This is a genomic window from Corynebacterium sp. CCUG 51687, assembly GCF_024453995.1.
In the GTDB taxonomy this organism is placed as follows: Bacteria; Actinomycetota; Actinomycetes; order Mycobacteriales; family Mycobacteriaceae; genus Corynebacterium; species Corynebacterium pseudogenitalium.
Window position 1 is genome coordinate 1 of the sequence record NZ_JAGPYT010000003.1, and the last position, 56,552, is coordinate 56,552.

Consider the following 56,552-nt stretch of genomic DNA (forward strand, 5'->3'; position numbering starts at 1 on the left):
ATCCTGTGTCCGCGGGGTGGAAGATGAAAAGGGGGTTGTGTGTCCGCGCGGCGGACACATTTGATGTCTTGCCGCTGACAGGTGGAGCAGATCGCGTGTCCGCGCAGCGGACACCTCCCCCAACCTGGTAGCAGCAGCCCCGGTCCTTCCTGCTAGTTTGTGCCCACTTGTGCAGTGTGTAGGATGAAAGGCGCTTTATGCGCCCGTGGCGGAATTGGCAGACGCGCTGGATTTAGGTTCCAGTGTCTTTGACGTGTGAGTTCAAGTCTCACCGGGCGCACAAGAGGAAAGAGCCTCCGGGATTGCAAATGACGCAGTGTCGGAGGTTCTTTTGTGCGCGCCGCAAAAGCCAAAAGCTGGGCTTAAGGGACATTTTGTGTGTAACTAACTGCGTCCAGCCCACCCTTTTCTCACGCCTAAGCTGAGGTTCCACTGATGATCAATGCCGGTATCGAATTCTTTCGGTCCGTCGACCTCTTCCCGTTGACCTCTTCCGGTCGACCTACTCCGGTTTACCAACGCAGGTCAGCGCAAAATCGGCAAAATAGCCCCAAAATCATCCAAATCACCGCTGACCTGGGTTGGTCGACGCAATGAGGTCGACCGGAACCCCCGATACCTCTATGCGACCAGAATTGTGCACGTCAAGGGCTTTGCTCGTCCCCCTGGCTATATGCGACCGCCCAACGCACAGGCGGCTGGTTCTAGTCCCCCCTAGAGCACTCGATCTCGCTGGGGTCCTTGCGCTACCCGCAGACTTCATACCACACACCAGACGTCATTTGGTGTTGGTTTCTCGAAACGGGCGAATGGAACTGTTTTGAAAACCATATCTGGTTGTTGTCCGAGGTCATCCCAGGAAACCAGATAGATTTATACACACAAAATGTCCCTTAAGCCAAAAGCTGAGTAGCGGAAGCCGCAAAACTACGGCGCGTCGATCGGGAACTGGACGGAGCCGTCCGTCGACTGGGTGGGTGCTTCGTCCTGCTCCGGCCCGTAGATGAGCCAGCCGCCGAGGGCGACCAAGGCCGCGATCGCGATGGTCGCGATGACTGCGCGCTGCTTCTTGGGCTCGGCAGGGCGGTCGGGGTTGTACTCGTCTTTGAGGTAGGGGTCTTGGTTTGGCGTCGTATTCTTATCCACGGCGCCAAAGATATCATCTTATGCGCCGGTGGTTGCATTCAGGTCCCAGTCGCGCAGGATGCGCTCGACGTGGCCGGTTGCGCGAACATTGTACTGCGCCTGCTCAACCTTGCCGTCGGCGCCAACGAGAATGGTGGAGCGGATGACGCCCTGCACGATGCGGCCGTAGTTGTTCTTCTCCCCGAACGCGCCGTATGCGCTCATGGTTTCCTTGGAAGGGTCGGAAAGCAGGGTGATCTTCAGGTCATGGTCTTCGCGGAACTTCGCCAACTTCTCTGGCTTGTCGGGACTGATGCCGACGACAGCGATGTTGGCGTCGTTAAACACTTCGAGGTGCTCGGTGAAGTCGCAAGCTTCCTTGGTGCAGCCAGGGGTGTTGGCGCGTGGGTAGAAGTAGACAATAACGCGCTTGCCGGCGAAGTCTGCAAGGGAAACGGTTTCGCCTTTGTCGCTGGTCAGGGTGAATGCGGGGGCGGTGTCGCCTTGTTCGAGTCGAATGTTGTCAGTCATAATTCCCCGTTTTACACTAGATTGGTTGGAAGTTCTGTAAATAGTCAACACATCTAGGAGTATGTAGATCGTGGCACGAGATATTCATGACATTGAGCGCAGCCTTGCAGAGACCCGCTCGAAGCTCGCTAGCACCCTCGATGAGCTCGCAGACCGCGCTCAGCCATCCAACCTTGCAGACAGCGCGAAGAGCGAAGCTGCCAACTGGCTGCAGGATGAGACCGTCCAGAAGGTCCTGATCGGCATCGGCGTTGGCGTCGCAGCACTTGTTGGCATCAAGGTGTTTAACAGCCGCAAGCGCAAGAGCGAGCTGAAGAAGCTGCAGGAGCTGCTCTCTCAGCGCTAAAACGCGCAGAAGAGTGCCCCGCCCTCCACGTTGGAGGAGCGGGGTTTTCTGTTACTTGGCGACGATCGTCGCACCTGCCGCTTCCATCTCACGCAGTGCGGCCTGCCCACGCTCCTCGTCGACGGGGGAGCACAGGTCGGCGAGGACGCGGACGTCGAAACCCTCCTTGCGGGCATCAAGCACCGTGGCGCGCACGCAGTGGTCCGTAGCGATGCCGCACACATCAATGGCAGTGACGCCGTGCTCGCGCAGCCAATCGCCGAGCAGTACATCGCCGTCAGTGACGCCCTCAAACCCGGAATAAGCAGCGGTGTAGTGCCCCTTCCGGAAGTACTTGTCAATACTTATCGACGCCAGCGGCGCGCGCAGCTGTGCGCCATCGGTGTCAGCAACGCAGTGGACTGGCCACGTATCCACAAAATCCGGGTCCTGCGAGAAGTGGGTGCCAGGGTCGATGTGCCAGTCCTGCGTGGCGAGCACGAAGTCGTAGTCGTCTCTGTGTTCTTCGAGCAGTGTGTGCACGCCTTCGGCGACGAGATCACCCTTCGCGGTGCCGAGGGAACCGCCGGGGCAGAAGTCATTTTGGATATCAACAAGGATGCAAGCGACAGTCATGCCGATAGCCTAGCCGGTGGCGCGCCTGCTCGGGGCGTTTCAAAGTATGGGGGAATTTATGGGGGATTTGGGTTAAGATACGAAAAAGCCCCTGGCCTGCGGTACTGTTCCCGCTGGTCAGGGGGTTAAGGTGGTGCGCCATCAGGGAATCGAACCCCGAACCCACTGATTAAGAGTCAGTTGCTCTGCCAATTGAGCTAATGGCGCTTGTTGTCTTGGAGGCTGTCCTCGTTGGCAACGTTGAATACAGTAACACTAAGGTTCGCAAGGTGTAAAATCGCCTGGTCAAGGTGGTTATTTTCGATCGTTATGGAACGGTTATCGTTTCGGGTCGTTGTAAAGTAGCGTTTCGTTGTGCTGGGGCGATAGTGTTGTTGGTTGCTAAAACTTCGGGTGTTGTGAGGAAGCGAGAAACGTGACAAGCATGCGGCGGTCTCTCATTGGTGTTGGCCTTGTCGCCGTGTTGGCGGCGGGTGTAGTTGGGTGCTCGTCGGAGGCGGGCAAAGGCATCAACCAGGTGGCGGAAACCACTGGTCAGACGACCGTCAAACCAGAGCCCCCGGCGTTTTCGGTGAAGGACGAGGCGACAGACGTCGAACCCCTCGACCCGATTACGGTGAAGTCCGAAGCCGGGCTCGAAGAAGTCGAGATGACCAACGAGGCAGGCAAGGTTATCGAATCGTCCTTCAATGATGACCGCACCGAGTGGGAGGTCACCGAACCGCTTGGGTACGGCCGCTACTACACCATCGTGGCGAAGGATAAGGCTGGCCAGAAGAAGACCGTGAGCTTTTCCACGGTCGTCCCAGCGGCAACTACGAACGTCTACATGGGCCCGCTTGAGGGATCGACTGTTGGTGTCGCGCAGGCGATCACGTTCCGTTTCGACGTCCCCATCCAGGATACGAAGGCACTTGAGGAGCTCATCGACGTCGAGACCTCGAACGACACCGAGGGCGGCTTCTTCTGGCTGGACCCATACGAGCTGCGCTGGCGCCCGAAGGAGTTCTGGGAGCCAGGCACCACGGTGAAGGTGACGGCCGACCTCTACGGCAAGGACCTCGGCGGCGGCGTCTACGGCGCGCAGGACAACGAGACCACCTTCGAAATTGGGGACGAGGTGAAGACAGTCATCGACAACAACGAAAAGGTGCTGCGCGTCTACCAAAATGGCGAGCAGATCCGTTCGTTCCCGGTATCGCTGGGTACCGACTTCCAGTACGACACCCCGAACGGCACCTACGTCGTTGGCGATGAGCACACCTCGCTCGTGATGGACTCCCGTACGTTCGGGCTTGGGCTGGGGCAGGGCGGCTACGTCACCCCCGTGGACTACGCCACCCAGCTGTCCTACTCGGGCATCTACGTGCACTCCGCGCCGTGGGCGGTGTGGGCGATGGGCTCTACGAACCAGTCGCACGGCTGCGTCAACGCGACGTACTCGGACGCGCAGTGGTTCCAGCAGGCCGTAAAGCGGGGCGATCCGGTCATCATCAAGAATACGAATGGCGGCACGCTCAACGGCTACGACGGCCTGGGCTACTGGAACCTGGACTGGGAGCAGCGCTCCGGCGGTTCAGAGGATCCGAACGCTTAAGTCGGTCTGTTAGAAAAAGTTCCCGAGAGGCAATCGACAATAAGGAAACGTCAGATGAATACCCCACTCCAGTACTTCCAGAGTGGGCTAAGGGGGCCTCGTCTGAAATTGTAGAGACTGAACTTTCACCGGAAGAAGTCTCCGAGTGGACTCCGACGAAATCTCCTAAATCTACTGTACGCCCTGGAGAAATGCGTAGCGATAGGGAAGAAATACCGGGTGATTTCACCAAAGAAGAGGCGGATCTTGCAGAAACAAAAGAAGCACAGCTGCAAGAAGAAGATAATCCGACCCTAAATTCTGCCCCAGGTTGCAAAGTTTACTGGCCTTCTCCTTTTGAAGTATGCGGTGCAATCCGGGAACTTTATGATTCCATTGGCGGACCGAAAAGCTTTCTGACGTTTCCTAAAAGCAACGAGCTAACTAATCCTGACGGTATTGGTAAAAGGTCCGAATTCGTCAACGGGTTTATCTATTGGCATCCAAAGACAGGCGCTCATACTGTTAGCATTCCTGCAACCGTCGTGTGGGCAAAGCATGGTTGGGAACGCGGACACTTCGGGTACCCAATGACTAATGATATCGCTCTCGGAGTTAGTTGGTATAAACAAAAATACCAAGGTGGCTACATCTACACACAAAACTCCATTCCTGCAGTACAAGCAGGAATTCAAGGGCGAATATACGACAAATGGCAGGACATGGGAGCCCAAAAGAGTACCTTAGGTTTCCCTATCAGCAGCGAAGAAAAAACACCTGACGGGATCGGGCGATACAACCTTTTCCAAAAAGGAATTATGGTTTGGTACCCTAAATTCGGCGCTCACACTATAACAGGCGATGTGCTACTCCAATGGGTGTATTCAGGCGCTATTGATGGAGATGTCGGCTACCCTGCTGGTGACCCTGGAGAGGAGCATGAGGGTTGGAAAGAACAAAAATTTGAAAAAGGCAGCATTCACGGTGCCCAACTAGAAAAGTTTTTTCCTGACTTTATGCCTGGGGCAGGACTCGAACAAGATGCACCTACCCTACAAGGCAGCGGAATCGCTGGAGGTAATGACTACACTGATGACGTGGTGCTGTCTACTCGGGACAGGTGCGGGACCCCTGTGGTACTACGACGCGGTTGGTACACCCCGGATGCTAAAAGGGGAAAAGGGGGTCCTTGGGGCTATGACAAGATCAGGCATAAGCACGGAATTTGGAACCTATATACGATAAACAAGTACTTTAAAGGGCTCTGCGAAGCGAGGATGGAAGGTACCGACCGTATCTATGAAACTCCTATCTATGAGGCTGTCCGCACTAATGATGGAAAAAAGGTTGGAACTGGAAGATCATTTGAACTTCGAGCAGTAATAGAAACTACAGTGTGGGTCCCTGGAGGACTAGAGCCACGTGGAGTGAAGACAATGTTCCCGCTACGTGAGTCCAATGATGGCAGCGACGTGGTTCCCCAGTGGTTCAATATGGAGAAAAACATAGATTAAAATAGGCGCGGTGAGGCAGGGGGTAAATGATTAACCGTGGCCGGTTCGTGGAATATAAAGCTCTGTGCCCATCTTTTTGTCTGCCTTCGCTCTCCTCAATTCTATAAAGCGTTGAGGCGTGTTGTCGCTAACGGTTCCGAGCCATTTTATTTTATCTCCGCAACCGTAGTCTAAATCCCCGGCGAATGGATCACCGGCAAGCTGATCTGCCCAGGCCTTGACAGCAGTATCTTCTTCCGATGAGACTCCCCCAGTACTCGGTATTGGGGGCATTTCCATGCCAACATACGCAAGTCCTTTCGTGGACATTACTGAGAATACGCAGTAGACGTACTGAGCCGTTCTCCAAGCTGCCCGTAGCTCGACAGCTCCGGAAGAAATGAGGTTTTCTTGAGCAAAATACCGCTTTAAAAGCGAATTCATGTAATAGGCAAAAGACGTTATGTTCCAATTATTTACCATGTTTTACTCCTCGTATTCGCGCTACTGACAGTCAATGCAGCTTCCGCAGTCCATACCAACTGCATAGTACCTCTGAGTACTTTAGTGCCCAGAGGCTTATCTACATGGCACGTTCGCTACGGGTTCGTCGTTCTAACAGCCAGTCAGACAAGAAGGAACCGTGGCGTAGTTTCGGGATGGCCACATCGATGGTGCTGACCCGTGTATCCAGTAGTCGGTGGCGGTAGCCGTTGCGGTGGTTGACGCGGTTGTCGCTGGTGGTGCCGTAGTCAGCGCTGCCGACAGTATCGTCTTGGGAAGATAGAATTTGGTTGATGAAATCACCGAGCATCTGACGCGTCAGATCGGGTGATGCTTGAGTGAGTAGCTCTTCGAGGTATGCTTTTGGTTGCCAGTTGTGTCGGCACCGGGGGCTTAACTGTGAGAAGCGGGTCGAATAGCGGAGTTCTCCGCTAGGAGGTGTAAAAATTCCTCTGGGTCTTTAACCGTCAAGCGAATGGGTCTTCCGATATTGCGGTGTAGGAGGATATTTGCAGAACCGGCATGGAATGAAATAGTGCCATCCAGGAAGTGAACCCCAAACGTTTGGGATTCGAGTATGGGGCCCGAGGGAAGGATCTCCGCCCCCTTCAGAGATTCCAAACGAACGTTGCTAACTGGAATGCCAAGAACTGAAATCCGAAGGATTTCATCATTCAGCAACACCCCGACATTAAAGAAAATTGCCAGAGACACTAAAAGACCGCATGTGATAAAGGCGGTTTGATCTCTTCTGGTCAAGAAGTAGACACACAATAAGAGTACTGCGAAGATAAGTACGATCCGACTAAAATTATATCCAAATACTCTTGATCGATAACTTGAACCAGTCATGAATATCACTCCCCGGGAACAATTCTTGGCTTAACGTACCTGCCGTTGAAAGCAATGTGCCCCGCAACCTGTTTGTACAGGCCACGGGGCACTCTCGGGGTGGCTGACGGGGCTCGAACCCGCGACACCCAGGATCACAACCTGGTGCTCTACCAGCTGAACTACAGCCACCATCGCTGTTTTTCAACAGCGGGAACTACTTTACAATGAAAGCCTAGGATTGCAAAAACCGCTGGTAGTGGGCGTGTGCGGCGGCTGCGGCGTCGGCTGCTTGCTCGGAATCTGGGCCCGGATCCGGTGCGAATACGGAACGGCGGTAGTAGTCGAGCTCCTGGATGGATTCCACGATGTCGGCGAGCGCGCGGTGCGCCAGGCCCTTCTCGGGCTGGTTGTAGTAGGCGCGCGGGAACCAGCGGCGTGACAGTTCCTTGATGGTGGAGACGTCGATCATGCGGTAGTGCAGGGCGGCGTCGAGACGCGGCATCTGCTCCCGGATGAATGACCGGTCGGTGGCGATGGAATTGCCAGCAAGCGGCGCTGGGTGGTCTGGGTCGCAGTGCTTTGCAATCAGCGCGAGGACGGCGTCCTCGGCCTCCTTGATGGACACTGAGGAGGAGCGGATCTCGTCGAGGAGCCCGTTCTCGGTGTGCATATTCAGGACAAAGTCGTCCATTTCGGCGAGCTCATCTTCGGTGGCGTGGACCACTAGGTCCAGGCCCTCGTCGAGAATCTCAAGTTGCGCATCGGTGACGAGCGCTGCGACCTCAACGATGACGTGGCGGGACGTGTCCAGACCCGTCATCTCCAGGTCGACCCATACGATGCGGTCGTTTTTTGCAGGGACATCCATTTACTCTTCTCCCATCTGTGCATAGAACCGCCCCATGATTGGGGCGAGGGCGCCGCGCGGAGCGTACGTCGATACGAAATCCATCACCTTGGAAAGCGGGCCCGGCACCACGCGGCGCTTGTTGCTACGCATCGCGCTGATGGTGTCTTTCGCGCAGGACTCGTACGTGGTCCAGAGGAAGTCCGGCACGACCTTGTCCACGATCGACTGCTCCTCCTCAGGAACTTCTGCCTCTCGCACCGGCCCCGGCGCGAGCAGAGTGCAGTGTACGCCGCTGTCCTTGAGCTCGTAGTGCAGCGCCTCCGTAAACGTATTGACGCCCGCCTTCGTAAACACGTACGTGGCATTGTTCGGGATCGGCGTGTTGCCCGCTGCCGAGCCAACGTTGCACAGTGCACCCGCGCGGCGCGGCACCATTTGGTCCAGTACCGCCTTCGTGATGCGGAACACCGCCGTGGCGTTGAGGTTGAACTGGTCCGTCTCGTAGTTCCAGTCCTGCTTCATAAACGGGCCAAAGGAGGCGATACCGGCGGAGTTCACGCAGATGGTGATCTTCTTCTGCCCGATGTAGTCCAGCAGCGCGGTCACGTCGCGCTCCTTGGACAGGTCTGCTGCGAAGACCTCGGCGTTGATACCGTGCGCATGCGCCAGCTCTTCGGCAAGCTGCATCAGCACCGCTTCTCGACGCGCCACCAGCAGTACGTTATATCCAGCAGCAGCAAGTTGGCGCGCAACTGCCTCACCGATGCCCTGCGAAGCGCCAGTAATCAGCGCGAACGAATCAGTAGTTGGGGAGGGAAATGTCATGTACCTCAGGGTACCCGACGGTCCGACTCCGCAATCGAGCGCAACTCCTCGATACAGTCCTGGTATGCGCGGGCACCGGTAGCGGTCAGAGAGACCCAGTCCACGTTCTTGTCCGGGTTCGCCTTGCGGTCCGTAAACAGGGACACGTAGCCGGCTTCTTTGAGTGCGTTGATGGCCGTGAGGTAGGCGTCGCTATCTAGCTGAGTGAGAGTACGCAGCCGCTTGGGGTGCATCTCCTTGTTCTCCGCGGCGCCGACGTCGCTGGTGGTGGCCTCGGCGGCAAAGAGTGCGGCGCAGATGCTCAAGCACGAGGGTTGCAACAAAATATCAGGCATTGTTCCTCCAGCTCCTCGCGTACGTAACGACGAAAACGACGGTCGCGAACGCGCCGAGCAGACTCGAGAACACCTTGTTCTGAAGCGGGGCGACCTGCAAGAGCGATATGCAGAGGAAGTACACGCCGAAGGGAAGAAACGACATTTTTGGGTCCTCTTTGACCGGCTGCCGGATGCTGGAGCGCACGCCGGTTGACCTGCGTCGCTCGATGACAACGATGCACCCGATGCAAGGCACAAACAGGAGGAACGGCCAAAACTGGTCGAGAACAAAGATCAGCGGCAGGCTCACCCCGAAGCAGACCGCCGCGCACAAGATCCACCCCCAAGGAACGGCCGGCTTTCCCCGGGTGCGTTCCTCGGTTTCATGCGCTGCGGCCAGCAACTCGCGGGCCTGAGCGGAAGAAATAGAGACGGACATGGCGCCATGGTACATCGGGGGCGATGCTATTTTTGTCGGTAGCGTCGCGCTAGACCATCAATGTCGGCCCAGCGTTGAAATGCGCGGCTGGTGTGTGCGATGACCGAATCCAAATCCGCGGCATGTGTAACGATGTACTCCATCAGTCGGGCGCCTTCTTCGCCTGCGGCTAAATCAGGTCCCTTGCCCTCTGGCTCTCGGACATGAACCGAAAACAAGCGCAGATAAGTGAGCCCAACGATAAGTGCGGTGCGCTTGTTGCCATCGGCAAACGGATGGTTATTGGCTATATGGACGGTCAGCGAGGCTCCTCTATCAAACACCGAGGCGTACCGGGGCTGGCCGCTGAATAACTGGAACGGGGCGTAAACTGCACTTTCCAAAGAAGCCCGATCCACAGTAAATCCAAGATAACTCTCCGGTTCTCCGTTCGCGGTCATACGATCCCCGCAGCCTTGATTCACTGCGCACGCCAACTCCACGAGCATCTGAGCTAAGAGCTGCTCTCTGGAAGCTTCACTGTGGTCAGACAATTGCGTTGATTACCGGTTCGCGAGGAGTGAAAGGGTGTTGTGCCATTCCGCTTCGACTTCATGTGCAGTGGCAAGCAGATGATCGAAGCTAGGAAGGTGATCCACGTCTGGCAGGGAAGGCGAGTCTGGGACAGAATGTCCTGACTGGAGCAACTCCGTGAACTCTTCGCGCATCGTGGTCATGCTCAAAGCGCTGCTACAATGCGTGCCCCCGACCGCGTTGCTGCGTGCTTCCTGCCAAGCTCGACCGTGGCTCATGTCTGACAACTCCGCGGATGTCAGCGAACCGTAGAAATTCACAACGCTTTCAATCGTTGCTCGGGCAAATGGCGAAAGTGCCGAAGAATTCCCACCAGGAACGTGTGGGACCTCCCATCCACGCGCAACGTTTTCTGTACTGCGGCGGAGGTCATAGGGGACGGGTCCTTTTGCCCAAGCTTGCAGCTCTTCCTCGAATAGTGGCAGTCCGGTCCAAGCAAGGTGCCAGCCTTGGGAAAAGAAGCAGATTTTATAAAGCTTCATCTTGTCGACGCCGGGGATGAGTTCGGTCACATACTGGCCGGCGTCAAGAATATTGGACATAGTGATCACCAACTTTAGAGAGGCTTCAGGAACCCAACGGTACTCGAACCTAATGGACCGCTATCCTACCAGCACATACGAGTGTGCTACGAGTGAAGTTGTTTTGCTTGAGGGCTGTTCTTTACGGGGCTGCCTGGGCGGCTGGCGCGCCAGGTTTTGACTGCTTCAGCGTCCCACAGAGGTGCGCGCGCGTCGAGACGAGCGACTTCGGCAGGCGGGTTGAGGTTGATGCCTTGCCGAAAGTAGCCGCGCCACGTGGCAGGGGAGACGCCGCAGTGCTCGGCACATTCCGGAACGCGCCATAGGCGCGCCCCTGTCAGCTCATCGACAATGATGGGCTGCACGGCTATGCCTTCTTTTTGTTCTTGTCGATGACGTAACCGACGGCAAGAAAAGTAAGGGCGAAGAGTGGGTTGGCGCCTGCGAGGGTGGTGATGATGCCGGTTCCGGCTCCAAGGAGTGTGAATCTCATTGTGGGTCCTTTCTTCAAACCCACCATACCAGCAAAAACGCCCCCACTACCAGGCAAAACACCAGGCAGCGGGGGTAATAAAAAAGGGGATAGTCGAATTCTTTTATTCACACTTGTTTGTTTTTAGCCTCGTATCCGACCGCCCTATCACCCTATCACCGTGTTTCAGTTTTCCTCTCACGGTCGTGCCGTAGAAAGTGAACCCCGAGCGCCGCACTTAGCAAGGTTCGTATGTTTAGTGGATTACGACTAGTCCGTCTCGGTTTGCCGCGAGTGCTCTGTGGACGAGGCTTCAATGGAAGAAAACAACGCTGAGGCACCAGGTACGTGGAACCCCGGTACCAACTACCCCGAATCGACATCACCACCCAAGCAATCGCCGACCGCAAACTTCCCACTGAATTAGCCTAAGTCAGGTTACATGCCTGAAGGAAAAAGCCTTGCAGTACTGGGTACGCGATACAGCAGTACCAAATTTGCGGTGACTCGCGGTGCAAACTTGCCAGCTACCCCCAAATCGACTCCCTGAAAGTGGTAGAGAGCTTTCGGTGCTTCAGCACTGAGCCAAAAGCAGTCTAGCCCCAGTTTTACATGGGTCTTGAGGGAAGGGAATTTACATTGAAAAAAGAAACGTGCTGGTAGTAGGCATGAAGAGCATAGTTTGCCATTTACTAGATTAAAGGCCGCGATGCGACTGCCCAATAAGGCAGATACTCCATCTTCTTACGTCCTGCGTTGGGATCCTTAGGGACGATTTTTCCGTCTTCGAGTGCGAGCTTGAGGATCGCAGACGCCTTAGCGCTTTCCTTGTCTGTCAGTTTAAAACGCTCTCGAATAGTGCGATTTGTCGTAGTCTGATTACTAACTTGTCGTAAGCAGGCATGCAAATAGACCGCTCTAATTTTCTCTTCATTGTCCATATCTGATAACTGCCGAGGCGAACTGAGAGTAACCACGGTATTATCCTCTGGGACGCTAATCTTGGGGGCTGGCAACTGATACAACTCAATGGCGTCTGCGATTCGGTCCCATCCGCTGCCACGCTCTTCGCAAATATGTGCACGTCTCATCATTGCCGCTAGCTTCTCATTCCTGGACCTGGGAGGAGCATCGACAAACCTGCTCGGATGAATTAATGGTTTTCCGGCGTTAGAAACTTCCAATCGATCGTCATAAATCTCGATCATCGGACAGGTGCCTCTGATCGTGAAGTCTTGATGAATTAACGCGTTTGCCACTAGTTCGCGAATGGCGACGGTTGGATATTCGGAGGTTTCAACACGTAGTGCGGACTCGATATGTTCATTGGTTGGGAGTAGGCTTTGAATGAAATCAAGTAGACCTTCAAATCCGGAGGCATATCCTCGAACGCCGATTTGTTCTTTTTCAGCATTAATTTTATTAATGCCTTTGTACTTGATTACACGTGGGGCTTTGCGTTCTAAGCTCGGGAAAAATTTAAGGTTTTTGGCGAAGAGTATTGCACCTAAATTGGTTATAGCAAAACTCCCGTCTGCCTCGCGAATAATTAATCTGTCAGTTTCCAGATGAAGTTGGACGGACTCCTGGTCAGCCTGCGGGGCAAGCCCTTGAAGCGAATAATATGAGTTAATATCTAAATGGTTGAGCGCGTCCCCGAGTTCGAGGCCGGATTTCGCATAATGATACTCAAATGGAACTCTATCTAGTTTCCTGTGGAGAGTCTTCTCCTCGACCGGATGATCGTGGAGCTTCTTGACGTGGCTGCCAATTCTTAAATACGGGATGTTGGAAAAAGTAACGGGGATGGGGTATGCAGCACTGACCTGAAGGAGAACCACTTTCTTTCTATCAATTTCCAAGTAATGAAAGGAATAGGCAGGAACGGGGTCTAGCATCTGAGCAAGCCATGGTTCTAGCGCCTGATTGCCCTTTCTTACCTTTTCATGGTCGAATGTTGTTCCGATAACTTCATGACTAGAGTCATCAATTCCCCAAACCAAATACCCGAATTCTTCGTCGGAGTAAGCAGCTGAGTTCGCAAGGGCTGAGAGATACTCACCAATCTTAAACGGATCCTGCAAATTGCGTTTGAACTCATACCAAGTTCCCTCATAAGGTGCGTTCCGCAAGTGATTGATGATTGACTCGTACTGGTTTGTGCTCTCTGTATAAGCGTTGATTGTCATGTCCTCATATTAGTTTCGTGGCGGGGCTAAATCTAGTAGCTTCCGGATATAGGTGTTTTGGAGAGTGTATTGTGGCGAACGCGGTCTTCGTTGCACTCGGTGCTGTCGGTGTGAACGTAGGGCTTGTTAAGCGTTACCTGCACTGTCTGGTGATGAACTTCGATACGAAGCCGAAACCACCCACACCTCCTGAGACGCGGCGTGTGTCTGATGAGTTTCTCTCTGAAATTCATCACGCGAACGCACTGCCACAAGTTGTGTAAAATTCGGTTTTAATTCTCAACCGCCACCACAAGAAGGGTGGCGGGTAGAAGCGATCAACGGGTAGCGATTTTCGGCCACTTTTTGGTAACAACAGCCCGGAAACGGTCCCGGCACGACAAAAACGCCTCTCCTATTTGTGCAGGTAGAGGCGTTTTTGATGTTTTGAGGGGGTTATTCGAACAATCAAACTAGATTCTTCGAAACCCCCAGCAGCGCCCCCAGCAGGATTCGAACCCGCGACACACCGGGTAGAAGCCGGTTGCTCTAATCCACTGAGCTATGGAGGCTGAGCTGGGCGTCGACAAATCGGCGCCCAAGCCTTCGATAGTATAGCGCAGTTAGATTCCGCACAGTGCGCGGGTGGCGTCGCTGATGGTAGCCAGGCGGGCATCGGCGGCGGCCCAGTCAGGTGCCTCGCCTGTTTCGACTGGCAGGACCACCTCGAGGTAGCACTTCAGCTTCGGCTCGGTGCCGCTCGGGCGGATGACTACGCGGTCGTTGTCCGCGGTGCGGATCAGGATGCCGTTGGTGCCTGGGGTGGCGCCGTAGCCGTTGTTGAGGTCGACGTACTCGACAACCTCAGAACCGGCGAGCTCGGTCGGGGTGTGTGCGCGGAGGCGCTCCATGGCGTCGCTGATGAGGGAGAGGTCTTCGACGCGGAAGGTCAGCGGCTGAGTGCGGTACAGTCCGTACTTGCTGGCCAGGGCGTCGAACTGCTCGAGCACACTCATGTTGCGCGCCTTAAGCTGCGCCACGATCGAGCCGACGATCACCGCGGCGGACATGCCGTCCTTGTCGCGGGCGTGCGCCGGGTCGACGCAGTAGCCGATTGCTTCCTCGTAGCCGAACACGAGCTGCGGGGTGCGCCCGATCCACTTGAACCCGGTGAGCGTCGTCGCGTGATCCAGCCCGTGGGCTGCCGCGATTTTGCCGAGCAGCCTGCCCGAAACAATCGAGCACGCCGTCGAGCCGCCCTGCGTACGCGACGCCACGTACTCGCCGATCAGCGCGCCGGTTTCGTCGCCGGAGAGCTTCACCCAGCCGTTGCCCAGCGGGGTGCCCGCGCTCGGGGTGGTGCGCGCCGGGACTGCGACTGCGCAGCGGTCGGCGTCGGGGTCGAGGGCGATGATGACGTCCGCGTTGACCTCGTTCGCCTTCTCGACTGCGAGGTCGAGGGCGCCGTCTTCCTCCGGGTTGGGGAAGGCGACGGTGGGGAAGTCAGGGTCAGGCTTCCACTGCTTCTCGACGCCCACTACGTCCCCAAAGCCCGCAGCCTCCAGGGTGGTGCGTGCGAGTTCGCTACCGACGCCGTGCATTGGTGTGAGCACGATCGTGATCGGTGGGGTGTCGTCGAGGTCGCTAAGCGCGCTGGTGGCGGCGACGTAGTCCTCGCGGGTGTCCACCTGCTCGATGGTCGTGTCCAGGGGGAGCTCCGTCGCGCCGGGTGCGGCGGCGATGCAGGCGGCGATCTCGGCGTCGGCAGGCGGGATGATCTGGCAGCCGGCGGCGTTGTCTGCGTCGACAACGCGGCCACCGAGGTAGACCTTGTAGCCGTTGTCCCACTTCGGGTTGTGGGAGGCGGTGACCATGATGCCGGCGTCGGCGTTGAGCGTGCGCACGCTGAAGGAAGTCAGCGGGGTCGGCTGGGCCAGCGGCAACAGCATGGCGTGCCCACCCGCGCCGGCGACGACCTCAGCTGCGGCCTGCGCGAATTTGGCGGAGCCGTGGCGGGCGTCGCACCCGATGACCACGCGAGGCGTGTCCACCTGCTGCTTGAGCCATTCCATGAGCCCGGCGGTGGCGCGCATGACCACGGCCTGGTTCATGCGGGACTCGCCGAAGCCAATCTCGCCGCGCAGCCCCGCGGTGCCGAACTGGAGCGGGCCGGCGAAGGCCTTCGCAAGCTCGGCCTCGTCGTCGAGGACGGCGGTTAATGCCTCGCGGGTGGCGGGGTCGGGGTCTTGCGCGATCCAAGCCTCGGCCTGTGCACGAAGATCAGTAGCCATTGTTAGTTCCACCCCTCCAGCACCGCAGCGGAGCTGGACAGGCCCAGGCGGGACGCGCCAGCCTCAATCATTTCCTTCGCGGTGGCGGCGTCGCGGATACCGCCGGAGGCCTTCACGCCGAGCTTGTCGCCGACGGTCTCGCGCATCAGTTTCACCGCGTGCGCGGAGGCACCACCAGCGGGGTGGAAGCCCGTCGAGGTCTTCACGAAGTCGGCACCGGCCTCCATGGAAGCCTTGCACGCTGCGACGATCTCGTCGTCGGTGAGGACGGCGGACTCGATGATGACCTTGAGCAGCTTGTCGCCGCACGCCTTCTTTACTGCGGCGATGTCGTCGCGTACGACGTCCCACTTGCCTTCCTTGGCGGCACCCAGGTTGATGACCATGTCAACCTCGTCCGCGCCGTTGGCAACGCTGTGTGCGGCATCAGCGGCCTTTGCCGCGGTTGGGACCGCGCCGGACGGGAATCCGCACACCACTGCGACCTTCAGATCAGCTGGGGTCTCGATTGGCAGCATGGATGGGGAGACGCAGACGGAGAACGTGCCGAGGTGCGAAGCTTCGTCGATAAGCTTGGTGACGTCCTCGTGGGTGGCCTCCGGCTTGAGCAGCGTGTGGTCGATCATCTGGGCGACATTTTGGCGAGTAAGCATGTTGAAAAACTCCTTGAGTTGTAGAAAGTGTGCAGGTTAAGCCGGTTGCTTCATGCGCGCGGTGAGCGCTGCATAGAGCGCGGTGCCGGCGACTGCGATGATGGCCAGGATGAGCATGACGGTGGGGTAGCTGCCCGAGTTTTGTGGCAGGAAGCCTGGCACCCCAAGGCCGAGATCCACCAGCTTCGCGCTGTACGCGATGCCGAGCGGGACGGCGACGTTGATTGTGAGGTTGTAGAAACCGATTGCGATACCCGACTTCGCAGCGGGGATATTGCCGATTGCCGTCGCGACCAGTGGCGCATACAGCAGGGCGAAACCGCAGGCGAAGAGCAGGGAGGAAAGCATGAAGACCCACGGGCTGGCTTCCATCCCGACTGCGAGGATCAACAACGCGATGGTGATGGAGGCGAGTGCGGTAAAGATCGCGGGGCGCGTCGGCAAGAACTTGCCGATCTTGCCTGAGAGCGCGCCGACAATGACGGCGCCGGTGTAGCCCGGGATGAGCAGCAGGGAGGCGTCGTCAGCGCTGAGCCCGTGGACGGCCTTCGCCATTGCGGGGAAGAGCACCAGGTAGCCGAGCTGCACCGAGTAGACAATCGCGACGAGCACGATGGCGGTGACGTAGGCGCGGTTCTGGAAGAACTCCGGGTTGACCAGCGGGCGCTTGCCCTTCTTCACGTGCGCGATGAACGCGATGAGCGCGAGTGCGAGCGGAATGAGCCACAGGAACTGGAAGGCCTGCATGAACATGATGGCGCTCGTGGCCAGCACGGCGATGAGGAACAAGCCCAGCCAGTCGACGTGGCCCGACTCCAGCGAGGCCTCCTCCGGGACCGTCTTCATGATGACGGGGACGGCGAAGATCAGGATGAGCGGGATGAGGAACATCGCGGTCCACGAGATGTGGGTGGCGATGTAGCCCGAGGTCAGCGCGCCGAAGAGCGTCGCGCCCTGGAAAGCAGACGTAGAAAAGCCCAAGTAAGTCTTCTGATCCTTCTCGCTGAGGTGCTTGGTCACGTAGATGACGTAGAGCGTCTCCACCGCAGCGAGGCCCGTAGTCTGCACCACACGACCGGCCAGGACCAGCCCCCACACGTTCTGACCCAGGTAGCCGATGACCGAGCCGACCAGCGTCAGCGTGATACCGACCATCAGCAGCTTGCGGATACTCACCACGTCAGCCAGCGCCGCGTACGCCACCGCGCCGATGCCGATGATCACGCCAGCAAGCGAAGCCTGCAGGCTGACCTCGTTGAGGGACAGGTTCAGCGCCTCACCCATCGAGTCGGTCATGAACTTGAAACCGTTATCGATGATCAGTGAGAACACGAAGGTAAACAGGATGATCGGCACGGCCCGCTTCGGGTTGAGTGCCTTTTGAACTGTTTGAGATGTCATGGTGAGTTCCTTCAAACGTGTGGGATGGGTTGTGGGTTAGACGGCGGCCAGCGGAAGTGCCAGCTCCATCATCTGGGTAAACGCGTTCTGGCGCTCCTCAGCGGAGGCCTTCTCGCCGGAGCCGATGACGTCGGACACGGTGAAGATACCCATCGCGTCAACGCCTGCCTCGGCGGCGACGGCGTAGAGGCCGGCGGATTCCATCTCGACGCCGAGCACGCCCATCTTCGCCCAGCGGTCGTTGACGTCGTCCTTGAAGTTGTAGAAGACGTCGGAGGACAAGATGTTGCCCACATGGATGTCGACGCCCTGCTTCTGCGACTCCTTGTAGGTTGCCTCGAGCAGCTTCCAGGACGCGGTCGGGGCGTAGGTGCCCGGCAGGTCGTACTGCTCGATGAAGTGCGAGTCCGTGGATGCGGAGGAGGCGACGATGATGTCGAAGAGCTTCATGTCAGGCTGGAAGCATGCGCAGGAGCCGACGCGGATGAGCTTCTTTACGCCGAAGAAGTGAATGAGCTCGTAGGCGTAGAGGCTGATGGACGGAATGCCCATGCCGGAGCCCATCACGGAAACTTCGTGGCCTTGGTAGGTGCCGGTGTAGCCGAGCATGTTGCGCACGGCGTTGAACTGGACTGGGTTTTCCAGGTAGGTCTCTGCGATGAACTTCGCGCGCAGTGGGTCGCCCGGCATGAGGACGGTTTCAGCGATAGGTCCGGTTGGGACGATGTGCGGGGTGGAGACGGTCGGGGTGGACATGTGCAACTCCTTTTTCGGTAGCTGGTTGACCTTTCGCTGTCCACTCTAAGACCGTTCGGAACATATGGCAATATCAAAGTTTGCAAATGTTCTGATTGGGGGTGCAATCCACCCCAGATGGGGGAGAAGGGGCGTCAATTAGCGGGTCTTCGCGATCTCCAGCACCCGAACCGCCGTCGGCTGATCAATCACCAAATCACTGGCCAGCCCCATCCACAGCGCCGTCTCAATCGCCTCAGCTTTATACAAACCCCCAGCTACCAGCACTCGACGTGGTCTCGCCCGCAGCTCGTCAAGCTCAATGCCCACCGTCAGATCATCAATTCTTTTCGACGCCACATCCCCCTCCCGCGTGTAGAACCGCGAACAAGCATCCCCCACCGCAACCCCGAGCAGCTCCCGCGACATCTCCTCAGACAGGTACCCCAGGTTCATCAGCAAGCTCTGCTTTCGCACAGAACCCACCGTGAACACCGCCACGTCGGTCTCCCGCCCCTGCTGCAGTACGTCGGCGATGTGGGAATCCTGCTCCACGATCTCCTTAGTTTCCACTCGCTCAAAAATGACAGGCAATGGGAGCGTTAACGCGGGCGCGTTGAACGCGGTGCAGAAACCGGTGATCGTCTCAAAGTCATTCGTTGCCAGGTTGGAACGCGACGACCCACCTTTCAACTGCACAATCTGGCGCGCCCGCATGTTCGTCGATCGTAGATTCCGCGCAATGTTGAGCAGCGTTTTTCCCCAGGACACACCCACCGAAAGGCCATCCAACGGCATCGACTCCAGGTAGCGCGCGCCCGCTACCCCAAGATCCTCCATGATCGCTGCAGATGGGTTCGCCGGGTGAACAATCCGCACACCCTCCAGCGCGTACCGGGAGGTGAGATCCTCGATCAGGATCTCGTCCGCCTCCTGCGGGTCGTGTACCTCAATAGTGACGTAGCCACGGTCCTTCGCGTGCTGCAGAAGCTTCGCCACCGTAGGACGGGAGCAGCCCATCTCCGCAGCAACCTCCGCCTGACTCAGCTCCGAGCGGTAATACAACTTGGCAGCCGTCAGCGCATCCCGATCACGTGTGTCCATGCACTACAGCGTAGCGCCTGGGGGTTTGCCCTTAACTGTGTGGCAGTATCTTGGCTAGACCCCAAGCGAAAGGAAAACCATGAGCAACGACGAAGTAACGATGCCACGCAAAGAATACGAGGCGCTGAAACGAGAAAATGCTCGACTGCGCAAAGAAGTCAAGCTGTGGAAGGACACCAGTGATGTCCTGGGAAAAGCTATGGGGTCTCTGCCAAAGCAACATGGCGGGACCTCCGACGCGGCGGAAAAATCCTAAGCCCCGAGGAAACGAAGCGGTACGAGGAAGGAGTACGTCAAGAAAACGAGTTCCTGGATCTGCTCATGGGCGTCGGCCATTCTATGAGTCGCGCCTGCAAAATTTTGAGGATCTCACGCTCGAGGCGCTATTACCAGACCAACCCGAGGCCCAAAAAGGAAAACCCGATCCCGCACCGCGAGCGAAATATCAAACGTATTCCAGACTCAGACGTACAACAGATTCTCGATCTTTTCGACGCCCACCCCGACCTGAGCGCGGACGCCATTTATCAGAAGGCGCAAGACAGCGGGTTGCAGCTCGCGAGCTTGCGGACTTTCTACCGCATCGCCCGTGCACACGGGAAGCTACAGCGTCAGCGCCGCGCTGCTGAATCGGACTCGTAAATCCGCAGTGGCGTTCTTTCGTGACGGAACCTCTGTGTTGGGTGTCCGCGCGGCGGAAGCCAGTTGCAGCCAGGGTGTCCGCGGGGCGGACACTTTTTGGCGGTGGGTTTTCTGGAACTGCAGGTGAGAAGGGTGCCGCGGACAGAGTGCGGTCAGGGTGTCCGCGGGGTGGACAGCAGAACGCAGTCCGAGTGTCCGCGGGGCGGACAGGGCAAGTGGTTGGTTCTGCCCAATCCGCGAGGTGGGAGAAGTGCCGTGGACATGGTGTGGCATGCCGGTTGTCCGCGGGGTGGACAGCAGAACGCAGTCCGAGTGTCCGCGGGGCGGACAGGTTTTCTGGATTGGGGCATCCCCGGGTGAGTGTCCGTGCGGCGGACAGATTAAGTGGTTGGTTTTCTCAAACGACTGGTGAACGTGTTGCCGCGGACATGGTGTTGCATGCAGGTTGTCCGCGGGGCGGAATCGGCGAACGGTGGATGGCAGCGTTCTTTTAAGTGAACTGTCCTCGACAGGTCCGAGTCCTGGTGGGGCAGAGCAAGAAGCTATTGCTCACACTTGTGACGTGGAGGCGGAGAAGTAGGCGTCGAAAAACTTGGGAACAGGCAGATTTCGAACGTAGGGTAGTGAGCATGTCAAATGCGCAGGTTGCCTCAAAGTCGGCGGTGAAAGCGGCGTTTCCGCTGTATCTTGCGACGGGGCTCGTCGCGGCGCTCATCGCCGGGGTGATTTCGGAGATGTTCGCGGGCGCCTCGCTCGCGGCGTTGGGCATCCCGGATCCGGGGGCGTTGACGACGTTCGGCCTGCCGGCGCTGCGGGGCGCAGCGTGGGTGCTGGCCGCGCTGGCAGCTGGGTCCTTTCTCTTCTCGGCGTGGTTGTTGCCGCCGAAGCAGATCGGCCCTGACCTCAACTGCGCGCGCCTGACCGTTGATGGGGTGATTGCGTCGCGGACGGGGGCGGCATCATCCGCGGGGTTGGCGCTGATCGGAGTGGTGATGGTGCCGCTGGTGCTTTCCGACGTCTCAGGCCAGCCGCTGAGCACCGTGATGTTTGAGGTCGACGCCTGGACCTTGGCGCTGGACAAGGTTGCTGACGCCCGCGTCTGGCTGATTGTCGCGGCAATCGCGGCGTGTGTGGCCGTGGCGGGGTACCGGGTGTCGTGCTGGTGGTCGCAAGTGGCTTTGTTCATCGGCTCGTTGTTGGCGATTATGCCGCTGGCGCTGACTGGTCACTCCGCGACCGGTGGCGATCACGACTTCGGCACGAACTCCTTCATCTGGCACCTGGTATTCCTGCTGGTGTGGGTTGGCGCTCTGATGGCGCTGGTGGCGCACGGTTTCAGGTTGGGGCCGAACTTGGCCCCGGCGGTGCGTCGATACTCGCGCATCGCGTTGTTCGCCTTCGTGGCGATGGCGGTGTCGGGCGTGATTAACGGTGCGATCCGCGTGCACCTGGACGACATCACCCGCTACGCCTACGGCTGGGTGCTGGTGGGCAAGCTGGTTGGCATACTGCTGCTTGGTTTGATGGGGTACGCGCACCGCGAGCGGACGATTCCGGCGCTTGAGGCGGAGGGGCCGTCGCAACGCAGGGCTTTCGTACGGCTCGGCGCGGTGGAAGTGCTGGTGATGGCCGCCGTGACTGGCCTCGCGGTGACGCTCGGACGCACTCCGCCGCCACCGCCACGAGACCCGAACCTCACCCCGATGCAGATCCAGATGGGCTACAATCTTGAGGACCCACTGACCTGGTCGAACTGGGTCGGACTGTGGCGTTTCGAGCTGCTCTACAGCGTGATCGCGATCCTGCTGGCCGTCTACTACCTGCACCTGACGCGCAGGGTGAGTGGGTGGTCGAAGGGGCGCACGGCGTGGTGGCTGCTGGGGTGCGCGACCGTCGTAGTCACGATGTGCTCTGGCATTGGGCTGCACATGCCGGCCTCTTACTCGGCGCACATGACGGTCCACATGATCCTGTCGATGGGTGTGCCGGTGTTCCTCGTGCTGGGCGCGCCGCTGACGCTCATTATCGACGCCTACCCGTCCGGGGAGTTCAACCCCCGGCTGTGGGCGCAGTCCTTCCAGCGCAGTAAGTTCCTGCGCATCGTGACGTACCCGCCGGTGTCCGCGGTGCAGTTCCTGGTGTTCTTCTACGTCATGTACGTGTTCACTGATCTCTACGAACTGATGATTTCGGAGCACGCCGGCCACGTCATCATGAATGCGGTGTTCCTGGTGTCGGGCTACTTCTACTTCTGGGAGCTCATCGGCCCGGACTACATCGAGGGCCGCGTCACCGCGAAGACGCGCCTGCTGTGGCTGTGGATCTCCATGCCAGTGCACCTCTTTATGGGCGTGTACCTCATGCAGCTCAACACCGTGATGGGCGAAGAGTTCTACCGTTCGCTGCTCCTGCCGTGGGACCCGGATCTGCTGGCGGACCAGAAGGTGGGCGGCGGTATCGCCTGGGCGTCGGGCTCGTTCCCGCTTGTTATCGTGTTCGGTGTGCTGTTCATCCTGTGGTGGCGTGAGGACCGCGCAGAAACCGCAGAGGTTGACCGCATCGCGGACGAGACTGACGACGCCGAGTGGCGCGCCTACAACGAAATGCTCGCACAGTACACGTCGGATACCCCGCAGCACAAGGGGTAGCCGAGGATCTGTTGAGAACTGTGGAATTCTAAAAATCAATCCACAGACTGCCAGGCCGCATCCTTTCTTTTCTGTTTCTGCGCTGGAAAGCTCCGAGTTGTACCAGTTCAGCAAACAATTGAAAGGACACAACAATGAGCCAGATGAACGTCACCGTATGCGGAAACCTGACGGCAGCACCGTACTTTAAGTGGTTCCCGGCGTCGGGAAACTCGGTGTGCAAGATGCGCATCGCGTCCTCCCGCAGGCGGCGCACAGGCGAGCAGGACAACCAGGGCCGCGACATTTGGGAGGACACGGACCAGCTCTACATCGACGTCGAGTGTTGGAACCAGCTCGCCATCAACGCGCGCACCTCACTGTTCCGCGGTGCGCCGGTGATGGTCTCCGGCCGGTTGGTCACGGAGACCTGGGTGGAAACTAACGACGCGGGCGAGAAGCTCAACCGGTACCGCACCGTGCTGAAAGCCGACAAGGTCGCGTTCGAGCTCGGCATGCACCAAATCTCCTCCTGGAAGATCACCGAGACCGGCCACACGCTCGAGGGCCAGCCCGCAGTGAAGATCAAGACGGCGGTCGACTTCATGACGGAGGAGGAGCGCGAGTTCTACTTCGAGCAAATGAAGATGCAGGCGTCGGCGTCGGACTCGGCGGCGGCTACGGAACCACAACCGCAGTCGCCTGAACTCGAGCCGGTCGCTGTGGGCGCTAGCAGCACTGAAAGTGACGACGGTCCCGCACCCTTCTAACACTCCGACGGCGCCACCGCTTGACGTTGGAAAGCGCACGTTCACCTTTCGCTGATGTACCCTGTGAAACGATGTATGTCCGCTTCAGTTAAAGGGGTTTTTACGTGGCTGAGTTCATCTACACGATGAAAAACGTTCGCAGGGCCATCGGTGACAAGGTCATTTTGGACAATGTCACCATGGCCTTTTATCCCGGCGCCAAGATTGGTGTCGTTGGGCCAAACGGCGCAGGTAAGTCCTCGCTACTCAAGATCATGGCGGGGATTGACCAGCCAAACAACGGCGAAGCATTCCTGGATCCCGGCGCAACGGTCGGCATCCTCCTGCAGGAGCCACCGCTGAACGAGGAGAAGACCGTTCGAGAGAACGTCGAAGAGGGCCTCGGCGACATCTTCGAGAAGAAGCAGCGCTTCGAAGAAATCGCTGAAGAGATGGCGACGAACTACACCGACGAGCTCATGGAAGAAATGGGCAAACTCCAGGAGGAGCTCGACGCCGCTGACGCCTGGGAGGTCGATTCCAAGATTGAGCAGGCGATGGAAGCACTGCGCTGCCCGCCGTCCGATAGCCCGGTGACCAAGCTTTCCGGTGGTGAGCGCCGCCGCGTCGCGCTGGCGAAGCTGCTGCTGTCCGAACCGGACCTGCTGCTGCTCGACGAGCCAACGAACCACCTGGACGCCGAGTCCGTCCTGTGGCTGGAGAAGCACCTGCAGTCCTACCCGGGCGCAGTTCTGGCGATTACCCACGACCGCTACTTCCTGGACAACGTGGCCGAGTGGATCTGTGAGGTCGACCGCGGCAAGCTCTACCCATACGAGGGCAACTACTCCACCTACCTGGAGAAGAAGGCCGAGCGCCTCGAGGTTGCTGGCAAGAAGGACCAGAAACTGCAGAAGCGTCTGAAGAACGAGCTCGAGTGGGTACGATCCTCGCCGAAGGCGCGCCAGGCGAAGAACAAAGCGCGTCTGGAACGCTACGAGGAAATGGCTGCCGAGGCAGAGCAGTACAAGAAGCTGGACTTCGAAGAAATCCAGATCCCGACGCCTCCACGCCTGGGCAACAAGGTCGTCGAGGTCGAGCACCTGGACAAGGGCTTCGACGGCCGCGTCCTGATCAAGGACCTGTCCTTCACGCTGCCGCGCAACGGCATCGTGGGCGTGATCGGCCCGAACGGTGTGGGTAAGTCCACCCTGTTCAAGACCATCGTTGGGCTGGAAGAGCCAGACGCAGGCACCGTCGTGGTCGGTGAGACCGTGAAGCTGTCCTACGTCGACCAGAACCGCGAAAACATCGACCCGGAAAAGACGGTGTGGGAAGTAGTCTCGGACGGCCTCGACTACATCGTGGTCGGCCAGAACGAAATGCCGTCGCGGGCCTACCTCTCGGCGTTCGGTTTCAAGGGCGCTGACCAGCAGAAGCCGTCCAAGGTGCTCTCCGGTGGTGAGCGTAACCGCCTGAACCTGGCGCTGACGCTGAAGCAGGGCGGCAACCTGATCCTGCTCGACGAGCCGACCAACGACTTGGACGTCGAAACCCTTGGCTCGCTTGAGAATGCGCTGCAAAAGTTCCCAGGTTGCGCTGTCGTGATTTCGCACGACCGCTGGTTCCTGGACCGCACCTGTACCCACATCCTCGCCTGGGAAGGCAACGTTGAGGAAGGCAAGTGGTACTGGTTCGAGGGCAACTTCGGCGACTACGAGAAGAACAAGGTTGAGCGCCTCGGTGAGGAAGCGGCGAAGCCGTCGCGCGTCACCCACCGCAAGCTCAGCCGCTAACAGCGGAAAAGGTAGGAAATGGCTATGTCGGAACAGAATATGCGCGGCAGGATTCACACGCACTCCATCTCGCTGAGGTGGAACGATTTTGACCGGTACGGCCATGTGACAAACTCGGCTTACATCGAGATCGCGCAGCAGGCGCGACTCGCGTTTGCCCAGGAGTTCTTCGAGTCTCAGGGGTACGAGTTTGTGGTGTTCGTTCGGCGCATCGAAGCGGACTACGTTCGCCCAGTGCTGCCGAACACGCAGGCAGTGACCGTTGATACGCAGGTGATCCACCTCGGCAACACGTCCTTTACGACGCGTCAGGAGATCAAGGACGCACAAGGCAGCGTCTGTTGCGTGATTGATTGCGTACAGGTCACCGTGGATAAACGGACGGCGAGCCCGCGAGCAATCACCTCGCAGGAGCTCGGCATCCTTGCCCGCGCCTACACAACGCTCGACGGTGACGACGAGCTGGGGCAGGCATAGGTGGCTACCACCGAAACGCTTGTTGTTGAGCAGGGGGAGCGCGGACTGCGCGCCCTGCTGCAGCGCGCCCTCGCACTCCAGGATGACGCCTACGCGCGGTTCCAGCGAGTCGGGGAACACGACGTCGATGTCTTTGTCACCACCCCGTTCGACTGCGTCGCCTCGCGCCGGGTCCGCGGAACTATCTCCCGCGACGGTGCGGTGGTGCCTGCGCGCCGGGTTCTCGAGGCACTCGAAACTGCGACGGGAACACTTGGCGCGGCGCAGGATCAGAACTGGCCTGGGGCACTGCCACCGGCGCAAGGGTTCGTGCTGCGCGAAGAGGTGCCTATTTCTACAGCGCGTCAGCTCGCCGACGAAGGCCGAAACCTTGCGCGCCAGTTCGCGGGCCCGCTCGGCCCGCCGGTTTCACTTCTCGACGCCGTGGTCATCACCGTCGACGCGGACGACCGCGGCCCGAAACTTGAAATACCCATGCGTGCGGTGTTTACCTGCACCTCGCTTGGGCTCATTCCGGGGTTCGAAGCCCCGGTCGAAGTGCCTCGCTACCTGCGGGTTTCGAGCGCAGGCAGGTGGGTGCGTATCGACGCCCCCTTCGGCACCGTCTACCACAGCAAGTCGCTGAGCCTATTCGTATGACCGCGGGCCCTGGTTGATCATCATGTACGCGACTCGCTGCATGTGATTCCACATGGCGGCGCGGTAGGGCTGGGGCAGGGTGGCGTCGTCAAACTCGGCCATTGCCTTGCCCATCAGCTCGAGCCAGCGGTCCGCCTCAGCCTCCCCGATTGCAAACGGGAAGTGGCGGCGGCGCAGCATTGGGTTGCCACGGCGCTCCTGGTAGGTGCGTGGCCCGCCCCAGTATTGGGTGAGGAACCAACGCAAGCGGGATTCGGCGCCTTCCCAGTCCTCGTCGGGGTACATGGGGCCGATGAGGTCATCTTCTTTGACCTGGGCGTAGAAGCGGTGCACGAGCGTGTGGAAGAACTCCTCGCCGCCGACGGCTTCGTAGAGCGTTTGCTGTGCCTCGTTGCTATTGCTGATCTGCATCGTTGTTCTCGCCTCCAGGGGTGCGGTCCAGGTGTCGGATGTAGGTCGGCTCCGTGCCAGGCAGCGGCACGCCGTGCGTGTGAAGCGCCTCGAGGATGACCGCGGTCATGAAACGGGAGACGCCCCACTGCTCGCCAGGCAGCGTATTGACCATCACGCGCAGGGTTGCGCACTCCGGGTCGAACTTGGAAATGCCCAGCATGGTGGCCTCACCGACGAGTTTGTCCTTGATCTCGGGGCGCGTCACTGCGTCCTGCATTGCGGCCTCGACGACGCTGGCTGCCTGCTCCGGATCAGCCTGGATGGAAACAGGGATCTCGAGGCGGGCAACGGAGAAGACGTCGCTCTGGTTGCCAAGCAGATCGATGTTACCGTTTCGGACGTACCAGAGGGTGCCGTCAATATCGCGGACGGTGGTGATGCGCATCGTGACGTGCTCTACAGTGCCCTCAATGTCGTTGACCGCGATGACGTCACCGACACCGTACTGGTTTTCCAGCAACATGAAGATGCCGCTGAGGAAGTCTTTCACAAGGGACTGCGCGCCGAAGCCGAGGGCGACGCCGACGACGCCCGCAGAGGCCACGAGCGGGGCGACGTTGACCCCGAGTTGGTCGAGCACCGCGAGGACCGCCCACACCCAAATCACAATTGCTGCCGCGGAGCGTCCTACGTTCGCCAGCGTGAGGATGCGCTGCTGGCGGCGCTGCTCCCGCGAGCGCGAATGCGCAGTGTCGGGTTTCACGGCGCCAGCGCGGCGGCGGAAGGGGAGAGCCGCGCTGGAGGAGTTGATGGCGTTGTTCGCGGCCTTCGTAATGATTCTGCGCACCACGATGTGCAACACAAGGGCAATGGCCAGGATGACCAGGATCCACAGGGGGCGGGTCACAAAGATGTCTCGCGTGGCGGGGTCATTCCACCACGAGGTGACGGAGTCGACGGCTTCGTCGACATCTGGAACGCTCACGGATTTGGCTAAGACTGATGGAGAAAACTGCGTAAGAGAAAACTGCGTAAGAGAAAACATTGTGCTCTAGTTTACGCGCTACGTCTCGAGCAGCCGTCGAGCACCCGGGTTACCGCAAATGGGGGTATTGGCCGTGGCTTGGGCGATGTTGTAATTGGCGTTGGAGATTCCTGAATTTGGCACGTCGATAGGGTTCAACTGAAAGTATGACTTTGCAATTTATGGACGTGTCAAGTGTCGCGCACTTTGTTCAAATTTATTGTTAGGTACTTTTATGGTCCAATGAACTATATTAGAAACAACTGAGATTTTGGTGTTGTACCTTTTGGCGTCACACCTGGAGTTATGGGCGGGCGGCAGTGAACCTAAACGCAGCCGCAAAAATAGGAGGAATTTATGGCGAAAAAGCCAGCGTATGTAGCGATTGCTGACGCTCTGCGGAGCCAGATCGAATCGCGCGAGCTCGAACCCGGCGACAAGCTACCCCCAGAACGCGAACTTGTAGACATGTACGGGGTGGCACGCATGACCGTGCGCCATGCACTGGACCTATTGCAACTCGAGGGAATTATTGAGCGTAAGCGTGGCCGCACCGGAGGCACCTTCGTACGCGCGCTACCTCCGATCATCGACTTGACGGGCAAGGTATCGCTGACGGAGCAGCTTATCGCGCATGGTCTGGACGTCTCTTCCGAACTGATTTCGGAGACCGCTGCGCCCGCACCGCAGATCGTCGTCTCTGCATTCGGCGTAGACTCCCGCGATAAGTTGCTCACCAGCGAGCTCGTTCACTTTGCCAACGGTAACCCGGTGTTCGCTGAAACCACGTACGTTCGTCCCGGTTATGAGTCCAAGTACAGCCGTAGCTCCGTCGACTACGCACGTGGCCAGCGTACCGACCTGGGTGGCGTGACTCCTCACCTGCGCCGCGAGGACATCCTGTTCCCGGCCAACCCGACCGATAAGGAGCGCGAGAGCCTCTCCTTGGCGGCGAACACCCCGGTGCACCGCATCACGCGCAAGCTCTACGAGGGCGAAACATTGGTCATGTTCGCCTCTATCGTGACCCGCACGGATGCGGCGCAGATCCGCATCGTCGAGGAGCTCTAGCCTCTAGCGCAGCGTTTTCGCTGCGCCTTCCGCGCCTGCGTCACCAACACGGTTGCGCAGCGCGCGCTCCACGCGGGCCTTACCCTCCGAAACGATGCGGCGCAGGCCCGCCGGAATGTCCTCCCGCGCAAGGAGCGCTTCGGCACGCTCAACCGTGGCGATCGAGATGTCCCACAGCGGGAACAAGCCCTCGAGCGTATTCTGCGCCATCTCGTTCGTCAGCTTGTTCCACAGCTCGGGCGCGACCTCGAAGTAGCGTTCGCTCAAGCCGTCCAAGCCCTCGCTGGTGAAAGTGAGGCCGTCGATAAGGAAGCGCACCTCAAGGTTTGTGCGTGTACCGCTAACGATCTCATCCCACGCCCACTGTTTGTTCGTGACAGCGTCGATGCGCAGGCGCGACAGCGCACCCTCGGAGGACGGATCCTCCTCGTTCTTGGCGGTCTTGGCCAGCATGGCGCCGCCTGCGACGAGGTTCGTGAGCACGAGCCAGCGAATCTCCTGGTTATCCAGCGACTGTAGGAGTTCGTGGAAGTACGTCGTGTTCTGCTTCGAAGGCTGCAGGCGGGCGAGCGCGCGCTGGTAGATACCTGCAGGCTCCTGGCCGCGGAATGCCTCGCTGAGCATGTAGAAGCCGGTGCGCTGCCAGGACCACGCCACGTACTGTTTGACCGCCAGCGTCGCCTGCGCGAGGAGGCGCTCCTGCACACTCGGCTGGTCTTCGAGGCGGCTGAAGTTGGCCACAGCCATCACAAACTTGCGCGCTGGCAGCAGCGTGTCGCGGACAGCCTCCCACAGGGATGACCAGCACAGGGTGCGCGCAAGTGGGTCCTCGATCTGCCCGATGTGCTCCAGAACGAACTCAGTGTGTTCCGGCGTGAGGCGCATCTTGCAGTACGTGAGGTCTTCGTCGTTGACCAGCGCGAGGTCGTGGTCGATGCCGACGAGCTCGGGAACCTCAGTGCGAGCCCCCTCGATGTCCACCTTTACGTGGTGGGTGCGCACGACCTTGTCGCCGTCAAGCTTGTACAGCCCGATGCCGACCCGGTGGGTGCGCAGCACATCGGATTCCTGCACGACTGCGAAGGAATCCTCAGTGATTTCGGGGCGAAGGGTGGACACACCGGTGGTGCGCAGCCACTGCTGGGACCACTCGCTCAAATCGCGGCCCGACGACTTCTCCAACGCGCCCAGCAGATCGTCGAAGGAAGCGTTGCTGAACTTGTGGTTGTTGAAGTGATCGCGCACGCCCGCGAAGAACTCGTCGCGGCCAACGTATGCCTGCAGCTGCTTCAGCACGGACGCGCCCTTGGCGTAGGTGATCCCGTCGAAGTTCTGCTCGGCGGTCTCGATGTCCGGGGCGTCAGCGGCGATTGGGTGGGTCGTCGGCAGCTGATCTTGCTGGTAGGCCCATGCCTTCTCGACGGCCGCGAACGTCGTCCACGCATTCGGGTACTCACCGATTTCGGTCTGGGCAATGGCTGCGGACCAGGTCGCGAAGGACTCGTTGAGCCACAAGTCGTCCCACCACTGCATCGTGACGAGGTCGCCGAACCACATGTGCGCCATCTCGTGCAGGATCGTGTCGTTGCGGCGCTCGAGGCGATACGGGGTTGGCTCGGAAGTAAAGACGTACTCATCGCGGAACGTCACCGCGCCGGCGTTCTCCATTGCGCCCATGTTGTACTCGGGGCAGAAAATCTGGTCGTACTTGCCGAACGGGTACGCAATCGCAAAATTCTTGTGGTAGTACGCGAAGCCGTCTTTCGTCTGGCGGAACAATCGTTCAGCGTCGAGGTGCTCCATGAGTGAGGCGCGGGCAAAGATGCGAAGCGGGATACGCTTCAGATCGTCGACGTACTCGTCTTCGACGAACTCGTACTCGCCGGCGCAGATTGCCACCAGGTACGTCGACAGTGGGTAATCAATGGTGCAGGACCACACGTTGCCTTCACGCGACGCTTCCTCGTTGAGTACGACCGTGTAGGCCTCTGGCGCGTCGACAGAAATCTTATACGTGGCCTTGATATCCGGCTGGTCGAAGCAGGCAAACACCTTCATCGCCATCGCGGGTTCGAACTGGGTGTAGAGGTATTCCTTGTCGTCCACGGGGTCGACGAACTTGTGTAGGCCTTCACCGGTGTGGTTGTAGGTAATGGTGGCGTCGACAACTAAGGTGTGCTCGCCCTCGGTGAGCGTGAGGGTGCGGCCGTCGACGGGGGTGCCGTCGAGCGTTGCGGAGAACTCGTCGGCGACCAGATCGAAGAACGTCTCGCCTGCGCCCGAGCGGAACGTGACCGTGGTGGTCGACGTGAACTGCTCTGCTCCGTTGACATCGAGCGCAATATCGTAATGGACATCTGAGATAAGTTGTGCGCGAAGTTGTGCGTCGCTGCGCTTGAGGTTTGTCTTCATGTCCTCCAACATACTCGCCGTACCTGTGTGTTTTTCGCTATGGTGGCTGCATAATTTCCGGAACGAATGGAGAAATGATTCTGTGACTGCACCAGTTACCTTTTGGTTCGACGTAAGCTGCCCATTTTGCTGGCTCACTTCGCGTTGGATGAAGGAAGTAGAAAAGGTCCGCGACATCACGGTCGAGTGGGTGCCGATGTCACTGTCCATTCTTAACGACGGCCGCGACATCCCCGCCGACTACGCCAAGATGATGGAGGCCAACTGGGGTCCCGCGCGCGTGTTCGCAGCGGTGAAGCGCGACCACCCAGAGAAGATCGACGCGCTCTACACCGCGATGGGCACCGCCATTCACGCCGGGGAGCAGGGCGGCAAGAAGGGCTACGGCGCCTACGACGAGATCATCGCGGCAGCACTCGAAGAGGTAGGTCTCGACGCCAGCTACGCCGACCTTGCCAACACCAACGAGATGGACGAGCTGCTCGGCACCTACCACCAGGGTGCGATGGACGCCGTCGGTGACGAGGTGGGCACCCCGGTGGTCAAGCTCGGAGACACCGCATTCTTTGGGCCGGTCATCACCCGCGTCCCAACGGGTGAGGAGGCAGGCAAGCTTTTCGACGCCTCCCTGGCACTGAGCGAATACCCCTACTTCTTCGAACTGAAGCGTTCCCGCACGGAACCGCCGCAGGTGAGCTAGCAGGAAGGTAGGGTAGAGCGCATGCGAATTTACCTTGGGGCAGATCATGCCGGTTTCGAACGAAAGAATCAGATTAAGGCCCACCTGGAAAAGCAGGGCCACGAAGTCATCGACTGTGGTGCGCACGAGTATGACGCCCTCGACGACTACCCAGCGTTCTGCATCGCCGCAGCTGAGCGGACGGTAGCGGACGAAGGCTCCCTCGGCATCGTGCTGGGCGGCTCTGGCAATGGTGAGCAGATCGCCGCGAACAAGGTGAAGGGCGCTCGCTGCGCCTTGGCGTGGTCTGAGGAGACCGCGCGCCTGGCACGCGAGCACAACAACGCGCAGCTCATCGGTATCGGTGGGCGCATGCACACCGAGGAAGAAGCGCTGAAGATCGTCGACGCGTTCATTGGTCAGGAGTGGAGCAACGAGGAGCGCCACCAGCGCCGCATCGACATCCTGTCCAAGTACGAGGAGACGGGCGAAGCCCCGGCTATCTAGCCCAGTTCTTCGTAGTCCGCGGGGTGCGGGCCGTGGCGCCCAAACTCCTCCTCGTCGAGCGCGACGATGGCGGACATTTCTTCGGGGCTGAGCGTGAAGTCGAAAATGTCCATGTTTTCACGCATCCGCTCCGCGGACGTGGTCTTGGGGAACACGATCACGTCGTTCTGCAGATGCCAGCGCAGCACCACCTGCGCTGGCGTTTTGCCGTGCGCCTCGGCGGCGTCGGTAATTTCGGGGAAGTCCGTCAGGTCGTAGGCGCCGCCGCCGAGCGGAGCCCAGCCCTCGATGGCGATATTGTGCACACGCATCGCGTCGAGCTCTTTCCAGTTCTGGAACAGCGGGTGCAGCTCAACCTGGTTAACCACGGGGGTGACGTCGGTGTGCATCTCAATCTGCTCAATGTGCTCTGGCAGGAAGTTTGAGACGCCGATGGAGGTGGTGAGTTTAGCCTCGCGGAGCTCAATGAGGGATTTCCACGCATCCACGTATGCGCCCTGTCCGGGCAGCGGCCAGTGAATGAGGTAGAGGTCCACGTGGTCAAGACCGAGTTTCTCTAGCGACTCCTCGAGCGCCGCCGGGGCATCGTGGTGGCGGTTGTTCCACAGCTTCGTGGTGATGTACAGCTCCTCGCGCGGGATCCCCGACTTCGCGATTGCCTTGCCGACGCCCTCTTCGTTCCCATAAATGTGTGCGGTGTCGAAGTGCCTGTAACCGGCTTCCAACGCTTCGCTGACTAGTCGCTCGGCCTCCTGCGGATCTACGCGGTGGAGGCCGTAGCCGAGTTGGGGGATTGATGTGCCGTCGTGAAGCGCAAACATGGGTACCATGCGCTTTACTTTAGCGGCTTGTCACCTTGCCAGTCGCTTGCGCCACCGGGGCTACCAGCGCGGGGCGAGCCAGCCTGCACACCACCGCGATCACGGCTGCCGCAACGAGGAACAGGATGACGCCAGTCCAGCTCGTGCCGTACACGTCTGGGTCGACGTCGCCGGAGGCAGCGAACATCGCGTTCATGTTCCTGCGCAGACCCGTGGTGAGCACCAGGAAGACGTGTACCACGGTGAACAGGACGAAGAACAGCATGGTGGGGAAGTGAATAGCGCGTGCAGCCTTCAGCGAGAAGAAGGACCAGGACTTCGGCCACCACTCGCTCATGCGAGCGCCGGAGAGGATCGCCAGCGGCGCGGCGAGGAACACCACCGCGAAGTACGACAGCTCCTGCAGCGCGTTGTAGTGCACCCACGGGTTTTCCGTCGGCCAGTCCAGGCTGAGGTACTGGATCCCCGCGGAGACCGCTTGCGGGATGACCTCCCAGCTCGTGGGCACGATGCGCATCCACTGACCGGTGGCGAACAGAACGATGTAGAAGGCCACGCCGAGTGCCACCCACAGCACGTCAATGGTGAGGTGCAGCCACAGGGTGAGCGAAATCTTCTTCTTGGGGTTTGTGCGCGGCGCCCAATAGGCTTCGGGTTTGCGCTCGTGGCGCACGGTCATACCAGTCTTGATGATGAGCGCCATGAACAGCATGTTGAAGAAGTGCGACCATCCCAACCATGCCGGCAGGCCAACGGGTGCGCCTTCTGGCAGCGGCTGCTGGCCGGTGTAGCGCTCGATGAAGCTGCTGCCCGTCGGGGTGCCGACGAACCAGCGCGCCACCAGGACCGCGACTACGACCGCAGCGAGCAGCGCGACGCCACCGTACGCCCACCAGCGACGCGATGGAGTTTGAGTCGGCGCAGGCACGGGCTGTGCCGCCGGCTCCAGCCGCTCGGGCTGTGCCGGCTCCGGCGTGGACTCGACTGCCGGTACCTGTTCCGGTGCCTGTTCTGCAGCCTGCGCCGCTGCGCCGTAGAGCGGAGGAACCGCCACAGCGGGGTCCTCTGGGACGTCGACACTGGCGACAGGCGGGAACGGGCCAGCCCCGGCAGTACGCGGAAGGCCCTGACGCACGGCGACCGTGGTGAGCGGGCCAGCTGGTTGCTCTTCCGCGGGCTGTTCGGCGGCAGCGCGTTCTGCAGCCGCTGGGAACACCTGCTGCACGGCAGGGTCCGCAGCGACTGCGACCGAGTCTGTAGGAGGCCATGGCTGGCCGCTCGGGGTACGAGGCAGGCCGCGACGGAGGGGCGTCGATACGCCTTCGGGTTGCGCTGGGGCCGGAGCCGCTTGAGCTCCGACCAGATCGCCGCTCACGGCCGGGTCGGGTTCGAGCGCGACCTCATCAACTGGTGGCCACGGCTGGCCGCTCGCTACGCGGGGCAGGCCACGACGAAGGTGCACCTGCATTACTCGGACGCCTCCGTGCTGCGGCGAGCTGCGATCTGCTCGATGAGTTCCGGCACCACGTCGAAGAGATCGCCAATGATGCCGAAGTCCGCGATATCGAACAGCGGAGCGTCCTCATCGTTGTTGATCGCGATGATGGTGTCGGCTGTCTGCATGCCCACGAGGTGCTGCACAGCGCCGGAAATACCGATGCCGATGTAGAGCTTCGGGCTGACCACGATGCCGGTCTGCCCAATCTGGGCGTCGTGGCTGATTTGGTCCTCGTCAGCAGCGGAGCGGGTCGCGCCGACTGCGGCGCCGAGCTCGTCGGCAAGCCCGCCCACGAGGTGCTCGAACATGTCCGCGTCGCCCAAAGCAACGCCTCCTGCAACCACGCGATCTGCGGTGAGCAGCTCCGGGCGCGTCGAGGTGCGCACCACCGGCGTCACCGAAGTCACCGTCGCGGCGCGCATCCCGGAGGCGGTGACATCCAACTCGTGGACCTCGGGCGTCGTCGCATCCGCGCGGCGATCGATCGCGCCGATGCGCACCGTAATAATTGGCGCCGAGTGGGTCGCTGCAGCGGTTGCGGTGTAGGCGCCGCCGTAGTTCTCGTGGTCCGTCACAATGCCCTGGTCGTCTCGGCGGACATCAATCGCGTCGGTGAGCAGGGCCTTGCCCTTGCGCACGGCCAGGCGCGACGCGACGTCGCGGCCGCGGACGGAGTGGGCGAGGATCACGGCTGCCGGGTCGGTGGCGTTGAACGCGGCCTCGGCGGCGTCGACAAGTGGGACTGCCTGCTGCTGCGCGTCAACGTTAGTGGTCAGCACCACGGCTGCGCCGAGCTCGCCGAGCGCTTCGGCGTGTGCTGGGTTGGTGGTCAGCACCACCGGGGTACCCAGAGGCGCGGCTGCGCCGATGAGTTCGGCGGCGGTGGAGTCGAGCTGGTCGTCGTGCGTCGCGTCGAGCACGACCAAAACTGTGCGGGGAGAGGTTGCCATGTCAGTATCCTTCGTTCGGCGGGTTAGATGTAGTGCTTCTCTGCAAGGAAGTCGACCAGCTGGCCCACAGCGTTCGGGCCGTAGTCAATGATCTCGCCGCGCTCACGCGCAGGACGCTTTTCGACGTCCACCATGATCGCCCGCGGCCGTGCGAAATCCTCCGCGTCGACGCCGAGCTCCGCCAGCGTCAGCGTGTGCAGTTCCTTCTTCTTCGCCGCCATCAGACCCTTGAAGTTCGGGAAGCGGGCATCCGGGTACTCGTCCGAGACCGCGACCAGCGCCGGGAGCTGCGCCTCCAGGGTGAGCGTGGCGTGATCGCTGACCTGCGTCGCAGTCACCATGTCGTTGTTGAGCGTGACCTCGGTCGCGTTGGCGATGGCGGGCCAGCCGAGCATCTCTGCGAGCAGTCCAGCCATGACGCCGCCACCGCCGTCAGAGGACGCGGTACCGAGCACAACCAGGTCGTAGTCCTTGTTGCGCAGTGCCGCCGCGAGCACTTCTGCCGTCAGCGTCACGTCCGCGCCGAGGAGCGCGTCGTCGGCAATGATGTAGGCATCATCCGCGCCCATCGCGATGCCCTTGCGCACGCTGGCATGCGCTGTTTCTGGCCCTACCGTAATGAGGTCGACGATGGTTTCCTCGTCGCCGCGGGCCTCCTTGAGTCGCATCGCGGCTTCGACGGCGCGTTCGCAGACCTCGTCAGCGACGACATCACCGGAGCGATCGGTCAGGCCGGTTTCCAGATTCAGGTCGCGGTCGCCGTACGTATCCGGGACTTCCTTGAGCAACACTGCAATGTTCACGAAACGCTCCTTCAGCGGTGGGGTGCTAAACGGTAGGCATTCTAGCGCACTGGCCTGGACTAAAAGTCAAATCCCCCGAAGTCGAAGCCACCACCATCCCCAAAGAGGCCGCCGTCACCGAACAGGCCCTCGCCGCCGGCGTCGCCCATGTCGCCCATCTCCCCGGCATCGCCGATGTCTCCAGCATCTCCCATATCGCCGAAGTCGCCTGCGCCGGCGTCCCCGAAGTCACCCGCTGCGAAGGCCTCTGGCGATGGCGTGCCGGCCATACCTGCGAACATCGCGGAGTAGAACATCATCGAACTTGCAGCCCACATGCCAGTCATCATCGCTGGCGCCCACCAGGCGGTGGAGTACCAGCCGGCCGGTACTGGGCGGCCGGCGACAACGCCGCCAGGGTAGTAGTTCGGGGTGCGCTCAGAAGCGTACGGGGATGCGGTGACGGTGGTGCCGTCTTCCTGGCGGATCGTTCGCTCCTCGGTCACCCGGCCCGCGCTACGCTGGCCTTCCAGTTCCGGAAGCTCTGGGCCCGCGGGCATGCCCATGATTTCGCGCGCTGCGTTGACATAGTGCAGCCCCTCCAGGGCAGATTCGCGAGCGAGCATGGCCTGCTTCGGTGTGGTCGCCTGGCCCAGCGCGCCACTTGCTGCGTTGTAGCGTTCAGAGGCGTCGGCCATCGCCTGGGTCGAAGCAGCGTCGGTACCGGAGATAGTAAGGACTTGGGAGCCAAGTCGCTCTGTCCAGCGGCGTGCGTCCGCAATCGCGTCCTCGAGCTGGAGCTGTTCGCGCTGGTTGGTCGCGCCATTCTGGCGACTCTTTATCAGGTACACCGCGGCGCCAACGATAGCGAGGATCAAAATGAGGTTCATAGTGAGGGAAAGCTCCTTCGGGATCGGCCACAAATTATCAGTACTTACAACGTGCAACGCACGTGGTTGGGAGAAAGTTCCACGCTAAGCGGGTGGTTTTGTCTCAAAGTCGGCGGTGGGTTACACTTGCGCCCATCACCTTTTGGTGAAGTGGGAATGTCGTATAGTGGCTAATACCTCAGCCTTCCAAGCTGAAGACGCGGGTTCGATTCCCGTCATTCCCTCCAAATGATAAAAGCGGAAGACGCGGTTGCACGAGATGTGTAGCCGCGTTTTTGTTTCTGTGAATATAGCCCAAAAGTAGTGTTGAACTGTCGATTTGCGTATTGCTCTGGGGCATGGTTATAGTTGCCAACGTCGCAATGAGCAATCATTCGCGGGGCGTGGCGCAGTTTGGTAGCGCACCTGCTTTGGGAGCAGGGGGTCGCAGGTTCAAATCCTGTCGCCCCGACATCAACAAGCCCGCTAGAAATAGCGGGCTTGTTTACATATCCGTACAATTTACCCGATTAATTACAGGAGTAATCCGTGAAGACTTCCGTCGACAAGCTCAGTGAGACTCGTGTCAAGTTGGACGTCAGCGTTCCTTTCGATGAGCTCGGCAAGGAAATCGACCAGGCGTACAAGTCAATTGCGCAGCAGGTCAACATTCCTGGCTTCCGTCGCGGTAAGGCTCCTCGCCAGCTGATCGACGCCCGCTTCGGCCGTGGCCCGATCCTGGAGCAGGTTGTCAACGACATGCTGCCAACCCGCTACGAGAAGGCTGTCCTGGAAAATGGCCTGAACCCGATCGGTCAGCCAGAGATCAACATCACCAAGATCGAGGACAACGACGTCGTCGAGTTCACCGCTGAGGTCGACGTTCGCCCAGAGATTACTGTCCCTGACTTCTCCAAGATTGACGTCACTGTTCCGGCCCTCGAGGTCAGCGACGAGGACGTCGACAAGGAGATCGACCAGCTCCGCGAGCGCTTCGGCGAGCTCAAGGACACCAAGCGCAAGATGAAGACCGACGACTTCGCAGTCATCGACCTGCACGCTGAGGTTGACGGCGAGAAGGTCGAGGAGGCTTCCACTGAGGGCCTGACCTACCAGATCGGCTCGGACGACCTGATCAAGGGCCTCGACACCGCGCTGCGCGGCATGAAGACCGGCGAGGACAACGAGTTCACAGCGACGATCGAGTTCGGCGAGCACAAGGGCAAGGAAGCCACCATCAAGGTACACGTCCAGCAGTCGAAGGAGCGCAAGCTTCCTGACTTTGACGACGAGTTCGCTCAGATGGCCTCCGAGTTCGACACCGCTGAGGAGCTGCGTGAATCCACCAAGGAGCAGCTCGCTGAGGACAAGAAGACCCAGCAGGCAGCTGACATCCGCGACGAGGTACTGAAGGCAGCGCTCGAGGAGACCAAGTTCGAGCTTCCGAAGTCCATCGTCGAGGAGCAGGAGCACAACATGCTCCACCAGATGCTCGGCCAGCTGGCACACGACGAGGCTGCTGTCGCACAGTTCCTCGAGGCACAGGGCATGACCCGCGAGGAGTTCGACAAGAAGAACCACGAGCAGGCTGAGTCCGCTGTCCGTACCCAGCTGTTCCTGGACGCTGTTGCTGACCAGGAGGAGCCTGAGGTTTCCCAGCAGGAGATGACCGACCACATCCTGTTCACCGCGCAGTCCTACGGCATGGACCCGAACCAGTTCGTGGCGCAGCTGCAGCAGGCAGGCCAGATCGGTAACCTCTTCGCAGACGTCCGCCGTGGCAAGGCACTCGCTACCGCGATCTGCCGCGTGTCCGTGAAGGACGACAAGGGCGAGACCGTCGACCCGAACGATTACTTCGGTGAGGTTGAAGAGGAAGAAGCAGAGGCTTCCGAAGACTAAATCTTGAGTTGAAACGCCCCGGCGATGCGCACGCGTTGCGCCTACGCCGGGGCGTTTCGCCATTCACTACGGGTTCACAACGTACGTGTACGCCATCAGCGAACAACCCCGTGCAAAGTGGACTATCGGAGTAGGGTGGTGGCATTGTTGACGCTACATAAAAGAGTTTGAACCACGAAGGAGCCATTTTTATGACATCCCCATCGCAGGGCATGAACTTGGGTGATTCTGTCTATGAGCGCCTGCTGCGCGAGCGCATTATTTTCTTGGGCCAGCAGGTTGACGACGAAATTGCGAACAAGCTGTGCGCGCAGATCTTGCTGCTGTCCGCGGAGGATCCAACTCGCGACATTTCGCTGTACATTAACTCCCCGGGTGGTTCCGTGACTGCCGGCATGGCGATTTATGACACGATGAAGTACTCGCCGTGCGATATTGCTACGTACGGCATGGGCTTGGCGGCGTCGATGGGGCAGTTCCTGCTTTCCGGCGGCACGAAGGGCAAGCGTTACGCGCTTCCGCACGCTCGGATTATGATGCACCAGCCGTCCGCAGGCGTTGGAGGTACTGCTGCCGACATTGCTATTCAGGCTGAGCAGTTCGCTGCGACGAAGCGCGAGATGGCCCAGCTCATCGCTGAGCATACCGGCCAGACTTTCGAGCAGATTACGAAGGATTCCGACCGTGACCGTTGGTTCACGGCCCAAGAGGCGATGGAGTACGGCATCGTGGACCACGTTATCGAGAGCGCTCAGGGCTCGATCAGCAACTAAGTAGACAGGAGAATTTACGTATGTCTTTCCAAATGCCTTCCTCCCGCTACGTGCTGCCACAGTTCTTGGAGGAGACTTCCTTCGGCACGAAGCAGATCGACCCATACGGCAAGCTTTTCGAGGAGCGCATCGTCTTCCTGGGCACCCAGGTCGATGACACTTCCGCGAATGACATCATGGCGCAGCTGCTGGTGCTGGAGTCCCAGGACCCGGACCGCGACATTACGATGTACATCAACTCGCCGGGTGGCTCGTTTACCGCGCTGATGGCGATTTACGACACGATGCAGTACGTCCGCCCGGACGTGCAAACGGTGTGCCTCGGCCAGGCTGCGTCCGCTGCGGCGGTTATCCTTGCCGCAGGTGCGCCGGGGAAGCGCGCTGCGCTACCGAACTCGCGTGTGCTGATTCACCAGCCGGCGACGCAGGGCACCCAGGGCCAGGTTTCTGACCTCGAGATCCAGGCCAATGAGATCGAGCGCATGCGTCGCCTGATGGAGGACACACTCGCGCACCACACCGGTCGCACTGCGGAGCAGGTCCGCATCGATACGGATCGCGACAAGATCCTTACCGCGCAGGAAGCTGTCGAGTACGGCATCATCGACCAGGTCTTTGATTACCGCAAGCTGAACGGCTAACTTCTGATCGCTTTTCGACGCCACCAAGGGTAACCGGGTGGCGTCTTTTTGTGTGCTTGACCAAGCGTGAATAAAAGGGCGCGAATAGACAGACCGTGCGGTACATTCTTCACACATCTGCGAAAACACGACACGTGAAGATAAAGGAAAGACCGCGGTGGATATTAGAACCTCCATTAACACTCGGCCGATGAGCCCGTACCAGTGGCTGATCATTGCCGTCATTACCTATTTGAACGCCCTTGACGGCTATGACCTCGTCGCAACCGCATTTGCGGCGCCGCACCTGGCGGAGGAGTTCGCGATCGGCTCGTCCCTGCTGGGTTGGGTGCTGTCGGCGGCGCTGCTCGGCGTTGGTGTCGGCGCGGCGGTCTTTGGGCCTGCGGGGGATCGATGGGGGCGTCGAAACGTGATTCTTGTGGCGCTGCTGATTGATACCGTGGGCCTGCTCCTGTCGGGCTTCGCGGGGAGTACCGCGGCGTTTATCGCGTGGCGCTTCGTCACTGGTGTGGGCGTGGGCGGCGTGCTCGCGTGCGTGACGGTGCTGGTCAGTGAGTATTCTAACGACCGGTTCCGTGGGCTGGCGATGGCGGTCTACGCGTCGGGGTACGGCGTTGGAGCGACGCTGTGCGGCGTGCTGGCGTCCAAGGTTGTGGAGAGCCACGGCTGGCACTGGATCTTCTTCGTGGGCGCGGCTCTGTCTGCCGTGGCGCTGGTGCTTGCAACGGCGTTGCTGCCGGAGTCGGTGGACGTGCTCGCAAGCCGTGGTGACGCTGCGCGCGTTGAGCGTATCGCACGCCGTATTGGACACGGGGGAGCAGTGGTTCCGGCCCAGACGAGCGCCCCGGCTTCCGCCTCGGGCGCCCTGCGCGCAATCGTCTCCCCAGTATGGCTGTCGACGACTGTACGGATCTGGATTGCATTCTCGCTGATCAGCTTTGGTTTTGCCTTTGCTAATTCCTGGACGCCCAAGTTGCTCAACGAACTGGGACTGTCCGCGCAGCAGGGTATTTTCGGCGGCATCATGATCGCGTTCGGCGGCACGATCGGCTCGCTGATCTTCGGAGTGATTACCACGCGTGTTGACGCCCGCGTGCTGCTCATCGCCTTCGCCATCGGTGGCGCGGGCGCGTTGGTGGCCTTCATCTTCTCCGCGGGCGCGTCGTTGGTGGCGTTCCCGCTGGGCGTACTGGTTGGTATGTTGCTGAACGCGTGTGTTACCGGCATGTACACCGTGACTCCGGCGTCCTACCCGACGCACTTGCGGGCGACCGGCGTTGGAGTGGCGTTGGCTGTGGGGCGAGTTGGTTCGGTCTGCGGACCACTGCTCATCGGCTACCTCGCCGAGGCCGGGCTGGGGCCACGTGGGCTCTACATCGTTGCGGCAGGCGTGTTCGTGTTGAGTGCGGTCGCCCTGGTAGGCCTGCGTGCGCCGGCCGCGAAGCCGGTCGTCGTCGAGAAGCCAGCGGAGGTACTGCAGGCTTAAGGGCAGTACGGGACCGCGTCGCGCACCGCGGCCGGCGCGGAGGCGAAGTCCTTACGGTCCCAGCAGGCGTTGCCTTCGTGCTCGCCGACGGGGTCAACGGATGCCCAAGAGTTGCCGTTGGAGGCCCAGAAGTACTCCTGGCCGTTCGGCATCACGGTGCGGGCCCAGTCGCCGTCGCAGAAGGTGCTGTATTCGTCGCTCGCTGACTGCTGGCCTTGCTTCGGCCACGCGCACGCTGCGCCGTTCTGAGGGGCGGGCTCGGCAGGCTGTACTGGCGCGGGCTCGTCGCTGTCATCATCGCTAGAGGAGGCAGAAGAGCTCGACTTTTTCGAAGAACTCGAGGAGCTAGACGAGCTTGAGCTCTTCTTCGAGGTACTCGTCGATGTCTTTGTCGAGGTGGACGTCTCGGTCTCGGTCGCGTCCTCGTCATCATCGTCGGGCGCCGGGCTTGTCGACGTCTCCTTCGCCGGGAACGAGATCTCAGGCTCCGCCAAACGATCCTCCGGCGACGAGTTACACCCGGCCAACAGCGTCGTGCACGTCAAGAGTGCGGCAAGCACAAGTTTGGGCCGGGTGTTCATCACTAGGGGATCCTTTCTGACAGACTTCTGCGTCTAGCGTAGCCGACAAATCTTAGCCCAAAAACTTCAGCAGCGCTTCATTGAACGGAGCAGGGTTCTCGATGGGCACCTGGTGCGAGCCCGGCTCAATGACCACAGACTCCACGGGGCCTGCGACGCCGTCGGCGATTTCGGCCAGTTTGTCCGGACCGGTACCGGCGTCGCCGGTGGCCGCGATGGTCAGCACTGGGCAGGTGATCTGATCCAGGTGGGAAGCGAAGTCCCACTTTGCCAAGGCATCGCCGTTTTGGGCGTAACCCTCGGGGTCGATGGCGCTGACCATGTCGTGGATGCGCTCGACTTCCCCTGGGTGGGCGTCGATAAATGCTGGGGTGAACCAGTTAGGAATGAGCATGTCGGCAATGGGGCCCATGCCTTCCTCCCGTGCGATGCGCGTGCGCTCGTCCCACTGCTCATTGCCACCGAGGTAAGTCGCGGTGCAAGCGAAGACAGCCTTCTCCACGCGCCCGCTGTACGCCGCAAGATACTGCGCAATGGCGCCGCCGAGGGAGAGGCCGACAACGCTGAAGCGGTCGACCCCCTCGCGGTTGAGTGCGCTCAAGATATCCTGCGCAAGCAGCTTCACGGTTGCGGAGCCGGGAGCTACCTGGGCGACGTCGGAGCCGCCGTGCCCGCGATGATCGACCGCGATGACACGGTGGTGCTTCGCCAGTTCAGGAATCTGCTTGGACCAGGATTCGTGCGTCGTCGCGATGGAGGAGAGCAGCACCACGGTGCTGGTGTTGTCTTTATTGCCGTATTCCACAGTATGTATATGCGTCATGCGCTCCATTGTGCCCTTGATCGCCACGATGCGCGACAACGTGCGAGAGTGTGTGAGTTTGACGCACCCGCTAAGCTCTAAGGTCAACCCTTAGGCGAGACGAAGAAGCTGGAGTCCAACGCATCTATGGCAACATCCCAAAACACCTCAAACCTGTTGAAGTGCTCCTTTTGCGGCAAGACGCAGAAGCAGGTTCGCAAGCTTATTGCCGGTGGCGGAGTCTACATTTGTGACGAGTGCATCGAACTGTGCAACGAAATCATCGAGGAAGAACTCGGCGGGGCGCAGGCTGAGCAGGATGAGGCTGCGGATCGGCTGCCGAAGCCAAGTGAGATCACCAAGTTTTTGGACCAGTACGTCATCGGGCAGGACTCGGCGAAGCGCACGCTCGCGGTGGCGGTGTACAACCACTACAAACGCATCCGGGCGGAGTCGGAGAATGTAACGAACCGCAAGCGTGATGAGGAAGTGGAGATCGCGAAGTCGAATATCTTGCTGCTGGGGCCGACGGGCTCCGGCAAGACGTACCTCGCGCAGTCGCTTGCCAGGATGCTCAACGTGCCATTCGCAATTGCCGACGCCACCAGTCTCACCGAGGCGGGGTACGTCGGAGAGGACGTCGAAAACATCTTGCTGAAGTTGCTGCAGGCCGCGGACTTCGACGTTAACCGGGCGCAGCACGGCATCATCTACGTCGACGAGGTAGACAAGATCTCCCGCAAGTCCGAGAATCCCTCGATTACCCGTGACGTGTCCGGCGAAGGCGTGCAGCAGGCACTGCTGAAAATCCTGGAGGGCACGGTCGCGTCCGTGCCGCCGCAGGGCGGGCGCAAGCACCCGAACCAGGAGTTCATCCAGATTGATACGACGAACATCCTGTTCATCGTCGCCGGTGCGTTCGCGGGCTTGGACAAGGTGATTGCGGAGCGCGTGGGCAAGAAGGGCATCGGCTTCGGGGCGGAGATTGACTCGAAGCAGGAGCGCGACGAAGCCAACATGCTGGCGCAGGTGCAGCCGGGTGACCTGGTGAAGTTCGGCCTCATCCCTGAGTTCATTGGGCGCCTGCCGATCATTGCGAACGTGGAGAACCTCGACCGCGACGCCATGGTGCGCGTACTCACCGAGCCTAAGAACTCACTGGTGAAGCAGTACAGCCGCCTCTTTTCGATGGACGGCGCCCAGCTCACGCTCACCGAGGACGCCCTCGAGGAGATCGCGGACCGCGCTGCCGAGCGCAACACTGGCGCCCGTGGCCTGCGCGCCATCATGGAGGAAGTGCTCGTGCCCATCATGTACGACCTGCCCGACCGCGAGAACGTCAGCGAAGTCGTCATCAACGGCGACGTGGTGCGGGGCGCTGCAGAGCCGCAGTTCGTGGAAGCGGAAGGGCAGCGCTCGGCGTAAGGCTGCCGAGTCGCAGCTAGTAGATGTCGTAGAGGTCGTCGCTGGCGCCGGTGCCTTCGCTGTCCGGCAGGGGAGTGGCCTCGAGGTAGCTTTCGTAGCCCGAAGGCGCGATGTTGGATGTCAAAAACGCCAGCACGGTATCAATAACCATGCGCCGCATCCCTTCGACGTTTCGCGGCTCGTCGAGGTCGAGGTGGCTCGTAATTATCGACGCCGCGTTGCCCGATACCCGCAGCGTGCTCAGCGCCGTGAGCAGCGCGAGTACGTCATCGGCGGAGATCCCCGGCCGGAAGGCGCCGGCGTCCTGGCCCACGAGCAGGAGGCGCTCGACGTGCAGCGTGATCTCGCTGCGGCCGTGCACAATGTCCGCTGAGGCGTCCTCGAGGACCGGCTCGAGCCGCTCACGAATGAGCAGCTGAACTGCCTCGGGGTTTTCCTGGAAGGAGTGGAACATGCTGTCTACGAAGCGGCGCATGCCGTCAACCGGGACTGCGTAGGAGCGCTGCAGGATCTCTTCGGGTGGAGCCAGGCGGTCGAGCGCGCGCCTGATCGTTTTTGCGTAGAGGCCCTTTTTGTCGCTGAAGTGGTAATGGATCATCCTTTTCGACATGCCGGTTTCCTTCGCGATGGCACCCAGCTTTGTTTGGGAGAAGCCACCGCGGGCGAACATGTCGAGGGCGATGTCAACAACACTGTCGATTTCTGCGTTGATATCTGGTTCAGGTGCTTTGATACTCGCCGAGGTGGGGTCGGTGGGGAAATCCATCGTTGTATCCGCTCCTGAATTACTACGCATGCGTGAATGTTGGCTCATTGGTGACATCTACTTTTCTCTATGATGCCCCCATTTGAGAATTTGCACCGTGCAAAACGGGAATTTGTCTGCCTTACTATGCCTTTTAGGCCTAAAGGGGGGAGGGTATGCACGATTTCGGGGGTAGTGCGTCGGTTGTACTACCTATACTTTGAATGTCAGGTACCGCACACTATTGACCCGAGGTTTTTCTATGTCACACCATTCTTCCACTCCCGTTAAAGTCGTTGTCACCGGCGCAGCAGGCAACATTGCGTACTCCCTGCTGTGGCGTATTGCCTCCGGCGACGTCTTCGGTGCGGATCAGCCGGTCGAGCTGACGCTGCTCGAGATCCCGGCAGCTGTCCGCGCGGCGGAGGGTACTGCGATGGAGCTGCACGACTCTGCCTTCCCACTGGTGACTGGCATCAACGTTTCCGATGACCAGTTCAAGGCATTCGAGGGCGCAAACGCCGCGTTCCTGGTTGGCGCGAAGCCACGCGGTAAGGGTGAGTCCCGCGCGGACATGCTCACCGCGAACGGCAAGATCTTCGTCGAGCAGGGTAAGGCCATCAACGCTGGCGCTGCGGACGATATCCGGGTGCTTGTCGTGGGCAACCCGGCGAACACCAACGCGCGCATCGCTGCGAAGGCCGCGGCGGATGTCCCTGCCGAGCGCTTCAATGCCTTGATGCGACTGGACCAGAATCGCGCACTGTCCATGCTGGGCCAGAAGCTGGAGGTGCCGTCGTCGACAATTGAAAAGATGGTGGTGTGGGGCAACCACTCGGATACTCAGTTCCCGGATGTGACCTTCGCTGAGGTCGGCGGCGAGAAGATTGCCGACAAGCTGGACCGCGATTGGTACGTCGACGAGTTCATCCCGCGCGTTGCCAAGCGCGGTGGTGAAATCATCGAGGTTCGCGGTAAGTCCTCGGCGGCGTCCGCTGCTTCCGCGGCGGTTGACCACATGCGTGACTGGGTCAATGGCACCGACGGCAAGTGGACGACGGCAGCGCTGCCTTCCACCGGCCAGTACGGCGTCGAGGAGGGGCTGCTCTTCGGTTTCCCGGTGATTGGCCGTGATGGCAAGTGGGAGGTCGTCGAGGGGCTGGAGATCAGCGACTTCCAGCGCGAGCGCATCGACAAGAACGTCGAAGCGATGCGCGGCGAGTGGGAGATTGCGTCCAAGCTTTTCTAACCGGTCGCGCCTACCGGAGGTTGATGGCTAAGATAGTCAACCGTGACTGACGCGACTGAACATTTGGTAGGCAAGAACCGAGCCGATGCGCTCCCGAAGTCTTGGGAGCCCGGCGAACACGAGCAGGCTTTGTACGAGGGCTGGGTGGAGAAGGGATACTTCACCGCCGACGCTTCCTCGGACAAGCCTGCTTATTCTGTGGTGCTGCCCCCGCCGAATGTGACGGGCCAGCTGCACATGGGCCACGCCCTGGACCACACGCTCATTGATGTTATGGTGCGCCGCAAGCGCATGCAGGGCTACGAGGTGTTGTGGTTGCCGGGCATGGACCACGCGGGCATCGCTACGCAGACGAAGGTCGAGGCGAAGCTGAAGGCCGAGGAGGGCAAGGACCGCTACGACTATGGCCGCGAAGAGTTCGTGGACAAGGTATGGGAGTGGAAGCACCAGTACGGCGGCACCATCACCACGCAGATGCGGGCTATCGGTGACTCCGTGGATTGGTCGCGCGAGCGCTTCACGCTTGACGACGGCCTCTCGCGCGCAGTGCAGACGATCTTTAAGCAGCTGTACGACGCCGGAATGATCTACCGCGACTACCGCCTGGTGAACTGGTCGCCGGTGCTGGAGACCGCGGTGTCCGACATTGAGGTCGTTTATAAGGACGTTGAGGGCGAGTTCGTCTCCATCCGTTACGGCTCGCTCAACGACGACGAGCCACACCTGGTCGTTGCCACGACCCGTGTTGAGACCATGCTGGGCGACGTCGCCATTGCCGTCCACCCAGACGACGAGCGCTACACGGACCTGGTTGGCCAGGAGTTCGACCACCCGTTCCGCGATGACCTGAAGATTCAGGTGATCGCCGACGATTACGTCGATATGGAACTGGGCACCGGCGCGGTGAAGATCACGCCTGCACACGACCCGAACGACTACGAGATGGGCCTGCGCCACAACCTGGACATGCCGATCATCATGGACGAGACCGGCCACATCGCCGACACCGGCACCAAGTTCGATGGCATGAGCCGCGAAGAGGCTCGCGTCGCGGTGCGTGAGGCGCTGGCGGAGCAAGGGCGCATCGTCAAGGAGGTGCGCCCGTACGTGCACTCGGTGGGCCACTCGGAGCGCTCCGGTGAACCGATTGAGCCACGCCTGAGCCTGCAGTGGTTCGTCAAGGTTGAAGAGCTGGCGAAGATGTCCGGCGATGCGATCCGCAACGGCGATACGAAGATTCACCCGGCATCGATGGAGAAGCGCTACTTCGACTGGGTGGACAACATGCATGACTGGACGATTTCGCGCCAGCTGTGGTGGGGCCACCGCATCCCGATCTGGTACGGACCGAATGACGAAGTGGTCTGCGTCGGCCCTGACGAGGAGCCGCCGGCTGGCTACACCCAGGACCCGGACGTGTTGGATACCTGGTTCTCCTCTGCGCTGTGGCCGTTCTCGACGCTCGGCTGGCCTGAGAAGACGCCGGATCTGGAGAAGTTCTACCCGACGTCCGTGTTGGTCACCGCGTATGACATTTTGTTCTTCTGGGTTGCCCGCATGATGATGTTCGGCACCTTTGCTGGAAAGAACACCCCTGAGATCCTCGGCGAGGGGGTTGACGGCCGCCCGATCATCCCGTTCACGGACCTGTACCTGCACGGCCTGGTGCGCGACGAGAAGGGGCGCAAGATGTCGAAGTCCCTGGGCAACGGCATCGACCCAATGGATTGGGTCGAGCGCTACGGCGCTGACGCGCTGCGCTTCGCCCTTGCGCGCGGCGCGAACCCGGGCGTGGACTTGCCGATCGGTGAGGACAACGCCACGTCCGCGCGTAACTTTGCCACCAAGCTGTACAACGCGACCCGCTTCGCTCTGATGAACGGCGCAGCGGTTGGTCCGCTGCCGGCCCGCGAGGAGCTGACGGACGCCGACCGTTGGATCCTGGACCGTGCCGAGGAAGTCCGCGCGAAGGTCGACGCCTACTTGGACGACTACCAGTTCGCGAAGGCGAACGAGGATCTCTACCACTTCGCGTGGGATGAGCTGTGTGACTGGTACCTGGAGATCGCAAAGACCCAGATCCCGCGTGAGGGCGAGACCGCGCAGGGCCGTAACACGCAGATCGTGCTCGGCCGCGTGCTCGACGTGGTGCTGCGCCTGCTGCACCCGACGATGCCGTTCATCACCGAGGCCCTGTGGACCGCGTTGACGCAGCAGCCTTCGGTGACGCAGGCGCCGTGGCCGACTGCGGAGGACACCAATGGTGGCGTCGAAACGGATGATGTAGCGCGCCGCAGGATCCAGGATGCGATCAAGCTGATTACCGAGCTGCGTCGCTTCCGCGCTGACCAGGGTGTGAAGCCGAACCAGAAGGTGCCGGCGAAGCTTGACTTTGCCAAGGCGGACCTGGCTGGGCTGGAAAACGTTATCCGCGATATCGCGCGGGTGGAGACGCCTGCTGAGGGCTTTGCGGCGTCGGCAAGCATTGAGATGCGCCTGAGCCAGGCGACGCTCGACGTGGCGCTGGACACCTCCGGCACCGTCGACGTTGCGGCCGAGCGCAAGCGCCTGGAGAAGGAACTCGCGGCGGCGGAGAAGGAGCTCGATACCACTGGCCGTCAGCTTGGCAACGAGCAGTTCCTGGCGAACGCGCCGGAGCAGGTCGTTGAGAAGATCAAGGTGCGCCAGCAGGTTGCGAAGGAAGAGTTCGCACGTGTGACCGCGCGCCTGGCGCAGCTGCCGGAGGCGTAGATGGCCGACAATGCTGACCTGCCGGAACTTCCGGAGCTACCCGAGCAGTTCGATATCTCCGTCGAGGAGTCCGGGCTACGCCTGAACCTCGGTGCGCCGCAGGCGGAGGAGGCGGAAGACGTCGTCGCGCGCGAGGTCACGCCTGAAGACCTTGCAGCGCTGCGCGAAGTCCAGCAGCAGCTCGAGGAGCGCTGGGGTGAGACGCAGATCGACCCGACGCTCGAGCGCGTCGAGTACGTCATGGACCTGCTGGGTTCCCCGCAGCGTTCGTTCAAAGCGATTCACGTCGCGGGGACGAACGGGAAGACGTCGACAACCCGAATGATCGAGTCGCTGCTGCGCAGCCTCGGGCACCGGGTGGGGCGCACGACGAGCCCGCATCTGCAGTTGATCACCGAGCGCATCGGGATCGACGGCCAACCAATCCACCCCGCGGACTTTGTGCGCATTTACGAGGAAATTCAGCCGTACCTCGCGATGGCTGACGACCACTTCGGCCAGCCGCTGAGCTTCTTCGAAGCCATGGTGTGCATCGCCTACGCCGCGTTTGCCGACGCCCCGGTGGACATCGCCGTGGTGGAAGTCGGCATGGGTGGCCGCTGGGACGCAACCAACGTGATCGACGCGGACGTCAACGTGATCATGCCGATCGGCATCGACCACACGCAGTACCTCGGCGACACCATCGAGCAGATCGCGGGCGAGAAGGCCGGCATCATCACGAATCCGGACTCCGTCACGGTCATCGCCGACCAGCAGCCGGAGGCCATGCGCGTAGTGCTGGAGCAGACCGTCCAGGTCGGTAGCGCCGTCGCGCGCCTCGGCTCCGAGTTCGGCGTTGAGGAAGCCGGGGTGGCCGTCGGAGGCCAGCAGCTACGGCTGCGCGGGCTCGCCGGCAGCTACGACGACATCTTCCTGCCGCTGTCCGGCCCACACCAGGCCCGCAACGCGGCCGTCGCGCTCGCGGCGGTCGAGGCATTCCACGGTGCACACGCCGAGCACCCGCTCAACATCGAGGCGGTGCGGGAAGGCTTTGCGGCGGTCCGCTCTCCGGGCAGGCTCGAGCGAGTGCGCGCCACACCCACCACGTTTATCGACGCCACCCACAACCCACACGGCGCAACCGCCCTCGCGGAGGCGCTGCAGCACGACTTCGACTTCACCCGACTCATTGGCGTGCTGGGCATCCTCGGTGACAAGGACGCCGCTGGCATTTTCCAGGCGCTAGAGCCGGCGCTCACGGAAGTCGTGATTACGCAGAACTCCTCGCCACGCGCGATGGAGGCCGAAGACCTTGCCGAGATCGCCCGCTCCATCTTCGGCGATGAGCGCGTGCACGTGCAGCCGCACCTGCCGTCCGCCTACGAGCTGGCCGTTGAGCTTGCCGAGGACGCCCTTGCGGAAGTCGGCGTGCAGTCCGGCTCCGGTGTGATCATCACCGGCTCTGTCGTGACCGCGGGGGAGGCCCGCACCATGTTTGGAAAGGACCCAGAGTGAGCAGAGAAAAACGCCAACCGCCGATCAGCCCGCTCGGGCTCGGGCACGAGCCGGTCAAGGACCCAATCGCAGGACTGCGCGGAGTGCTCTCCGGCACGCTGATCATGGAATCGATCACCGTGCTGCTCATCCTGCTCGTGATTCTTAAAGTCGACGGTGGCGCCTACTGGACCACGTTCAACTGGGTGTACATCGTGGTCATCGGCGTCGCCCACGCGGTGATGGCGTTCGCGCAGAAGATTCCGGGCGCGATGTGGATTAACTTGGCCCTGCAGGTGCCGCTCATCTTTGGGTTCTTCGTGCACTGGTCGGTCACGGTGGTTGGCCTGATGTTCGGCCTGGTGTGGTTCTTCATCGTGAAGCTGCGCTCCGACATTGTGCAGCGCATGCGTGGCGGCTACCTGACCACGCAGCACCTGGACGCCGACTAGAGTTCGCGCCGCAGAATTTTCCCCGCCGCGTTGCGGGGGATGTGATCCGTGAAGGTGACTTCACGGATCTTTTTGTATCCGGCCACGCGCTCGGCAACCCACTCCATGATTTCCTCGCGGCTCAACGTAGCGCCGTCGGCGACGACGATGCAGGCGCGCGGGACCTCGCAATCGACACCGTGGGTGCGCACGATATGGCGGACGACGGCGGCGTCGGCAACCGCGGGGTGGGTGCGCAGCAGTGCCTCGAGCTCAGCGGGGGCGACGTGGAAGCCCTTGTACTTAATCACTTCTTTTGCCCGGTCGACGATGTAGACGGTGCCGTCCTCAGCCAGCGTGACGATATCCCCGGTGTGCAGCCACCCACCAGTGATCGTTGCCTGGGTTGCCTCAGGGTCGTTGCGGTAGCCCCGCATCACCTGCGGGCCCCGGATGAGCATCTCACCGGGTTCGCCGGGGGCGACGTCGTGGCCGTCGCGAAGGTCGATGATGCGGAACTGCGTGTTCGGCACCGCGAACCCAATCGAGCCCGGCTTCGACCTCCCAGCGATGCCCACGTGGGTCACCGGGGACGTCTCCGTGGTGCCGTAGCCCTGCAGGATCACCGTGCCGAGCCGCTGCTCAACGCTGTCCGCCAACGCAGCATCCAGCGGGGCGGCACCGCACACCATGAACCGGGAGTCCGCGAACGCCTCCGCGGTCGCCTCCGGGTGTCGTGAGAGCGCAAGCGCGATGGGTGGCGCAATAAAGCCCAACTCAATACGGTGCTTGCGCTGCGCCTCAATAAACGCTCCCAGGTCGAAGCCTGCCATCGTGTGAATATGGTGGTGCGCGTAGAGCGACGACAGCAGCAGTGTGTTCAGTCCGTAGATGTGGGCGAACGGCAGCGGCGCCAGTGTCGGGGTGCCCGCGCCGATACCGCTTGCGCGCAGCGCGGCCGAAAACTGCAGCATGTTCGCGCACAGGTTGCGGTGGGTCAGCTCGACGGCCTTCGGCAAACCGGTGGTACCGGAGGAAAAGGCAACCGCGGCGATATCTTCCGGCCCGGCTGGGGAGGCGCTGCGCTCGGGTGGTTCGGTGGGGGCGATGGGGGCGTCGAGAAGAACTTTGGCCTCGGCGAGCGCGCAGAGGTGGTCACGTTCGGTCGCGGTGAGACTCGTCCCCAACAAGCTTGCCGACGCCCCCACCTGCACCAACGCGAGGAAAGTGACGGCGAAGTCGATGCCGTTGGGCAGCTGCACTGCGACGCAATCCCCGGGACCGATGCCGCGGCTGCGCAACGTGGCGGCGAGCGCCAGCACCTCCTGGTGAAGCTGCGCATAGGTCACGCTTCGCCCCGTCTCGACCTCCGTGAGCGCCGGCGCCGACGCGTGCTCGCCGAGGTTGCCGAAGAGCAGATCGGTGATGGAGCGCGCTCGCGTGCCGACGTCCGGAATTGGCGGCAGGGGACTCTCATATGTCATGGAGCAAACTTTAATCACCCCCACATCAAGATGTTCGCACCCGGTGGTTGTTGTTTAGTAGGGTAGGGAGACATGACTGAACGTACACTGATTTTGATTAAGCCAGACGGCGTTGCAAACGGCCACGTCGGAGAGATCATCTCCCGCATTGAGCGTAAGGGTCTCAAGCTGGTCGAGATGGACCTGCGCACCGCAGACCGTGAGACCGCTGAGAAGCACTACGCAGAGCACAAGGACAAGCCGTTCTTCGGTGAACTCGTTAACTTCATCACCTCTGCTCCGCTGGTAGCGGGCATCGTTGAGGGCGAGCGCGCTATCGAGGCTTGGCGCCAGCTCGCCGGCGGCACCGACCCGGTTGCCAAGGCAACCCCTGGCACCATCCGCGGCGACTTCGCCCTGACCGTTGGCGAGAACGTCGTCCACGGTTCCGACTCCCCAGAGTCCGCCGAGCGCGAGATCGCAATCTGGTTCCCGAATAAGTAAGAACCACGCTTCAACCGCCCATCCTGCTGTACATGGCAGGGTGGGCGGTTTTGTTGTGTTGGCGGCGGTTTCAGCTTTGAGCATATTGCTCGTGTGGAGGTATTAAAAGAGTGCGATGCTGGTCGTTGGAAACAGATCAGGGTAGGTCAAAAGACGCGACCTGCATCGCACGCTTCTAATCGCACGCTTTGAGTGGTGGCGTTGGAATAGGCGCAGTCGGCGTCGTGTGCCACAATGGGGGCAAGCTTTTTACAACTTTCTGTAGGAACGTGTGTCAGCCGTGTGCCAGCGGGCAGAATGCTTCGCGCCCGGTTGACGCAGCTTGCAGATGCAAAAATATAGGAGCACGTACGTGGCGAAAAAATCTCATACCGAAATTCAGGACTTTGATCGATCAACCCTGAAAGACAAAATGCGGGTGTTCCAGCTCGCGAAGGCGTTGGGGGTGGCGTCGAAAGACGTTGTGGTGGCGCTGACCGAGTTGGGAATTACAAAGGTTGCGCAGTCCTCGATTACTCGGGAGGAAGCCGAGAAGGTCATCGATGCGCTGCAGCAGCCCGCGGACAAGGCTGAGGCGAAGAAGTCGAAGGATAGCAGCGACGAAAAGATCCGCGAGCGGGTGCGCAAGGACGTAGAAAACGAAATCCACCAGATCGAGGAGAAGGTGGATGCCACCTTCGAGGTCGCCGACGAGCCGGAGCAGGAACCAACACCAGAGCCTGAACCGGAGTCTGCACAAGAGCCGGAGCCCGAACCTGAAGAGGAAGCAACGGTCGAATACGCGCCGATCTTCAAGGCGCCGACGCGTCCAAAGCGCCGCCGAGCAGTGCGCACCTCCGAACCGAAGGAAGCGGATGAGGATGCCGCACCGAAGGGTGAAGTTGAGGAGCCCAAGGAGGAAGAACCTAAGGTCGAGGTTATTGACGAGCCGAAGGGGATCAGCGGTTCCGCCCGTCTGGAGGCGCAGCGTCGTCGGCGGAGTGAGCGTCGAGAAGCGGAGCGCCAGCGCTCCCGTATTGTTTCTGAGGCGGAATTCCTTGCGCGGCGCGAGTCGGTGCACCGCACGATGGTGGTGCGCGAGCGCGACCGCAACGACGGCCCAGGCCGCATCACGCAGGTAGCGGTCCTGGAAGACGGGCTGCTTGCGGAGCACTTTGTGTCCATGGACGATAACGCGTCGATCATCGGCAATATTTACATGGGCCGTGTCCAGAACGTGCTGCCGGGCATGGAAGCGGCGTTCATCGACATCGGAACCGGGCGCAACGCGGTGCTCTACGCCAGCGAGGTTGACTGGAAGGCTGCGAAGCTTGGCGGAAAGAAGCGCAGGATTGAGCACGCACTGAAGTCCGGCGACCAGGTGATGGTGCAGGTCTCGAAGGATATTAACGGGCACAAGGGTGCTCGCCTGACAACGCACATTTCGCTGGCCGGACGTTTCCTCGTGTACGTGCCGGGTGGCCGTAACGCTGGGATCTCCCGCAAGCTGCCCGTCACCGAACGCAAGCGCCTCAAGGGCATCCTCAACGAGGTTGTGCCTGGCAAGGGTGGGGCGATTATTCGTACGGCTGCCGAGGGCATGTCGAAGGAAGCGATTGCTGAGGACGTCCAGCGCCTGCACAAACAGTGGGAAATGGTGCAGGAAAAGGCAGAAGCCGCGAAGAACGGGAAGGGCTCGCGCCCGGTGCTGCTCTACGAAGAGCCGCGCCTGATCGTCCGCGTCGTCCGCGACGTCTTCAACGAGGACTTCTCTGAGTTGATCATCGACGGCAAGAAGTCCTACAACATTGCGCACGCTTACCTGCAGTCCGTCGCGCCTGACCTGTTGGACCGCGTGACCAAGTTTGACCGCTCCGAACACGACGGTGCCGACGCCTTTGCGGAGCATCGCATCGACGAGCAGGTCCAGAAGGCGCTTGCCCGCGTGGTGTGGCTGCCGTCGGGCGGCACGCTCGTTATTGAGCGCACCGAGGCCATGACGGTGATTGACGTCAACACCGGCAAATTCACTGGCTCCGGCGGCAACCTCGAGGAGACGGTCACCGCGAACAATTTGGAGGCCGCGGAGGAAGTCGTCCGCCAGCTGCGCCTGCGCGACATCGGCGGCATGGTGGTCATCGACTTCATTGACATGATCCTGGATGAAAACAAGGAGCTGGTGCTGCGTCGCCTGAAGGAAACGCTGGGCCGTGATCGCTCCCGCCACCAGGTCTCCGAGGTCACCTCGCTCGGCCTGGTGCAGCTGACCCGCAAGAAGCTCGGCGATGGTCTGCTTGAGACCTACTCCAAGCCGTGCGAGTGCTGTGGTGGCCGCGGTGTGATCATCACCGAGGAGCCTGTAGAGCACGCGACGTACAACCCGGAGGAAGACGACCTGCAGCACCGCGGTGGCCGCGGCAAGCGTCGCGGGAAGTCGAACGGCGAGCGTTCCAACAAGAAAGCGGAGGAGAAGCGCCGCAGCAAGCTGGACGAAAAGGCTATCGACGAGCTGGTCGGCTCGGTTGTGTCCGAAGACAATGAAGCACACGAGGACAACGACGAGCCGAAGCCGCCTACAGTAGGTGAATCCTCCAAGCGCGAGTCCGGTTTGCGCCGCCGTGGACGTCGAGGCACGAGCCGCGGGCGTGGGCGCGCGCAGGAACAGGACAAGCCACAGGACAAATCGCAGGAGCAGGCTCAGGAGAAAGGCAAGTCCGAGCAGACGTACGAGGAGGCCGTCGACGCCTTCGAGCGCTCCCCGCGCCGGAAGCGAGCGACCCGCGGTAACTCCCGTTCGGACCACAAGCCAAAGCGCGAAGATTTCGAACGCCAGGAGCACGTTAAGGAACCTGTGAAGGAAGCTCCACGCGAGGAAGCGCAAGAGCAGCCGAAGGCGAAGGTGACGGAGTCTCCTCGCCGGCGCGGGCGTCGGCGCGCAGTGCGCAAGACGTCCCAGCCGCAGCAGCAGGAGCAGCCGAAGGCGAAGGAAACGAAGCAGAAGGCAACCAAGCCTGCGACGAAGAAACAGGAGTCGA

The 56,552-nt window shown here is 60.6% G+C and carries 54 protein-coding genes, 6 tRNA genes and 1 pseudogene (1 of these 61 running past the window's edge); 27 read left to right on the forward strand and 34 right to left on the reverse strand.

Features of this window, described 5'->3' with window-relative positions; all coding sequences use genetic code 11:
• Positions 1-199: 199 nt before the first annotated feature.
• Positions 200-280, forward strand: a tRNA-Leu gene (locus tag KBX13_RS03590).
• Between the two features lie 647 nt (positions 281-927).
• Here KBX13_RS03590 and KBX13_RS03595 read toward each other — a convergent pair.
• Complete coding sequence (locus tag KBX13_RS03595) at positions 928-1,146, reverse strand: hypothetical protein (RefSeq protein ID WP_071573756.1); 219 nt, start codon at positions 1,144-1,146, stop codon at positions 928-930.
• A gap of 18 nt (positions 1,147-1,164) precedes the next feature.
• Positions 1,165-1,656 carry a thioredoxin-dependent thiol peroxidase gene (bcp, locus tag KBX13_RS03600; RefSeq protein ID WP_256020741.1) on the reverse strand — a complete coding sequence of 164 codons (492 nt, stop codon included), beginning with the start codon at positions 1,654-1,656 and terminating at the stop codon, positions 1,165-1,167.
• A gap of 70 nt (positions 1,657-1,726) precedes the next feature.
• On the opposite strand from bcp, the gene KBX13_RS03605 reads away from it, so the two are divergent.
• Positions 1,727-2,002 carry a DUF3618 domain-containing protein gene (locus KBX13_RS03605; RefSeq protein WP_070361996.1) on the forward strand — a complete coding sequence of 92 codons (276 nt, stop codon included), beginning with the start codon at positions 1,727-1,729 and terminating at the stop codon, positions 2,000-2,002.
• 51 nt (positions 2,003-2,053) lie between these two features.
• Here KBX13_RS03605 and KBX13_RS03610 read toward each other — a convergent pair whose 3' ends face one another.
• Both KBX13_RS03610 and KBX13_RS03615 read right to left on the reverse strand, forming a co-directional pair.
• Positions 2,054-2,617: an isochorismatase family protein gene (locus KBX13_RS03610; protein WP_256007926.1), complete on the reverse strand. Its 564-nt coding sequence runs from the start codon at positions 2,615-2,617 to the stop codon at positions 2,054-2,056.
• Positions 2,618-2,748: 131 nt separating this feature from the next.
• Positions 2,749-2,824: transfer RNA gene (locus KBX13_RS03615), tRNA-Lys, on the reverse strand.
• A gap of 217 nt (positions 2,825-3,041) precedes the next feature.
• On the opposite strand from KBX13_RS03615, the gene KBX13_RS03620 reads away from it, so the two are divergent.
• Entirely contained in the window at positions 3,042-4,214 is a 1,173-nt protein-coding gene (locus tag KBX13_RS03620; protein WP_256020753.1) for an Ig-like domain-containing protein, read from the forward strand.
• Between the two features lie 191 nt (positions 4,215-4,405).
• The gene (locus KBX13_RS03625) at positions 4,406-5,707 is read left to right on the forward strand and encodes an LGFP repeat-containing protein (RefSeq protein WP_256020755.1); all 1,302 of its coding nucleotides are present in this window, start codon (positions 4,406-4,408) and stop codon (positions 5,705-5,707) included.
• A gap of 30 nt (positions 5,708-5,737) precedes the next feature.
• On the opposite strand, the gene KBX13_RS03630 is transcribed toward KBX13_RS03625, so the two are convergent.
• The 18 genes and pseudogenes from KBX13_RS03630 to KBX13_RS03715 all read right to left on the reverse strand — a co-directional run bounded on the left by KBX13_RS03630 (position 5,738) and on the right by KBX13_RS03715 (position 19,373).
• Positions 5,738-6,169 (reverse strand): hypothetical protein, encoded by a 432-nt coding sequence (locus tag KBX13_RS03630; protein ID WP_256020756.1) that lies wholly within the window; start codon positions 6,167-6,169, stop codon positions 5,738-5,740.
• Between the two features lie 103 nt (positions 6,170-6,272).
• A pseudogene (locus KBX13_RS03635) lies at positions 6,273-6,557 on the reverse strand (transposase); the annotation flags it as partial.
• A gap of 583 nt (positions 6,558-7,140) precedes the next feature.
• Positions 7,141-7,213, reverse strand: a tRNA-His gene (locus KBX13_RS03640).
• A 43-nt stretch (positions 7,214-7,256) separates the two neighbouring features.
• A complete protein-coding gene (gene orn, locus KBX13_RS03645) occupies positions 7,257-7,892 on the reverse strand; it encodes an oligoribonuclease (RefSeq protein ID WP_070478452.1) in 636 nt (211 codons plus the stop codon).
• Positions 7,893-8,699 carry a mycolate reductase gene (cmrA, locus tag KBX13_RS03650; RefSeq protein ID WP_256020758.1) on the reverse strand — a complete coding sequence of 269 codons (807 nt, stop codon included), beginning with the start codon at positions 8,697-8,699 and terminating at the stop codon, positions 7,893-7,895.
• Between the two features lie 5 nt (positions 8,700-8,704).
• Positions 8,705-9,034 (reverse strand): hypothetical protein, encoded by a 330-nt coding sequence (locus tag KBX13_RS03655; RefSeq protein ID WP_256020760.1) that lies wholly within the window; start codon positions 9,032-9,034, stop codon positions 8,705-8,707.
• Positions 9,027-9,455 carry a hypothetical protein gene (locus tag KBX13_RS03660; protein WP_256020761.1) on the reverse strand — a complete coding sequence of 143 codons (429 nt, stop codon included), beginning with the start codon at positions 9,453-9,455 and terminating at the stop codon, positions 9,027-9,029. The genes KBX13_RS03655 and KBX13_RS03660 overlap by 8 nt, the downstream gene beginning before the upstream one ends.
• A gap of 26 nt (positions 9,456-9,481) precedes the next feature.
• Positions 9,482-9,895 (reverse strand): type II toxin-antitoxin system death-on-curing family toxin, encoded by a 414-nt coding sequence (locus KBX13_RS03665; protein WP_256020763.1) that lies wholly within the window; start codon positions 9,893-9,895, stop codon positions 9,482-9,484.
• A 102-nt stretch (positions 9,896-9,997) separates the two neighbouring features.
• Entirely contained in the window at positions 9,998-10,570 is a 573-nt protein-coding gene (locus tag KBX13_RS03670) for a Panacea domain-containing protein (RefSeq protein ID WP_256020764.1), read from the reverse strand.
• Positions 10,571-10,656: 86 nt separating this feature from the next.
• Complete coding sequence (locus KBX13_RS03675; protein WP_256020766.1) at positions 10,657-10,914, reverse strand: hypothetical protein; 258 nt, start codon at positions 10,912-10,914, stop codon at positions 10,657-10,659.
• A gap of 2 nt (positions 10,915-10,916) precedes the next feature.
• On the reverse strand, positions 10,917-11,042 hold the full coding sequence (locus tag KBX13_RS03680) for a hypothetical protein (protein ID WP_256020767.1): 126 nt from the start codon (positions 11,040-11,042) through the stop codon (positions 10,917-10,919).
• A 671-nt stretch (positions 11,043-11,713) separates the two neighbouring features.
• Entirely contained in the window at positions 11,714-13,210 is a 1,497-nt protein-coding gene (locus KBX13_RS03685; RefSeq protein ID WP_256020769.1) for an RNA-binding domain-containing protein, read from the reverse strand.
• Between the two features lie 477 nt (positions 13,211-13,687).
• Positions 13,688-13,761, reverse strand: a tRNA-Arg gene (locus KBX13_RS03690).
• Positions 13,762-13,812: 51 nt separating this feature from the next.
• Positions 13,813-15,480, reverse strand: coding sequence for a phospho-sugar mutase (locus KBX13_RS03695; RefSeq protein WP_256020770.1), 1,668 nt, complete (start codon positions 15,478-15,480; stop codon positions 13,813-13,815).
• Positions 15,481-15,482: 2 nt separating this feature from the next.
• Complete coding sequence (gene deoC / locus KBX13_RS03700) at positions 15,483-16,133, reverse strand: deoxyribose-phosphate aldolase (protein WP_256020772.1); 651 nt, start codon at positions 16,131-16,133, stop codon at positions 15,483-15,485.
• A 36-nt stretch (positions 16,134-16,169) separates the two neighbouring features.
• On the reverse strand, positions 16,170-17,534 hold the full coding sequence (locus KBX13_RS03705) for an MFS transporter (protein WP_256020773.1): 1,365 nt from the start codon (positions 17,532-17,534) through the stop codon (positions 16,170-16,172).
• 36 nt (positions 17,535-17,570) lie between these two features.
• Entirely contained in the window at positions 17,571-18,290 is a 720-nt protein-coding gene (deoD, locus tag KBX13_RS03710) for a purine-nucleoside phosphorylase (protein ID WP_256000890.1), read from the reverse strand.
• Between the two features lie 138 nt (positions 18,291-18,428).
• Complete coding sequence (locus tag KBX13_RS03715) at positions 18,429-19,373, reverse strand: sugar-binding transcriptional regulator (protein ID WP_070362010.1); 945 nt, start codon at positions 19,371-19,373, stop codon at positions 18,429-18,431.
• A 79-nt stretch (positions 19,374-19,452) separates the two neighbouring features.
• On the opposite strand from KBX13_RS03715, the gene KBX13_RS03720 reads away from it, so the two are divergent.
• The 7 genes from KBX13_RS03720 to KBX13_RS03750 all read left to right on the forward strand — a co-directional run bounded on the left by KBX13_RS03720 (position 19,453) and on the right by KBX13_RS03750 (position 26,303).
• Positions 19,453-19,629: a hypothetical protein gene (locus KBX13_RS03720; RefSeq protein WP_168156165.1), complete on the forward strand. Its 177-nt coding sequence runs from the start codon at positions 19,453-19,455 to the stop codon at positions 19,627-19,629.
• 65 nt (positions 19,630-19,694) lie between these two features.
• Entirely contained in the window at positions 19,695-20,015 is a 321-nt protein-coding gene (locus KBX13_RS03725; RefSeq protein WP_070362011.1) for a helix-turn-helix domain-containing protein, read from the forward strand.
• A gap of 629 nt (positions 20,016-20,644) precedes the next feature.
• A complete protein-coding gene (locus KBX13_RS03730; RefSeq protein ID WP_256020776.1) occupies positions 20,645-22,663 on the forward strand; it encodes a bifunctional copper resistance protein CopD/cytochrome c oxidase assembly protein in 2,019 nt (672 codons plus the stop codon).
• 134 nt (positions 22,664-22,797) lie between these two features.
• Entirely contained in the window at positions 22,798-23,412 is a 615-nt protein-coding gene (locus KBX13_RS03735; protein ID WP_256020778.1) for a single-stranded DNA-binding protein, read from the forward strand.
• Between the two features lie 104 nt (positions 23,413-23,516).
• A complete protein-coding gene (gene ettA, locus KBX13_RS03740) occupies positions 23,517-25,187 on the forward strand; it encodes an energy-dependent translational throttle protein EttA (RefSeq protein ID WP_071573571.1) in 1,671 nt (556 codons plus the stop codon).
• 24 nt (positions 25,188-25,211) lie between these two features.
• Positions 25,212-25,664, forward strand: coding sequence for a thioesterase family protein (locus KBX13_RS03745; protein ID WP_071573570.1), 453 nt, complete (start codon positions 25,212-25,214; stop codon positions 25,662-25,664).
• On the forward strand, positions 25,665-26,303 hold the full coding sequence (locus KBX13_RS03750) for a hypothetical protein (protein WP_256005403.1): 639 nt from the start codon (positions 25,665-25,667) through the stop codon (positions 26,301-26,303).
• On the opposite strand, the gene KBX13_RS03755 is transcribed toward KBX13_RS03750, so the two are convergent.
• Entirely contained in the window at positions 26,292-26,714 is a 423-nt protein-coding gene (locus KBX13_RS03755) for a globin (protein ID WP_070478425.1), read from the reverse strand. The two genes, KBX13_RS03750 and KBX13_RS03755, sit on opposite strands and share 12 nt — an antisense overlap.
• A complete protein-coding gene (locus KBX13_RS03760; protein WP_256020780.1) occupies positions 26,698-27,681 on the reverse strand; it encodes a mechanosensitive ion channel family protein in 984 nt (327 codons plus the stop codon). Before KBX13_RS03760 ends, KBX13_RS03755 begins: the two co-directional genes overlap by 17 nt.
• A gap of 396 nt (positions 27,682-28,077) precedes the next feature.
• Between KBX13_RS03760 and KBX13_RS03765 the strand changes: the two genes are divergently transcribed.
• A complete protein-coding gene (locus KBX13_RS03765; RefSeq protein WP_256020782.1) occupies positions 28,078-28,791 on the forward strand; it encodes a GntR family transcriptional regulator in 714 nt (237 codons plus the stop codon).
• 3 nt (positions 28,792-28,794) lie between these two features.
• Here KBX13_RS03765 and pepN read toward each other — a convergent pair whose 3' ends face one another.
• The gene (gene pepN, locus KBX13_RS03770) at positions 28,795-31,203 is read right to left on the reverse strand and encodes an aminopeptidase N (RefSeq protein ID WP_256020784.1); all 2,409 of its coding nucleotides are present in this window, start codon (positions 31,201-31,203) and stop codon (positions 28,795-28,797) included.
• A gap of 82 nt (positions 31,204-31,285) precedes the next feature.
• Here pepN and KBX13_RS03775 point away from each other — a divergent pair, with 82 nt between their 5' ends.
• Both KBX13_RS03775 and KBX13_RS03780 read left to right on the forward strand, forming a co-directional pair.
• On the forward strand, positions 31,286-31,903 hold the full coding sequence (locus tag KBX13_RS03775; protein ID WP_070362020.1) for a DsbA family protein: 618 nt from the start codon (positions 31,286-31,288) through the stop codon (positions 31,901-31,903).
• Positions 31,904-31,924: 21 nt separating this feature from the next.
• Positions 31,925-32,389, forward strand: a complete 465-nt coding sequence (locus tag KBX13_RS03780; protein ID WP_070362021.1) for a ribose-5-phosphate isomerase — start codon at positions 31,925-31,927, stop codon at positions 32,387-32,389.
• On the opposite strand, the gene KBX13_RS03785 is transcribed toward KBX13_RS03780, so the two are convergent.
• The 5 genes from KBX13_RS03785 to KBX13_RS03805 are packed head-to-tail and all read right to left on the reverse strand — an operon-like array spanning position 32,386 to position 37,330.
• Positions 32,386-33,219: an aldo/keto reductase gene (locus KBX13_RS03785; RefSeq protein WP_256020785.1), complete on the reverse strand. Its 834-nt coding sequence runs from the start codon at positions 33,217-33,219 to the stop codon at positions 32,386-32,388. The two genes, KBX13_RS03780 and KBX13_RS03785, sit on opposite strands and share 4 nt — an antisense overlap.
• 10 nt (positions 33,220-33,229) lie before the next feature.
• Entirely contained in the window at positions 33,230-34,678 is a 1,449-nt protein-coding gene (locus tag KBX13_RS03790) for a cytochrome b/b6 domain-containing protein (RefSeq protein WP_256020787.1), read from the reverse strand.
• Positions 34,678-35,658 (reverse strand): electron transfer flavoprotein subunit alpha/FixB family protein, encoded by a 981-nt coding sequence (locus KBX13_RS03795; RefSeq protein ID WP_070362023.1) that lies wholly within the window; start codon positions 35,656-35,658, stop codon positions 34,678-34,680. The genes KBX13_RS03790 and KBX13_RS03795 overlap by 1 nt, the downstream gene beginning before the upstream one ends.
• Positions 35,659-35,681: 23 nt before the next feature.
• The gene (locus KBX13_RS03800; protein WP_070362024.1) at positions 35,682-36,461 is read right to left on the reverse strand and encodes an electron transfer flavoprotein subunit beta/FixA family protein; all 780 of its coding nucleotides are present in this window, start codon (positions 36,459-36,461) and stop codon (positions 35,682-35,684) included.
• Between the two features lie 59 nt (positions 36,462-36,520).
• Positions 36,521-37,330: a hypothetical protein gene (locus KBX13_RS03805; protein WP_070362025.1), complete on the reverse strand. Its 810-nt coding sequence runs from the start codon at positions 37,328-37,330 to the stop codon at positions 36,521-36,523.
• 152 nt (positions 37,331-37,482) lie between these two features.
• Between KBX13_RS03805 and KBX13_RS03810 the strand changes: the two genes are divergently transcribed.
• The 6 genes from KBX13_RS03810 (at position 37,483) to KBX13_RS03835 (ending at position 42,111) form a co-directional block, all read left to right on the forward strand.
• Positions 37,483-37,557 (forward strand) — tRNA-Gly (locus KBX13_RS03810).
• Positions 37,558-37,707: 150 nt separating this feature from the next.
• A tRNA-Pro gene (locus tag KBX13_RS03815) sits at positions 37,708-37,781 on the forward strand.
• A 77-nt stretch (positions 37,782-37,858) separates the two neighbouring features.
• Complete coding sequence (tig, locus tag KBX13_RS03820) at positions 37,859-39,211, forward strand: trigger factor (RefSeq protein ID WP_070362026.1); 1,353 nt, start codon at positions 37,859-37,861, stop codon at positions 39,209-39,211.
• A 191-nt stretch (positions 39,212-39,402) separates the two neighbouring features.
• Positions 39,403-39,984, forward strand: coding sequence for an ATP-dependent Clp protease proteolytic subunit (locus KBX13_RS03825; RefSeq protein ID WP_070362027.1), 582 nt, complete (start codon positions 39,403-39,405; stop codon positions 39,982-39,984).
• Between the two features lie 20 nt (positions 39,985-40,004).
• Complete coding sequence (locus KBX13_RS03830) at positions 40,005-40,625, forward strand: ATP-dependent Clp protease proteolytic subunit (RefSeq protein WP_070362028.1); 621 nt, start codon at positions 40,005-40,007, stop codon at positions 40,623-40,625.
• Positions 40,626-40,815: 190 nt separating this feature from the next.
• Positions 40,816-42,111: an MFS transporter gene (locus KBX13_RS03835; protein WP_255365826.1), complete on the forward strand. Its 1,296-nt coding sequence runs from the start codon at positions 40,816-40,818 to the stop codon at positions 42,109-42,111.
• Here KBX13_RS03835 and KBX13_RS03840 read toward each other — a convergent pair.
• A complete protein-coding gene (locus KBX13_RS03840; RefSeq protein WP_177224295.1) occupies positions 42,108-42,695 on the reverse strand; it encodes a hypothetical protein in 588 nt (195 codons plus the stop codon). The two genes, KBX13_RS03835 and KBX13_RS03840, sit on opposite strands and share 4 nt — an antisense overlap.
• Before the next feature lie 49 nt (positions 42,696-42,744).
• Positions 42,745-43,554, reverse strand: a complete 810-nt coding sequence (locus KBX13_RS03845; RefSeq protein ID WP_252931358.1) for an alpha/beta fold hydrolase — start codon at positions 43,552-43,554, stop codon at positions 42,745-42,747.
• An 87-nt stretch (positions 43,555-43,641) separates the two neighbouring features.
• Between KBX13_RS03845 and clpX the strand changes: the two genes are divergently transcribed.
• Positions 43,642-44,919 carry an ATP-dependent Clp protease ATP-binding subunit ClpX gene (clpX, locus tag KBX13_RS03850; RefSeq protein WP_070362031.1) on the forward strand — a complete coding sequence of 426 codons (1,278 nt, stop codon included), beginning with the start codon at positions 43,642-43,644 and terminating at the stop codon, positions 44,917-44,919.
• Positions 44,920-44,935: 16 nt separating this feature from the next.
• Here clpX and KBX13_RS03855 read toward each other — a convergent pair whose 3' ends face one another.
• The gene (locus KBX13_RS03855; RefSeq protein WP_083290888.1) at positions 44,936-45,733 is read right to left on the reverse strand and encodes a TetR/AcrR family transcriptional regulator; all 798 of its coding nucleotides are present in this window, start codon (positions 45,731-45,733) and stop codon (positions 44,936-44,938) included.
• A gap of 193 nt (positions 45,734-45,926) precedes the next feature.
• Between KBX13_RS03855 and KBX13_RS03860 the strand changes: the two genes are divergently transcribed.
• Genes KBX13_RS03860 through KBX13_RS03875 form a run of 4 tightly spaced genes read left to right on the forward strand, consistent with a single transcriptional unit; the run spans position 45,927 to position 51,592 of the window.
• Positions 45,927-46,913, forward strand: a complete 987-nt coding sequence (locus KBX13_RS03860; protein WP_070362033.1) for a malate dehydrogenase — start codon at positions 45,927-45,929, stop codon at positions 46,911-46,913.
• 42 nt (positions 46,914-46,955) lie between these two features.
• Positions 46,956-49,664: a valine--tRNA ligase gene (locus KBX13_RS03865; RefSeq protein ID WP_256020792.1), complete on the forward strand. Its 2,709-nt coding sequence runs from the start codon at positions 46,956-46,958 to the stop codon at positions 49,662-49,664.
• Entirely contained in the window at positions 49,665-51,161 is a 1,497-nt protein-coding gene (locus tag KBX13_RS03870) for a folylpolyglutamate synthase/dihydrofolate synthase family protein (protein WP_070362035.1), read from the forward strand.
• On the forward strand, positions 51,158-51,592 hold the full coding sequence (locus KBX13_RS03875; RefSeq protein ID WP_070362036.1) for a DUF4233 domain-containing protein: 435 nt from the start codon (positions 51,158-51,160) through the stop codon (positions 51,590-51,592). The genes KBX13_RS03870 and KBX13_RS03875 overlap by 4 nt, the downstream gene beginning before the upstream one ends.
• Here the strand turns inward: KBX13_RS03875 and KBX13_RS03880 are convergent.
• Complete coding sequence (locus KBX13_RS03880) at positions 51,589-53,055, reverse strand: AMP-binding protein (RefSeq protein WP_070362037.1); 1,467 nt, start codon at positions 53,053-53,055, stop codon at positions 51,589-51,591. The two genes, KBX13_RS03875 and KBX13_RS03880, sit on opposite strands and share 4 nt — an antisense overlap.
• Before the next feature lie 72 nt (positions 53,056-53,127).
• On the opposite strand from KBX13_RS03880, the gene ndk reads away from it, so the two are divergent.
• Entirely contained in the window at positions 53,128-53,538 is a 411-nt protein-coding gene (ndk, locus tag KBX13_RS03885) for a nucleoside-diphosphate kinase (RefSeq protein WP_070362038.1), read from the forward strand.
• A 328-nt stretch (positions 53,539-53,866) separates the two neighbouring features.
• Positions 53,867-56,552: the 5' portion of a translation initiation factor IF-2 N-terminal domain-containing protein gene (locus KBX13_RS03890; RefSeq protein WP_370687312.1), read on the forward strand. Its footprint extends 56 nt past the window's final position; the window shows 2,686 of its 2,742 coding nt (coding positions 1-2,686); the start codon lies at positions 53,867-53,869; its stop codon lies off the right edge, out of view.

Bases quoted from the DNA above. Each gene is read 5' to 3' on its own strand.
- KBX13_RS03655 (WP_256020760.1), bottom strand. From the start codon at position 9,034: ATGCCTGATATTTTGTTGCAACCCTCGTGCTTGAGCATCTGCGCCGCA.
- KBX13_RS03870 (WP_070362035.1), top strand. From the start codon at position 49,665: ATGGCCGACAATGCTGACCTGCCGGAACTTCCGGAGCTACCCGAGCAG.
- orn (WP_070478452.1), bottom strand. From the start codon at position 7,892: ATGGATGTCCCTGCAAAAAACGACCGCATCGTATGGGTCGACCTGGAG.
- KBX13_RS03825 (WP_070362027.1), top strand. From the start codon at position 39,403: ATGACATCCCCATCGCAGGGCATGAACTTGGGTGATTCTGTCTATGAG.
- KBX13_RS03860 (WP_070362033.1), top strand. From the start codon at position 45,927: ATGTCACACCATTCTTCCACTCCCGTTAAAGTCGTTGTCACCGGCGCA.
- KBX13_RS03625 (WP_256020755.1), top strand. From the start codon at position 4,406: ATGCGTAGCGATAGGGAAGAAATACCGGGTGATTTCACCAAAGAAGAG.
- KBX13_RS03745 (WP_071573570.1), top strand. From the start codon at position 25,212: ATGTCGGAACAGAATATGCGCGGCAGGATTCACACGCACTCCATCTCG.
- KBX13_RS03660 (WP_256020761.1), bottom strand. From the start codon at position 9,455: ATGTCCGTCTCTATTTCTTCCGCTCAGGCCCGCGAGTTGCTGGCCGCA.
- clpX (WP_070362031.1), top strand. From the start codon at position 43,642: ATGGCAACATCCCAAAACACCTCAAACCTGTTGAAGTGCTCCTTTTGC.
- cmrA (WP_256020758.1), bottom strand. From the start codon at position 8,699: ATGACATTTCCCTCCCCAACTACTGATTCGTTCGCGCTGATTACTGGC.
- KBX13_RS03785 (WP_256020785.1), bottom strand. From the start codon at position 33,219: ATGGTACCCATGTTTGCGCTTCACGACGGCACATCAATCCCCCAACTC.
- KBX13_RS03620 (WP_256020753.1), top strand. From the start codon at position 3,042: ATGCGGCGGTCTCTCATTGGTGTTGGCCTTGTCGCCGTGTTGGCGGCG.
- KBX13_RS03835 (WP_255365826.1), top strand. From the start codon at position 40,816: ATGAGCCCGTACCAGTGGCTGATCATTGCCGTCATTACCTATTTGAAC.
- KBX13_RS03780 (WP_070362021.1), top strand. From the start codon at position 31,925: ATGCGAATTTACCTTGGGGCAGATCATGCCGGTTTCGAACGAAAGAAT.
- KBX13_RS03735 (WP_256020778.1), top strand. From the start codon at position 22,798: ATGAGCCAGATGAACGTCACCGTATGCGGAAACCTGACGGCAGCACCG.
- KBX13_RS03720 (WP_168156165.1), top strand. From the start codon at position 19,453: ATGAGCAACGACGAAGTAACGATGCCACGCAAAGAATACGAGGCGCTG.
- KBX13_RS03730 (WP_256020776.1), top strand. From the start codon at position 20,645: ATGTCAAATGCGCAGGTTGCCTCAAAGTCGGCGGTGAAAGCGGCGTTT.
- KBX13_RS03790 (WP_256020787.1), bottom strand. From the start codon at position 34,678: ATGCAGGTGCACCTTCGTCGTGGCCTGCCCCGCGTAGCGAGCGGCCAG.
- KBX13_RS03715 (WP_070362010.1), bottom strand. From the start codon at position 19,373: ATGGACACACGTGATCGGGATGCGCTGACGGCTGCCAAGTTGTATTAC.
- KBX13_RS03805 (WP_070362025.1), bottom strand. From the start codon at position 37,330: ATGAACCTCATTTTGATCCTCGCTATCGTTGGCGCCGCGGTGTACCTG.
- deoD (WP_256000890.1), bottom strand. From the start codon at position 18,290: ATGTCCACCCCGACCGTCTCCACCCCGCACATCGTCCCAACCGGACCT.
- bcp (WP_256020741.1), bottom strand. From the start codon at position 1,656: ATGACTGACAACATTCGACTCGAACAAGGCGACACCGCCCCCGCATTC.
- KBX13_RS03685 (WP_256020769.1), bottom strand. From the start codon at position 13,210: ATGACAATCAACGCTTATACAGAGAGCACAAACCAGTACGAGTCAATC.
- KBX13_RS03855 (WP_083290888.1), bottom strand. From the start codon at position 45,733: ATGAGCCAACATTCACGCATGCGTAGTAATTCAGGAGCGGATACAACG.
- deoC (WP_256020772.1), bottom strand. From the start codon at position 16,133: ATGCTTACTCGCCAAAATGTCGCCCAGATGATCGACCACACGCTGCTC.
- ndk (WP_070362038.1), top strand. From the start codon at position 53,128: ATGACTGAACGTACACTGATTTTGATTAAGCCAGACGGCGTTGCAAAC.
- KBX13_RS03630 (WP_256020756.1), bottom strand. From the start codon at position 6,169: ATGGTAAATAATTGGAACATAACGTCTTTTGCCTATTACATGAATTCG.
- KBX13_RS03765 (WP_256020782.1), top strand. From the start codon at position 28,078: ATGGCGAAAAAGCCAGCGTATGTAGCGATTGCTGACGCTCTGCGGAGC.
- KBX13_RS03610 (WP_256007926.1), bottom strand. From the start codon at position 2,617: ATGACTGTCGCTTGCATCCTTGTTGATATCCAAAATGACTTCTGCCCC.
- KBX13_RS03830 (WP_070362028.1), top strand. From the start codon at position 40,005: ATGTCTTTCCAAATGCCTTCCTCCCGCTACGTGCTGCCACAGTTCTTG.
- KBX13_RS03680 (WP_256020767.1), bottom strand. From the start codon at position 11,042: ATGAGATTCACACTCCTTGGAGCCGGAACCGGCATCATCACCACCCTC.
- pepN (WP_256020784.1), bottom strand. From the start codon at position 31,203: ATGAAGACAAACCTCAAGCGCAGCGACGCACAACTTCGCGCACAACTT.
- KBX13_RS03755 (WP_070478425.1), bottom strand. From the start codon at position 26,714: ATGCAGATCAGCAATAGCAACGAGGCACAGCAAACGCTCTACGAAGCC.
- KBX13_RS03695 (WP_256020770.1), bottom strand. From the start codon at position 15,480: ATGGCTACTGATCTTCGTGCACAGGCCGAGGCTTGGATCGCGCAAGAC.
- KBX13_RS03725 (WP_070362011.1), top strand. From the start codon at position 19,695: ATGGGCGTCGGCCATTCTATGAGTCGCGCCTGCAAAATTTTGAGGATC.
- KBX13_RS03880 (WP_070362037.1), bottom strand. From the start codon at position 53,055: ATGACATATGAGAGTCCCCTGCCGCCAATTCCGGACGTCGGCACGCGA.
- KBX13_RS03670 (WP_256020764.1), bottom strand. From the start codon at position 10,570: ATGTCCAATATTCTTGACGCCGGCCAGTATGTGACCGAACTCATCCCC.
- KBX13_RS03665 (WP_256020763.1), bottom strand. From the start codon at position 9,895: ATGACCGCGAACGGAGAACCGGAGAGTTATCTTGGATTTACTGTGGAT.
- KBX13_RS03705 (WP_256020773.1), bottom strand. From the start codon at position 17,534: ATGACATCTCAAACAGTTCAAAAGGCACTCAACCCGAAGCGGGCCGTG.
- KBX13_RS03795 (WP_070362023.1), bottom strand. From the start codon at position 35,658: ATGGCAACCTCTCCCCGCACAGTTTTGGTCGTGCTCGACGCGACGCAC.